Annotated in this window: 51 protein-coding genes and 5 pseudogenes (1 of these 56 running past the window's edge); 25 read left to right on the top strand and 31 right to left on the bottom strand. The window is 42.2% G+C overall.

The window, feature by feature from the left end; genetic code table 11:
* The 4 genes and pseudogenes from ACYTXL_RS02875 to ACYTXL_RS02860 all read right to left on the bottom strand — a co-directional run.
* Positions 1–193, bottom strand: a pseudogene (locus ACYTXL_RS02875) (type II toxin-antitoxin system VapC family toxin); its annotated part reaches 203 nt to the left of the window's first position; the annotation flags it as partial.
* A gap of 12 nt (positions 194–205) precedes the next feature.
* Positions 206–514: pseudogene (gene avd / locus ACYTXL_RS02870) on the bottom strand (diversity-generating retroelement protein Avd); the annotation flags it as partial.
* Complete coding sequence (locus ACYTXL_RS02865; RefSeq protein ID WP_461923421.1) at positions 515–772, bottom strand: hypothetical protein; 258 nt, start codon at positions 770–772, stop codon at positions 515–517.
* A 9-nt stretch (positions 773–781) separates the two neighbouring features.
* A complete protein-coding gene (locus ACYTXL_RS02860) occupies positions 782–1,171 on the bottom strand; it encodes a sugar ABC transporter permease (RefSeq protein ID WP_461923420.1) in 390 nt (129 codons plus the stop codon).
* Positions 1,172–1,429: 258 nt separating this feature from the next.
* On the opposite strand from ACYTXL_RS02860, the gene ACYTXL_RS02855 reads away from it, so the two are divergent.
* Together ACYTXL_RS02855 and ACYTXL_RS02850 are read left to right on the top strand one after the other, a co-directional pair.
* A complete protein-coding gene (locus ACYTXL_RS02855; RefSeq protein ID WP_461923419.1) occupies positions 1,430–1,714 on the top strand; it encodes a hypothetical protein in 285 nt (94 codons plus the stop codon).
* Positions 1,715–1,734: 20 nt separating this feature from the next.
* Positions 1,735–2,130: a PIN domain-containing protein gene (locus tag ACYTXL_RS02850; protein ID WP_461923418.1), complete on the top strand. Its 396-nt coding sequence runs from the start codon at positions 1,735–1,737 to the stop codon at positions 2,128–2,130.
* A gap of 68 nt (positions 2,131–2,198) precedes the next feature.
* On the opposite strand, the gene ACYTXL_RS02845 is transcribed toward ACYTXL_RS02850, so the two are convergent.
* Positions 2,199–2,639, bottom strand: coding sequence for a hypothetical protein (locus tag ACYTXL_RS02845; RefSeq protein WP_461923417.1), 441 nt, complete (start codon positions 2,637–2,639; stop codon positions 2,199–2,201).
* A 550-nt stretch (positions 2,640–3,189) separates the two neighbouring features.
* Between ACYTXL_RS02845 and dnaN the strand changes: the two genes are divergently transcribed.
* Positions 3,190–4,353, top strand: a complete 1,164-nt coding sequence (dnaN, locus tag ACYTXL_RS02840) for a DNA polymerase III subunit beta (RefSeq protein WP_461923416.1) — start codon at positions 3,190–3,192, stop codon at positions 4,351–4,353.
* Between the two features lie 368 nt (positions 4,354–4,721).
* On the opposite strand, the gene ACYTXL_RS02835 is transcribed toward dnaN, so the two are convergent.
* From ACYTXL_RS02835 to ACYTXL_RS02825, 3 genes are all read right to left on the bottom strand, one after another.
* On the bottom strand, positions 4,722–5,909 hold the full coding sequence (locus ACYTXL_RS02835) for a TRC40/GET3/ArsA family transport-energizing ATPase (protein ID WP_461923415.1): 1,188 nt from the start codon (positions 5,907–5,909) through the stop codon (positions 4,722–4,724).
* 687 nt (positions 5,910–6,596) lie between these two features.
* Positions 6,597–7,427 carry a peptidoglycan-binding domain-containing protein gene (locus tag ACYTXL_RS02830; protein ID WP_461923414.1) on the bottom strand — a complete coding sequence of 277 codons (831 nt, stop codon included), beginning with the start codon at positions 7,425–7,427 and terminating at the stop codon, positions 6,597–6,599.
* Positions 7,428–7,726: 299 nt separating this feature from the next.
* Positions 7,727–8,278, bottom strand: coding sequence for a 2'-5' RNA ligase family protein (locus ACYTXL_RS02825; RefSeq protein ID WP_461923413.1), 552 nt, complete (start codon positions 8,276–8,278; stop codon positions 7,727–7,729).
* A 226-nt stretch (positions 8,279–8,504) separates the two neighbouring features.
* Here ACYTXL_RS02825 and ACYTXL_RS02820 point away from each other — a divergent pair.
* A pseudogene (locus ACYTXL_RS02820) lies at positions 8,505–8,688 on the top strand (IS982 family transposase); the annotation flags it as partial.
* Between the two features lie 126 nt (positions 8,689–8,814).
* Here the strand turns inward: ACYTXL_RS02820 and ACYTXL_RS02815 are convergent.
* Positions 8,815–10,428 (bottom strand): NAD(P)H-quinone oxidoreductase subunit 4, encoded by a 1,614-nt coding sequence (locus ACYTXL_RS02815; RefSeq protein ID WP_461923412.1) that lies wholly within the window; start codon positions 10,426–10,428, stop codon positions 8,815–8,817.
* Positions 10,429–11,153: 725 nt separating this feature from the next.
* Between ACYTXL_RS02815 and ACYTXL_RS02810 the strand changes: the two genes are divergently transcribed.
* The 3 genes from ACYTXL_RS02810 (at position 11,154) to ACYTXL_RS02800 (ending at position 14,173) form a co-directional block, all read left to right on the top strand.
* The gene (locus ACYTXL_RS02810; RefSeq protein WP_461923411.1) at positions 11,154–11,888 is read left to right on the top strand and encodes a glutathione peroxidase; all 735 of its coding nucleotides are present in this window, start codon (positions 11,154–11,156) and stop codon (positions 11,886–11,888) included.
* Positions 11,889–12,103: 215 nt separating this feature from the next.
* The gene (locus ACYTXL_RS02805) at positions 12,104–13,345 is read left to right on the top strand and encodes a hypothetical protein (RefSeq protein ID WP_461923410.1); all 1,242 of its coding nucleotides are present in this window, start codon (positions 12,104–12,106) and stop codon (positions 13,343–13,345) included.
* 36 nt (positions 13,346–13,381) lie between these two features.
* Positions 13,382–14,173, top strand: a complete 792-nt coding sequence (locus ACYTXL_RS02800; protein WP_461923409.1) for a phosphatase PAP2 family protein — start codon at positions 13,382–13,384, stop codon at positions 14,171–14,173.
* 306 nt (positions 14,174–14,479) lie between these two features.
* Here ACYTXL_RS02800 and ACYTXL_RS02795 read toward each other — a convergent pair whose 3' ends face one another.
* From ACYTXL_RS02795 to folK, 3 genes are all read right to left on the bottom strand, one after another.
* Positions 14,480–14,752: a hypothetical protein gene (locus ACYTXL_RS02795; protein WP_461923408.1), complete on the bottom strand. Its 273-nt coding sequence runs from the start codon at positions 14,750–14,752 to the stop codon at positions 14,480–14,482.
* Between the two features lie 240 nt (positions 14,753–14,992).
* On the bottom strand, positions 14,993–15,541 hold the full coding sequence (locus tag ACYTXL_RS02790) for an NUDIX hydrolase (protein ID WP_461923407.1): 549 nt from the start codon (positions 15,539–15,541) through the stop codon (positions 14,993–14,995).
* Positions 15,542–15,609: 68 nt separating this feature from the next.
* Positions 15,610–16,125: a 2-amino-4-hydroxy-6-hydroxymethyldihydropteridine diphosphokinase gene (folK, locus tag ACYTXL_RS02785; RefSeq protein ID WP_461923449.1), complete on the bottom strand. Its 516-nt coding sequence runs from the start codon at positions 16,123–16,125 to the stop codon at positions 15,610–15,612.
* Between the two features lie 401 nt (positions 16,126–16,526).
* Between folK and ACYTXL_RS02780 the strand changes: the two genes are divergently transcribed.
* Entirely contained in the window at positions 16,527–18,785 is a 2,259-nt protein-coding gene (locus tag ACYTXL_RS02780; RefSeq protein ID WP_461923406.1) for a transglycosylase domain-containing protein, read from the top strand.
* Between the two features lie 466 nt (positions 18,786–19,251).
* Here ACYTXL_RS02780 and ACYTXL_RS02775 read toward each other — a convergent pair whose 3' ends face one another.
* The 3 genes from ACYTXL_RS02775 to ACYTXL_RS02765 are packed head-to-tail and all read right to left on the bottom strand — an operon-like array spanning position 19,252 to position 19,774.
* Complete coding sequence (locus ACYTXL_RS02775; RefSeq protein ID WP_461923405.1) at positions 19,252–19,410, bottom strand: DUF6887 family protein; 159 nt, start codon at positions 19,408–19,410, stop codon at positions 19,252–19,254.
* The gene (locus tag ACYTXL_RS02770; RefSeq protein ID WP_461923448.1) at positions 19,407–19,550 is read right to left on the bottom strand and encodes a DUF6888 family protein; all 144 of its coding nucleotides are present in this window, start codon (positions 19,548–19,550) and stop codon (positions 19,407–19,409) included. The genes ACYTXL_RS02775 and ACYTXL_RS02770 overlap by 4 nt, the downstream gene beginning before the upstream one ends.
* A gap of 38 nt (positions 19,551–19,588) precedes the next feature.
* Complete coding sequence (locus ACYTXL_RS02765; protein ID WP_461923404.1) at positions 19,589–19,774, bottom strand: ribbon-helix-helix protein, CopG family; 186 nt, start codon at positions 19,772–19,774, stop codon at positions 19,589–19,591.
* Between the two features lie 276 nt (positions 19,775–20,050).
* Here ACYTXL_RS02765 and psb35 point away from each other — a divergent pair, with 276 nt between their 5' ends.
* Positions 20,051–20,281 (top strand): photosystem II assembly protein Psb35, encoded by a 231-nt coding sequence (gene psb35, locus ACYTXL_RS02760; RefSeq protein ID WP_292801052.1) that lies wholly within the window; start codon positions 20,051–20,053, stop codon positions 20,279–20,281.
* A gap of 83 nt (positions 20,282–20,364) precedes the next feature.
* On the opposite strand, the gene ACYTXL_RS02755 is transcribed toward psb35, so the two are convergent.
* From ACYTXL_RS02755 to ACYTXL_RS02735, 5 genes are all read right to left on the bottom strand, one after another.
* A complete protein-coding gene (locus tag ACYTXL_RS02755) occupies positions 20,365–20,787 on the bottom strand; it encodes a tellurite resistance TerB family protein (protein ID WP_461923403.1) in 423 nt (140 codons plus the stop codon).
* A gap of 57 nt (positions 20,788–20,844) precedes the next feature.
* Positions 20,845–22,200 carry a 16S rRNA (cytosine(967)-C(5))-methyltransferase gene (locus ACYTXL_RS02750; protein ID WP_461923402.1) on the bottom strand — a complete coding sequence of 452 codons (1,356 nt, stop codon included), beginning with the start codon at positions 22,198–22,200 and terminating at the stop codon, positions 20,845–20,847.
* A gap of 69 nt (positions 22,201–22,269) precedes the next feature.
* Positions 22,270–23,724, bottom strand: a complete 1,455-nt coding sequence (locus ACYTXL_RS02745; RefSeq protein WP_461923401.1) for a glycoside hydrolase 100 family protein — start codon at positions 23,722–23,724, stop codon at positions 22,270–22,272.
* Positions 23,725–24,530: 806 nt separating this feature from the next.
* Positions 24,531–25,394: an alpha/beta fold hydrolase gene (locus ACYTXL_RS02740; protein WP_461923400.1), complete on the bottom strand. Its 864-nt coding sequence runs from the start codon at positions 25,392–25,394 to the stop codon at positions 24,531–24,533.
* 345 nt (positions 25,395–25,739) lie between these two features.
* The gene (locus ACYTXL_RS02735) at positions 25,740–25,925 is read right to left on the bottom strand and encodes a type II toxin-antitoxin system HicB family antitoxin (RefSeq protein ID WP_461923399.1); all 186 of its coding nucleotides are present in this window, start codon (positions 25,923–25,925) and stop codon (positions 25,740–25,742) included.
* A 55-nt stretch (positions 25,926–25,980) separates the two neighbouring features.
* On the opposite strand from ACYTXL_RS02735, the gene ACYTXL_RS02730 reads away from it, so the two are divergent.
* The gene (locus tag ACYTXL_RS02730) at positions 25,981–27,180 is read left to right on the top strand and encodes a Coenzyme F420 hydrogenase/dehydrogenase, beta subunit C-terminal domain (RefSeq protein WP_461923398.1); all 1,200 of its coding nucleotides are present in this window, start codon (positions 25,981–25,983) and stop codon (positions 27,178–27,180) included.
* Here the strand turns inward: ACYTXL_RS02730 and ACYTXL_RS02725 are convergent.
* The 7 genes from ACYTXL_RS02725 to lepB form a co-directional block, all read right to left on the bottom strand.
* Positions 27,152–27,373, bottom strand: coding sequence for a hypothetical protein (locus ACYTXL_RS02725; protein ID WP_461923397.1), 222 nt, complete (start codon positions 27,371–27,373; stop codon positions 27,152–27,154). The genes ACYTXL_RS02730 and ACYTXL_RS02725 overlap by 29 nt on opposite strands.
* Before the next feature lie 192 nt (positions 27,374–27,565).
* Entirely contained in the window at positions 27,566–27,991 is a 426-nt protein-coding gene (locus ACYTXL_RS02720; protein ID WP_461923396.1) for a hypothetical protein, read from the bottom strand.
* 899 nt (positions 27,992–28,890) lie between these two features.
* On the bottom strand, positions 28,891–30,633 hold the full coding sequence (locus ACYTXL_RS02715; protein ID WP_461923395.1) for a R3H domain-containing nucleic acid-binding protein: 1,743 nt from the start codon (positions 30,631–30,633) through the stop codon (positions 28,891–28,893).
* An 85-nt stretch (positions 30,634–30,718) separates the two neighbouring features.
* Complete coding sequence (gene ldpA / locus ACYTXL_RS02710; protein WP_461923394.1) at positions 30,719–31,966, bottom strand: circadian clock protein LdpA; 1,248 nt, start codon at positions 31,964–31,966, stop codon at positions 30,719–30,721.
* A 495-nt stretch (positions 31,967–32,461) separates the two neighbouring features.
* Entirely contained in the window at positions 32,462–32,950 is a 489-nt protein-coding gene (locus tag ACYTXL_RS02705; protein WP_461923393.1) for a sensor histidine kinase, read from the bottom strand.
* Between the two features lie 88 nt (positions 32,951–33,038).
* Positions 33,039–33,824: an MOSC domain-containing protein gene (locus ACYTXL_RS02700; RefSeq protein ID WP_461923447.1), complete on the bottom strand. Its 786-nt coding sequence runs from the start codon at positions 33,822–33,824 to the stop codon at positions 33,039–33,041.
* A 514-nt stretch (positions 33,825–34,338) separates the two neighbouring features.
* On the bottom strand, positions 34,339–34,980 hold the full coding sequence (lepB, locus tag ACYTXL_RS02695; protein ID WP_461923392.1) for a signal peptidase I: 642 nt from the start codon (positions 34,978–34,980) through the stop codon (positions 34,339–34,341).
* A gap of 169 nt (positions 34,981–35,149) precedes the next feature.
* Between lepB and ACYTXL_RS02690 the strand changes: the two genes are divergently transcribed.
* On the top strand, positions 35,150–36,469 hold the full coding sequence (locus ACYTXL_RS02690) for a dihydroorotase (RefSeq protein WP_461923391.1): 1,320 nt from the start codon (positions 35,150–35,152) through the stop codon (positions 36,467–36,469).
* Between the two features lie 11 nt (positions 36,470–36,480).
* Here ACYTXL_RS02690 and ACYTXL_RS02685 read toward each other — a convergent pair whose 3' ends face one another.
* Complete coding sequence (locus ACYTXL_RS02685; protein WP_461923390.1) at positions 36,481–36,732, bottom strand: hypothetical protein; 252 nt, start codon at positions 36,730–36,732, stop codon at positions 36,481–36,483.
* 287 nt (positions 36,733–37,019) lie between these two features.
* Here ACYTXL_RS02685 and ACYTXL_RS02680 point away from each other — a divergent pair, with 287 nt between their 5' ends.
* The gene (locus ACYTXL_RS02680) at positions 37,020–38,195 is read left to right on the top strand and encodes a patatin-like phospholipase family protein (RefSeq protein WP_461923389.1); all 1,176 of its coding nucleotides are present in this window, start codon (positions 37,020–37,022) and stop codon (positions 38,193–38,195) included.
* A 730-nt stretch (positions 38,196–38,925) separates the two neighbouring features.
* Here ACYTXL_RS02680 and tsaE read toward each other — a convergent pair.
* Positions 38,926–39,381, bottom strand: coding sequence for a tRNA (adenosine(37)-N6)-threonylcarbamoyltransferase complex ATPase subunit type 1 TsaE (gene tsaE, locus ACYTXL_RS02675; protein WP_461923388.1), 456 nt, complete (start codon positions 39,379–39,381; stop codon positions 38,926–38,928).
* Between the two features lie 68 nt (positions 39,382–39,449).
* Positions 39,450–40,820 (bottom strand): gluconeogenesis factor YvcK family protein, encoded by a 1,371-nt coding sequence (locus ACYTXL_RS02670; RefSeq protein WP_461923387.1) that lies wholly within the window; start codon positions 40,818–40,820, stop codon positions 39,450–39,452.
* 174 nt (positions 40,821–40,994) lie between these two features.
* Between ACYTXL_RS02670 and ruvC the strand changes: the two genes are divergently transcribed.
* From ruvC to ACYTXL_RS02615, 11 genes are all read left to right on the top strand, one after another.
* The gene (ruvC, locus tag ACYTXL_RS02665) at positions 40,995–41,486 is read left to right on the top strand and encodes a crossover junction endodeoxyribonuclease RuvC (RefSeq protein ID WP_461923386.1); all 492 of its coding nucleotides are present in this window, start codon (positions 40,995–40,997) and stop codon (positions 41,484–41,486) included.
* Between the two features lie 157 nt (positions 41,487–41,643).
* Positions 41,644–41,850 (top strand): ankyrin repeat domain-containing protein, encoded by a 207-nt coding sequence (locus ACYTXL_RS02660; RefSeq protein ID WP_461923385.1) that lies wholly within the window; start codon positions 41,644–41,646, stop codon positions 41,848–41,850.
* A 7-nt stretch (positions 41,851–41,857) separates the two neighbouring features.
* Positions 41,858–42,343 carry a gluconokinase gene (locus ACYTXL_RS02655; protein WP_461923446.1) on the top strand — a complete coding sequence of 162 codons (486 nt, stop codon included), beginning with the start codon at positions 41,858–41,860 and terminating at the stop codon, positions 42,341–42,343.
* 965 nt (positions 42,344–43,308) lie between these two features.
* The gene (locus tag ACYTXL_RS02650; protein WP_461923384.1) at positions 43,309–44,301 is read left to right on the top strand and encodes an ABC transporter substrate-binding protein; all 993 of its coding nucleotides are present in this window, start codon (positions 43,309–43,311) and stop codon (positions 44,299–44,301) included.
* A gap of 273 nt (positions 44,302–44,574) precedes the next feature.
* Positions 44,575–46,131, top strand: a complete 1,557-nt coding sequence (locus tag ACYTXL_RS02645) for a sugar ABC transporter ATP-binding protein (RefSeq protein ID WP_461923383.1) — start codon at positions 44,575–44,577, stop codon at positions 46,129–46,131.
* Positions 46,128–47,126, top strand: a complete 999-nt coding sequence (locus tag ACYTXL_RS02640) for an ABC transporter permease subunit (RefSeq protein WP_461923382.1) — start codon at positions 46,128–46,130, stop codon at positions 47,124–47,126. Before ACYTXL_RS02645 ends, ACYTXL_RS02640 begins: the two co-directional genes overlap by 4 nt.
* A gap of 210 nt (positions 47,127–47,336) precedes the next feature.
* The gene (locus ACYTXL_RS02635) at positions 47,337–48,905 is read left to right on the top strand and encodes a sugar porter family MFS transporter (RefSeq protein WP_461923381.1); all 1,569 of its coding nucleotides are present in this window, start codon (positions 47,337–47,339) and stop codon (positions 48,903–48,905) included.
* A 635-nt stretch (positions 48,906–49,540) separates the two neighbouring features.
* The gene (locus ACYTXL_RS02630) at positions 49,541–51,154 is read left to right on the top strand and encodes an iron uptake porin (RefSeq protein WP_461923380.1); all 1,614 of its coding nucleotides are present in this window, start codon (positions 49,541–49,543) and stop codon (positions 51,152–51,154) included.
* A gap of 194 nt (positions 51,155–51,348) precedes the next feature.
* Positions 51,349–51,819 carry an NADAR family protein gene (locus ACYTXL_RS02625; protein ID WP_461923379.1) on the top strand — a complete coding sequence of 157 codons (471 nt, stop codon included), beginning with the start codon at positions 51,349–51,351 and terminating at the stop codon, positions 51,817–51,819.
* A 419-nt stretch (positions 51,820–52,238) separates the two neighbouring features.
* Positions 52,239–54,962, top strand: coding sequence for a GAF domain-containing sensor histidine kinase (locus tag ACYTXL_RS02620; protein WP_461923378.1), 2,724 nt, complete (start codon positions 52,239–52,241; stop codon positions 54,960–54,962).
* Between the two features lie 214 nt (positions 54,963–55,176).
* A complete protein-coding gene (locus tag ACYTXL_RS02615; RefSeq protein ID WP_461923377.1) occupies positions 55,177–55,947 on the top strand; it encodes a hypothetical protein in 771 nt (256 codons plus the stop codon).
* A 39-nt stretch (positions 55,948–55,986) separates the two neighbouring features.
* Here the strand turns inward: ACYTXL_RS02615 and ACYTXL_RS02610 are convergent, their stop codons facing one another.
* A complete protein-coding gene (locus ACYTXL_RS02610; protein ID WP_461923376.1) occupies positions 55,987–56,841 on the bottom strand; it encodes a phosphate/phosphite/phosphonate ABC transporter substrate-binding protein in 855 nt (284 codons plus the stop codon).
* 12 nt (positions 56,842–56,853) lie between these two features.
* On the opposite strand from ACYTXL_RS02610, the pseudogene ACYTXL_RS02605 reads away from it, so the two are divergent.
* Both ACYTXL_RS02605 and ACYTXL_RS02600 read left to right on the top strand, forming a co-directional pair.
* A pseudogene (locus tag ACYTXL_RS02605) lies at positions 56,854–57,117 on the top strand (Tll0287-like domain-containing protein); the annotation flags it as partial.
* A 271-nt stretch (positions 57,118–57,388) separates the two neighbouring features.
* A pseudogene (locus ACYTXL_RS02600) lies at positions 57,389–57,512 on the top strand (transposase); the annotation flags it as partial.
* Positions 57,513–57,671: the final 159 nt, after the last annotated feature.

Here is a 57,671-nt window from a genome sequence, read left to right as displayed (position 1 = left end):
CATCTTGTTGCAACACATCGACAAAAGCCTGCTCTAAATCTACTAACCCCAGACGTATAGCACCCACCAAACACTCTGATAATGTTATTGCAGATGCTACTGCTGTAATGTCAGCTTCTAACCGATCAAAAATTGGATCGACTAAATCCACAAACTGCGGATTGCGTTCTACAAAATAAATTACGGGTGCTGTATCGAGAAACACGCCTAAATCTATACCAATGTCATTTAAAAGCTTTTGTGCATATTCATAGCGCTCTGTTTTAATTAAATTAAACTCTAGAAGTAACCGAGTTTGATAAGGTATAATCTCTAACTTAGTATTCAACACTTCTAATTGAGCTAATTTCTGCTTTGCATACCTTGCTACAATTAAACCATCTAACAAATTATATAATTCTGTAATTATCCGATTTCCCAGCAAGAATTTATGATCTCTTGGCAGACGATTTAGAATTGGCACGTACCACTTGATTAAATCATAAGTTTTCTGTATTATTGGTAAATCACTCATTCAAAATTTAGCTAAAAAAATTTGCTCGCGCAGAGCGCGAGAGAAATAAGAGAAGAAGGGAAAAGAAAAAAGCGAAGACGTGCAAAAGGGCAAGAGTGTAAGCACAGTAATATTTGACTCAGGAAAGTCACCCATTTCTGGGTTCACCAACACTCGCCTCATCGCCTCAACATCTTTGACAGCAGCTAATAGCGGTTTTAATTCTTCATTCTGATCATCATACTCACTAACCCCTATCAGCAGTGCAAACTTAGCCATGTTATTATCTTATGTATTTGTCTTCTTCAAAAAATCCTCTGCTAGCTTCTGAGCAAATTCCAAATCCTCACGACTACTAGCTTCTAACTTAAGTTCTCTGCCGTCTGGTGCTTTGATTTCTACCTTCATTGATTTGTTGCCCAATACTCTGCCCAGAAACCCAAACAAAGGTTTGATCAGGGCTGGATTGACTACAGCTTTTAATGTCCCCAACTCAAAACCCCCGAAAGCTTTTGAACCTTGAGGGGCTTCTGTAACTGCCACTAAATCTGCATCTTCTACTCCATCCACGTCTTTAATCTGTGGGAGCAAATTCTGCACTTGTTTTTGCAACTCTTCTTGGTCTAACCCCAGTTCGGACAAGGAAATAGTCACCTGAACATTAGATGTGGTTTCCATGATGAAGCATCAGATGTGGTGTTAACAGTATCTCTGATAAATTGTACTATTTTTTTAGCTATAGATATTACACCGGGCAACTGGAATTCGCGGCTACACAAACGAAATCCGCTTTGATTTCTGTTCGCGCAGTGTGGCGTAGCCATAATTACTTGGCTTGGTAGGCAAGAGGATTTTAAAAGATTAAGGTGTACCGAGTTTTTTTTTAAATCAAATAGGAGTCCCGTAGCATATAACTAGACTAGTAAAAGGTTCGCCATGACCCCACAACTCGAAGCGGCGATCGCCGCCATCCAACTGCTCTCATCTACAGAGCGCCTACAACTACTACAAATCCTCACCCAAATCGATTCCGCCTCAAATTCCCAAACCGATCTCAAAACCCTCAGTAGGGAGTTTTGGCACGGCTGCACGCTCAAGCAGCTACTTGCCACACAAACCCAACCGTTTATAACCTCAAGGATCTCGCCGCTAACTTTTGGCCCGAAGAAGACTCTATTGAGGACTTCCTCACCTTCCTGCGACAGCAGCGCCAAGAGGTAATCTAATCTAATCAAACTCCTATGAGTCTTCTGCTTATCGATACTGACATTGCCTCCTTCATCTTCAAAGGTAGTGACTATGCTTACCCTTACCTACCACTTTTGAGTAGTCAGGAATTAGCACTGTCGTTTATGACCGTCGCCGAACTTCTTCAGTGGGCAATTTTGCGTCAGTGGGGCGATCGTCGCCTTCCAGAGCTAGAGCAATACTTGTCAAATTACCTCATCATTCCAGTCGATCAAACCTTTTGTCGGCAATGGGCGCAGGTACGTGTAGAGCGACAAAGCGCGGAACGAGCAATTTCACCTCAAGACGCTTGGATTGCTGCAACGGCTCTACGCCATGACTTACCCTTAGTCACTCACAACATCAAAGATTTTCTAGGAATTTCCAATTTACGGCTTATTACTCCTTGAACGGGAGAGTGACGATGTTGTGGATCTCCCGTTGGGTAGGCATTGGCTTTCTATTGTATTTTAGCTAGCTAACTGCCGATCGCACTCGATACCCCATTCATAGATCCATTTACAGAAGAAAGCTTAACAAAATCGGTTGCCAAAGGATTGGTGAGTTTGGAATTGCCTGCTACACTTCGCTTATTCTTGGTATTACCTCGTCGCGCACCACCCGCCATCTCGTATTCCTGGCTGCTTTTACCGTAACGGCTGGCAACTCCTAGTAACATTTTTTCTGACATTGCTATTACAACCTGTTCTGCGTTCTTCACGTCATCTGTGAGTTTGTCAATCGTAGATAAAGCAGTGTTGTAGGCACTAAGCTTAGACCGGAGATCGTTAATTGTCATAGTGTAAGCTTGTATAGTCAGTCCTTCGCCAAAGTCAAGTTGTACACTGATAGATTGTAAACTTTCAATCCGGCGTTCGGCTCGCTCTAAAACGTTAGAATTTCTTTTACGACGTGCCATAATGCATCTCTGCTACTAGGGTTATAGTACTGTTTTATACAAAAGTATCTGGGTTGTCATGGGAAAATATCACAAAGAAGTGCGATCGCATTTACAAAAAGTTTAGTTAATTTCACGTAGGATATTTTTATATTTGCGGTAGCGAATAAATTCATAAGTTCATTACAACAAATGCTGCAATGATTTAAGTGTTTGTTATATATCTCAGATAAATTGTTGCAAAGTATTAAGCATTTGGAGCAATTGCTTATACATATATAAGAAATACTTAAGTTTTTGTTATATATCTCAGATAAATTGTTGCAAAGTATTAAGCATTTGGAGCAATTGCTTATACATTTATAATAAATGCTTAAGCGTTTCTTATGAATCATCCAATATTAGCTGCAAACGTTTAAATTTTCACAGTCTGAAGCGTAGATGCGGTGCCCTTCGACAGGCTCAGGGTAAGACCTGCGGTGGGCTGTTCGGTGACGCACTAAGCAGAAAACAGCGATCGCCTATGAACAATAAGGATGTTACGATATCTTTCACCAGCTGAATCTGACTTATGAAATTAGTTTGCTCCCAAAGCGATCTCAGTACAAATCTCTCACTCGTCAGTCGTGCAGTACCCTCACGACCAACTCATCCGGTACTTGCGAATGTGCTACTACAAGCCGATGCTGAAACTAAGCAAGTCAGCTTAACAGCCTTTGATCTCAGCTTGGGAATCCGCACCAGCTTTAACGCAGAGGTATGGCAAGGAGGCGCGATCGCACTTCCTGCTAAATTACTTGTAGACATCACCTCTCGTCTTCCAGAGGGTGAAATCACTTTAGACGATGAATCAGCCCTCACAGGTGCAACATCTGGTGGAGAAGGTTTAATAGTCACACTCACACCCAAGAGTGGACATTACCAAGTACGAGCAATGGGGCCTGAAGAGTTTCCCGAACTACCTATAATTGAAAATACGGAAGTAATCTATCTCACCACCGCCTCATTAATTGAGGGCTTACGCGGTTCCTTATTTGCTACGAGTAGTGATGAAACCAAGCAAGTACTTACCGGAGTGCATTTAACAGTTAAACAAGATACCCTAGAATTTGCAGCTACCGACGGACATCGCCTAGCAGTAGTAGAAACTAGCAACGAGCGTCCTCTAGGCGGAACTAGTCAGCTAGAAGTGACAGTACCAGCTAGAGCATTACGCGAACTACAACGAATGCTAGCTCATAACGCCTCATCAGATCAACCTGTAGCTTTATATTTTGATCAAGGTCAAGTTGTGTTTGCATGGCAAAATCAACGCTTGACTAGTCGCACATTAGAAGGGCAATATCCTGCCTATCGACAACTAATCCCGCGCCAATTTGAGCGACAAGTCACAATTGAACGGCGACAATTTGTCAGCACTTTGGAACGGATTGCTGTACTAGCCGATCAGAAAAATAATATTGTCAAGGTCAGTATTGACAGTGAAGCCCAAGAAATTACCTTATCTTGTGAAGCTCAAGATGTGGGCAGTGGTCGAGAGTCAATGCCGGCACAGATTTCTGGGGAAAATATAGAGATTGCCTTTAACATTAAATATTTGATGGAAGGCTTGAAAGAATTACCATCTTCCGAAATTCAAATGCATTTAAATCAAAGCCTAACTCCAGTAATTTTTACGCCACTAGGCGGTTTGAAAATGACCTATTTAGCTATGCCCGTGCAACTTAGAAGTTAAAAAAACGTAGCGACTTTTAAGAGGTTGTTTTAAAAGTGGTTGGCTGTGATTTTAAGCACTTACTGATCCCCCCTAGCCCACGCCAGTCGCTCCGCTTGGGGAGACCCCAGACGCTCGCAGACTCGCTCTCCGTGGCGCTATCGCTTTTAGCGTCTCCCCAACTCTTGGAGACGCTGCGCGAAGGGAGAAGACTGCGCTGGCTCCCCTTCAAAAGGGGGGAACCGGATCAAAGTCCCCCAATTTATCGGGGAGCCACTGCGCCCTTGCGGTTTCCCGACTTGTACTCCTTAGGAGAACCCGCAGGGTAGCACGTGGCGTGGATTTAGAGGGATCTAGAACGTTTTGCTAACATTACCGTGGCAACAAACTTAAACTCTTATATTCTCAGCAAAGCTGATTTTTAGATAGTCGTCTTCCATCTTTGCCCCTGCTGGTTGTAGTGCTGCTAAGGCTTGTGGTAAAACTAAGTTACGACGGTGGTTCCCAATAGTAATGTTTAATTCGTCTCCGGTTTTACTCAGTTGAACTTGGTTTTTAGGAATACCGGGTAAGTAAAGTTCTAAGCTGTATTGGTTTCCCTCTTGCACGACTCTTAGAGTCGTTTCTTTGTAATAAACCTGAATCGGATCTTCATCTTTATAAAGGGTTTCCTTCAGGCGTTCTAATGCAGCCAATCCGCACATTTCCTCAGAAAAAAGTGGAACTTCTTTCACAGGTAGAGGGTGGAAATTATCATGAATTTCCTGGCGATATTGCTCCTGACTTTCCTTCCAACGTTGGAAAAATGGGTCTTGGACTTCATTGGGAATAATCCGATTAGCTACTATTAAATCTGTTGCAACATTATACAAACTCAGATAAGCATGGGCACGCAGAGACTCTTTAATCACCATCTTTTCGGGATTAGTAACCAGACGCACTGAGGTTTTAGTATTGTCTGTTAATACTTTTTCCAGAGCTTCAATTTGTTCATAAAACTCATAAGGTGCATCCATCACTTCTTTATCAGGTAGCGAAAAACCAGCAATTGGTCTAAAAAAAGGTTCAACCAGAGGCCGAAGTGCCACCGAGATGTTTTGAAATGGTTTGTAAAAACGGCGCATATACCAGCCACCGATTTCAGGTAAACTCAGCAACCGCAGTGCTGTGCCGGTGGGGGCTGAGTCGATAATTAAAACATCAAACTCGCCTTCATCGTAATGGCGTTTCATCCTTACCAAGCCAAAAATCTCATCCATGCCTGGTAAAATTGCCAATTCTTCAGCCTGTATGCCGTCTAAACCCCTTGCCTGTAAAACTTGGGTAATGTAACGTTTCACAGCACCCCAGTTTCCCTCCAGTTCTTGCAGTGCATCCAATTCAGCACCCCACAAATTTGGACGAATTTTTTGGGGTGTATGTCCCAGTTCGATGTCAAAACTGTCTGCCAGGGAATGAGCGGGATCTGTACTTAAAACCAATGTCTGATAGCCTAGTTCGGCACAACGCAGTCCAGTTGCAGCAGCAACGGAAGTTTTGCCCACGCCGCCTTTGCCGGTCATCAAAATTACACGCATAGATGCTTCTGTCCTGCCTGAGGATTTTATTACATTTATTTACATTATCGACTGTTTAACTAATTTCAGCAGAAGTCCCACATCTCACTCTTAGGAGTATGGGACGGCAGTTGCTTTACAGCTATTTTCAGGTATATAGACCACGCGGTAGGGGCACAGCAATGCTCATTGGTGTCAACTTAACGTAGAAGTTAGGCAAGGCATCCTCACCCCCACCCCCTCTCCCAAAATTGGGAGAGGGGAGCAAATTCTCTAGTTCCCCGAATCCCAAGTTGGGAGAAGGGGTTAGGGGATGAGGGCAAAACGCCTTCTCAAAACAAATTTTTTCTTAAGTTGACACCAATGAGCTTTTTCTGTGCCCCTACGATAAATCTATATGTATCAGGGTTTGTGTGAAATGGTATAACCCCCTTCCCGACACGGGAAGGGTAGAAAATTCAAAGTCTCTCTCCTTCTAGGCTACCGTGTACACACAAGTCATCAAATTACCCAAAAATCTTGAAAAACCTCACCCTGGTTCTGCTACGCAAAACCTGTCCCTCTCCTTATTAAGGAGAGGGAAAGATTTACCCTTGGGTAAAGCGAGGGTGAGGTTTTGATTTGTGGGTTGTAGAATCTACACAGTAGCCTTTTAGGAGAGAGATGAAGAAGAGAGGTTTTCCAGATGACCTGAATTGTCAGATGAGTTTACTTTTTATTCCAAAGACTTAAAAATGCTTGAGAGATGACTGGAGTCATCTGACTTTGTAAGTAAGTTAGTGCATCACGATTGTTTTGATTGTTGTCATCATAATAAGTGAACACATTCGTCAGCTTGACAATCTCAGGATTTTGATCATTTGTCCCCCTCCATTTGTTAGTAAGTTTGTATAAAACGTCCTTGGGTATATTTTGTTGTAAATTATTTAAGGCTGCGATGTAAGAAGGATTTTGAGGATTCTTTTGGAATTGGAGCCACAAATCTATCAGCTTAAGTTGGGACTGGGGCTGCGGCTGGGGCTTATTTGCTAGACTAGATTGCTGTAGAATTTGACGCTGTTCAATAGTGGCAATGCCATTTTCAGTTAAACCCTGAGATTTTTGAAATTTCTTGACTGCTAAATAAGTGGCTGGCCCATAAAAAGCCTTGTCTGGAGGAATTTCGGCATTGGTTGCAAAACCGTGAAACTTCAATCTATTCTGAAGCCCTTTGACTGTATCTTCCATTACAGTTCTAGTCTCAGCGTTAGCGTTACCATCTACTAGAAGTTTTTGTGAATACTGTTTCTGAAACCTTTTAATTGCTTCTTCGGTAGGATTATCTGTTAAGGAGTTGTTATTCCGCTTCCAGGGAGCAAATTTAGTGAGATCCGGCTTAGGATCTATCTCAGGAGCTAAATATCCCAGCCCGATCAATATATGACGGATGACTTCAGGGCTATAAACGGTCATGCTTTTTGCTTCCTTTGCGACTAAACTAGCATTTAATGTATCTGGTTTGACAAAAAGTAAGTAAGTAGAAATAAAAAAATCTAACATGTCTTGTTTACAAGGCGTTTCAAAAGTTAAGCGATGTGTGACGACAAGCTGCTTCTGTAGGAGACGTTCGGCGTAGGCGACTACACACCGAGAAAAAGAAAGATGGTTTTAAGTCTTGGTGGGCGATCGCGATCGCTTATTCTCAACTATTGATGATGATACTACGCAATGTTTCCTTTACACCAGCTTGCAAGTGGCTCTCCGTAGTTGTGCGATGCTCTGAAAAATGCCCACCTCGATCAGCAAGCGCAGACTTATGCCCAACAATTGGAGCGATCGCTTTTAACTATTTCACCAACTCATTGCTCACTAGTCAAAAAACCAAACTCCGATTTAATATTCCAGCGATTACCGTCGTGAAGCAGCAGCGTTAATTTGTCAGCATTAAAATCAAAATCCAACTGACGCTTTTTAAATTCTGGCCAAGCAGCTTTAAAGTTTTGCTTTGTTAAATCCCGAAACGCAACCGTTATATGGGGTGCAAAAGGGCGGGTTTTAGAAACCTTGTCAACAATTCCCAAGTTGCCTTCTGTATAAGCCATTAAATCAGCTTGCAAAGTTAAAAGCTCTTGACTTATGACGACATTAATGTATATAACACGGGGCACAAAGGCATCAAACCCCCTGAGTTTAATTACTACTGGCTGTTGTCCACTGGCAAACTCCTTCAAGGATGCTTCTAGCAGTGGCAAGTTAGCATCTGGCCATTCAAAGGGCGGTTGCAGGGTAATATGAGGCGGAGACTTTAGCGCCCCGCTACTAGCATAGCGCTCAGCAAAGTCCTGCTTAATCTGGTTGGCGTAGTCTTGAATGTCTTGCGGTGGTAAAAGGGCGACAAAAAAACGGCTCATTCAATTTTAGATTTTAGATTTTGGATTATTAAGATCATTGCTGTTGAGTATTGAACGGCAAACGCCCAAAGGATATTACAGATGATAATAGATATAGCGGTGCGTTACGGCTGGATGATCTGCGATCGCACCTACATAACCCAAGTTGCTAGTTACAGATTCAGGCGATCGATCGCGACCACTTAAACAATAAAATCCCCTCCAGTGAGAAAATTTGGAGGGGCTGATGTTAAATGAAACAATTGCGATCTATGCTATCATCGACAACCTACTCAAGGCCATTGGACACCGTGAAGATATTCGTTGTGAGATGAGTGATGCAGAAATAATTACTACGGCACTGGTTGCCGCAATGTTCTTCTTTTGTTTATCACAGTAAAGCTTGTGACTATATGAAAGACCATAAACTTACCCTCTGCTTCGCGGTTTACCACTTTTGATTATTTCGTTGATCATTACCGTTATCCAAAATTTTAGGGGTGGTTACAAAACCACCCCTTTATTCCCCTCATATTTAGAATTTAGTTGCAGTTAATTTACTCAGAAATATTAATCGAACTTTCAACTTGAGAATTAGCCAATGTTGGTGCAGAGAAAATCCGCGAGTACAGACTTGATGGTTGCTGATGAGCAACAACTGGTAGAACTTGACGAGCATGGGCGGCTAATTCCACTGCCTTTACATCATAAGTCTGCGTTGCCAACTTGGGATAAAACCCGATTCCGATGATTGGCAGCAGCAAGCAAGCGGTAATAAATATTTCGCGGGGTTTCACATCAGATATTACAGCATCCAAGTGCAACTCTTGACTTTGCTCACCGTAGAATACTTGACGCAGCATCGATAGTAAATAAATCGGTGTCAAAATCACGCCAACGGCTGACAGCAGCACGACTACAACTTTGAAGCTGGAACTGTAAACATCACTCGTGGCGATACCAAGAAACACCATCAACTCACCCACAAAACCACTCATTCCGGGTAAGGCGAGAGAAGCCATTGAACCAATGGTAAACAGAGCAAAGGTTTTGGGCATTACTTTAGCCATACCGCCCATTTTATCCATCATCAAGGTGTGGGTGCGATCGTAAGTCACGCCAGAGAGGAAGAACAAGCTAGCAGCAATCAAGCCGTGGGAAACCATCTGTAGCACTGCACCACTGATACCTAGTTCTGTGTAGGAGGCAATCCCAATCAGCACAAACCCCATGTGGGCAATTGAAGAGTAAGCCAAGCGACGTTTGAGATTGGTTTGAGCAAAAGCACAGCAAGAACCGTAGACAATATTTACTACACCTAAAATCGCTAAGACTGGCGCAAAAGTCACATGGGCATTGGGCAACATTTCCACATTGAAGCGGATGAGAGCATAACCACCCATTTTTAACAACACACCAGCCAAAATCATCGAACCGGGTGCTGATGCTTCACCGTGAGCATCAGGTAGCCAAGTGTGTAAAGGGAAAATCGGTAACTTCACACCGAAGGCTATCAAGAAACCTGCATAAACCAACAATTCCAAGGTTTTGGGGTATTCTTTCATTCCCAGAGTCGCCATGTCGAAGGTGACGGTATCTCCAGAGAATGCCATTGCAAAACCGGCAATCAAGATAAATATTGATGCGGCGGCGGTGTAAAGAATGAACTTGGTAGCGGCATAACGGCGGTTTTGTCCTCCCCAGATGGAAATCAGCAGGTAAACCGGCACTAACTCGATTTCCCACATCAGGAAGAACAACAGCAAATCCTGGGCGACAAATACCCCAAGCTGGGCGCTGTACATCGCTAACATCAAACCATAAAATAATCGCGGCTTGGTGGTAACTTTCCAAGCCGCGAAGATTGCGAGGGTATTTATTAAACCTGTCAGAAGCAGTAAGGGCATCGATAATCCATCAACCCCCACCGCCCAATGCAAACCTAACTGTGGTACCCAAGGATAGTTTTCTACAAGTTGGAGTCTTGAACTTTGGAAGTCGTACTTATACCAAAAGGCATAAATCATCAGTGCAAAGTCAGCGATCGCAATGCCCAAACCATACCACCGGACGGTTCTACCTTCTTTGTCTGGGATTAGGGGGATGGCTAAGGCAGCCACCAAGGGTAAGAGGATTATGGCTGTTAGCCAGGGAAATTCAATAGCATTCATCACTTCTGACAATCAATTTGCTTTCTCGCTTTTAGTTACATTATATGAAGCAATTTTTACTTTTGTAACCTTTATTGAAGTCTAAAAGATTAAATTTTTACTTCCAACAGGAATATATACTCATCGAATGTGAATTTATCAGGATAAATAAGAATAAATACTTATCATATTTTGACTGGTTCCATTTTAAATATAAACTTTTGCAACGTCAACAAAAACGGCAGCTAAAGCCCAATACGCTTGGGTTCAGGCTTAACTCTTTGTCAAAGTCAATTTTTTTAACCAGCTGCCTTCTTTACGAGATGCTGCGCGATCGCAAATCTCAAATCGTTTGACAATTGTTCAAACTTCCCCATGCGATCGGACATCGGGAACGGAGATTGTCTTACAGCTATTTTTAGGTAAATAGACCACGCAGTAAGGGCACAGCATTGCTGTGCCCCTACGACAGATGTGGTGCAAATAGATGAAAACTGCTGTAAACTCAGTAAAGAAGGGGTTGTAATAACCAGGAGTCAGAATTCAGGAGTCAGAATTGGTGAATACTCTACCCATAAAGGGATAAAGTTTTAATCAGGAAGAATATTTAATACTAGTTTTGCGTACACTTTGGCAGGCTCAGTGACCGCCAGGGACGAAAGCGCGTAGCAGGATGAAGTAAGGTTTTAACCAGTTCTCGCATGATAGGTTATGACTGGAATTAATTACTAAAGGCAAGCAAAATTATGTTCACCGATCGCAAAGGGCAAAGAGTACCGAATGTTACTTTCCATACTCGCAATAACAACGACTGGGTGGACGTGACAACCGATGAATTGTTTGCTGATAAGACAGTGGTTGTCTTCTCTTTACCAGGTGCTTATACTCCAACTTGTTCATCAACTCATCTCCCTGGCTACAACGAATTGGCTAAGGTTTTCAAAGAAAATGGTGTCGATAATATTATCTGTATTTCTGTCAATGATGCCTTCGTGATGAACGAATGGGCAAAGGATCAAGAGGCAGAAAATATCACACTAATTCCTGATGGTAATGGTGAATTTACTGAAGGCATGGGTCTGCTGGTAGATAAATCAGACTTGGGGTTTGGGAAGCGATCATGGCGTTATTCTATGCTGGTGAAAGATGGTGTAATTAACCAGATGTTTATTGAGCCAGAAGAGCCAGGAGATCCCTTTAAGGTGTCCGATGCGGAAACAATGCTCAGATACATCAACCCCCAAGCAGTGAAGCCGGAAGTAGTTTCTCTGTTTGCGAAAGTCGGTTGTCCCTTCTGTGCGCGTGCGAAGGCGATGCTCAAGGAACATGGCATCAACTATGAAGAAATTACCTTGGGTAAGGATATCACCACGCGATCATTAAAAGCAGTTACAGGTGCGACAACAGTTCCCCAAGTGTTTATCGATGGTAAATTAATTGGTGGTTCTGAGGCATTAGAAGCTTACTTTGCAGCTAAGTAGGTTTTAGTTGGAGCGCACAACTGTTACCAAAGTCATAATATTTTTTACCGCAGCCTAGCCACAGATCCCCGACTTCTTTGAGAAGTCGGGGATCTTTTTTTCAAAAGTCAGCAGTTAACAAATCTTTAGATGAGAAAATGCATTTTTGCCCAGTTACTAAGTACTGATCATATAAAATTGATTCGGATTAAATTTCCATTTATTTAAAAGAAAATATGTTTGCTAGAATCCGCCGTCTTTTGAGTCAATTTTTTAGTAAATCAAGGACAATCAACAACGAACCACTGAATAAAGTGAGTTTGGTTGTGATTATTTTAATTGATATTTTTATCTTGATTAATGTTTTTACGGGACTGGATGATATTAGCAGATGGTATATCAGCCCGAACCAGGCTTATCCATGTTATTCAGAGTGGCAAGATTACCGGACAAAAACCACTAAAGATAAAGACTATGAAATTGTTAGACTTTCATTGCCAAATAACGCGAAGTATCAACTCAGCTTGCAGCAAAACTATCAACAAGTCGAAGTAGGACATCTGGGTAATGCTTCTAAAACGTGCTTGCAATATGCCAATTACAAAGATAAGATTAACAATCCTGAAAAGCAGCAAATCGTCAAAACGATTGATCAGAAACAAGCGAAAATCACTAGGCTTGAACAAGATGATCGCACTATTAAAGCCCAATATAACTCAACGCTTTTAGAAAGAATTGCCGGTCAGGATCGTCAAGAATCAATTAATCAAGTCAGTGCTGAAAAAGCTAAACAAGCATTAGAACAAAATAATCGCCAAATTTCTACCCTTAATCAAGAAAATTCTACTCTTAAAAATGAACTGCTTGGCAAACCGGAAAGCATTAGTTTTATAGCCTTTCTTAAAGATGACAATCAATTCCGGGAAGTTGATCAAGGCTATCATCAGGCATCATTTTGGTATCCAACTATCCAGCTTGCTTTTCAGTTTCTCTTTCTTATACCATTGATTCTCATTGCCTTATCAGTTCACAAATTTGCCCAAGCAAGAGCATATGGACTCATCTCCCTAATTAGCTGGCATTTACTAGTTATCTTTTTTATCCCATTAATCGTTAAAATATTTGAATTTCTTCAAATAGGTGCAATATTTGAATTTATCTTTAAGATCATTAGCATCCTTTTTGGTGGTTTGCTTTTCCTGATCAGTTATATTTATATCTTGCTGATTCCGATTATTGGTTTTGGAATTATCCAGTTTTTTCAAAAATTTGTCTTTAATGCTAAAGTCCAGACAGCAAGCAGAGTTCAAAAATCATGCTGTGTCAATTGTGCTAAGAAAATTCGACATTTTGATACTTACTGTCCGCACTGTGGTTATAATCAATATATTGAATGCCAAAACTGTCATAATCTTACTTATAAACATTTGTCGTATTGTAAACATTGTGGAATTTCTCAAGATTCCAGTAATTTGTAATCAGTGAATTCGTTTATTAGTCTTTTTAAGTTAGATATGGAAAAAGTGAAAACAGCCTATAAAGAGAGTCAGTCACCTGTTTCTTTTCTGAAAAACCTGTTGATTGCGCGTTGGCGATCGCTCTTACTCCTCTTAATAGGTGTATATTTACCTTTGCAGGTCTTTGAAATCCTGACAGTGAAGATATGGGAGAATCAAGCTGGTTTCCCGTGGGATGTGCCTATTCTGTTAGCAGTTCATTCTACAACAAACCCACATCTGGATGTTTTAGCAGTGGCGCTAGCTAGAATTGGATTGCCTTGGACGTCCATAGCGATTTTAGGTGCGATCGCACTTATATTATTACTTCAAAAACGCTGGCGATCGCTAGCTTATTTACTCACCGCCTCAGTCGGAAGCATCATCATCAACCGCACAGCAAAGGAATTAATGCATCGAGTCCGTCCACAATTATGGCAGTCTATTGCACCTGAGTCTAGTTTTGCATTTCCCAGCGCTCATGCCATGACGAGTATAACTTTGCTAGTAATTTTGCTATTCTTAACTTGGGCTAGCCCCTGGCGCTGGTTGGTTCTCATCTTCGGCAGCTTATATGTAATAGCTATTGCGTGGTGTCGTCTCTATCTGGGGGTTCATTTTCCCAGTGACATTCTCGCGGGTTGGATGGTTGCATTAGGTTGGACAATTGGTGTCAGTATAATTATCAAACCGTATGGAACTAAAGCCAAATGCGTAGATAGCGATCGCTTCGCCAACATCTTTGACGAACGCCCTGAAGATGAAACTACTTTACTCCCTGAAGAAAGAAAGTTGATAACCGAAGAGTGATATTATATCCGCTTAAAAACTTATTATTTAGGCTGACGCACAGACACGACGAAAAGATTTTAATGATAAATTAATTGTCCATCACTAATAAGATAGATTTACATATATAGCAATCGCCAAAGCCGTTAGGAGAGTTGGCGGGAAACGCCCGTTCAACAGCGTACTTTATGATTTTATTGCTGTTCTAAGCTACCTGTCCGTTGCTATAGCAATCCTAAATCATTCGTTAAAAGTTATATCCCCGACTTCTTTGAGAAGTCGGGGATCTGGACATCGATAATTTTCACAAATCAGATAGGAAATAAATTATGATCCTTGAAAAAGGTGATTAATTGAACTTATACTCTGTTGAATTTCTTCTGTCAGAGCAGTTCTTAATAAGTCAAGGGTTTCGGTTGAAAGATTGAGTAATCCCAAAGCATATAATAGGCTAAAAATCCCAATAAATAGAGCCAAAAATCTCCCAAAACAACCGGGATTAATTTCAATAAAACCTAATTTAGATTGCCCAATGACAGCAATCGTTATAAAAACAATTCCTGCTATTAAAAATGTACTATTTGGAGTTAAATCTGTCATTTTCCTCTTAAGATGCCTCAGCCGAAATTTCCTGTTTTTGAACTCCAATATTAAAGCTTTTGTTAGTAGTGAGCGATTTTTTAGTTTATATAATGATTTTCAAGGGCTAGACCTGCCAGCGATGAGTCGATAACGGAGATATTCAACGTATCGACTCAAATCGCTGTTAACGATCTATTTCATCAGCAGATTCAAAACCTGCACCGTAGGCATCGCTAACTCTATAATAATATATTGATATTAAACTAAAAACGGACGCGCCAGAAAAAAGCTAGAAATTGATTTAGCATCTACCGGCTCTCCTTCGAGAATAGCTTTCTCTAATTCTTCGGGAGTTAAAAACACAGTTTCGATATCCTCGTCTTTATCTTGTGGTGGTGGTGTTTCCAGCTTTGACAAATCTCGTGCGAGAAAAGCATAGATAATCTCATCAGAATAGCCGGGAGCTAAGAAAAATTCGCCTAGTTTGTCCCATTTTTTGGCACTATAGCCAGTTTCTTCGGCGATTTCACGCTGTATTGTCTCTAAAGGTTCTTCATTTGGTTCCACAGTTCCCGCCGGAAATTCTAGTATCCGTCCCTGAATTGCAAAACGATACTGGCGCACGAGTACAAGTTTACCCTCTGCTGTCACCGGCACAGCTAAAGCACCACCAGGATGACGAATACATTCCCATTCTCCTTCCGATTTATTCGGCAAACGCAAGCGATTTACTTCAAAATCAAACTTGCGTCCTTTATAAAAAAAGCGTTGTTTCAGCAGTTGTGGTAATTCTCTACCTAATGGCATAGTAAAATCTGATTATCTGTGAATACTGAGGTGAAATCAGCGTTCTTTTAGATTTAAGGATGATATTTTTAATTGCCCATCCATAAATGTACATCAGAACAGTCTACCTCTTTCAGCAGTTCTTTAATAACACACCCAGAAACTGGTTCTATCCAATCTGGGGCAATTTCTGCAAGTGGTATTAACACAAAAGCCCGATCCCGCATTCGTGGGTGGGGAATCTGGAGGTTTGGTGTATCCATAATTAAGTCATCATATAATAACAAATCTAAATCCAGGGTTCGTGGCCCCCAGCGTTCGTGACGCACACGCCCAAATTGTTGCTCAATTCCTAACAAAATTTCTAATAACTGCTGGGCTGTGATTTCTACCTGCAATGTGACGCAGCCATTTAGGTAATCTGGCTGTGGTGGTCCGACGGCTTTAGTTTGGTACCAATTGGATCTGGCTTCTAAGAGAATACCTGGGGTTTGGGCTAAAGTCTCCATAGCTGCTTCTAAAATTGTCTGTGAATCGCCCATATTACTACCAAGGGCAAGGGCGCTTCGTCTGGGCTTTGCTTTGGAGTAGCCAGCAGCAGGCATTGCACTCTCCTTAAGTAAGCTGTTTTCGGGATGTCTTTGCGGATACTTTGCTGTACCTGTTGCAGAAAATGTCAATAGTTTTTATCTTCCTAATATTTATCATAATTACAGGATTTTTACAAAATTAAATTCACGAAATCTAAAAAACATTATTTTATGGTGAATTTAGTTAATTATTTATAGGATATTATACTAACAGAATGGTAGTGCAGCTAACCCCAAAGTTGATTGATGGTGCGTTAGATAGTTTTTACTACTTTGAGCGAGGAACTGACGTGGGGAAGCTTACCTCCTGGTTCAAGCGAAGACCAACTAATTTGTGTGACTCTGGACAAGGAAGAACGAATGAGAGCAGCTAACCACCAAGACATCTGGCGCAGGCGAGGCAGTTACCGAGCAAAATGAAAATTTTCCCATCTAAGATTAAGGTCAATCAGTCAACTGGCGGTAAACCACTCTATCGTCGCTTATGGTTTTGGGCAGGCTTGGGTGTAGGTGGTGGGATAGTTGCCTTGATCTACGGCATCAGTATAATAGATCGGACTTTGCCAGATCAGGCGGAGTTGAATGCTGTGCTGAGAGAGCAAACACTGACCATCAAAGCTGCTGATGGCACCATATTAAAACAACAAGGTGAAGCAACCAGAGAAGAGTTAAAGCTGGAACAAATACCAGATAATTTAAAAAAAGCTTTTATCGCCTCAGAAGATAGAAGATTTAAACAACATAACGGAGTTGATCCGCAAGGGATTGTGAGAGCGAGTTTGAATAATTTGCGATCGCAAGGTGTGGTCGAAGGTGGTAGCACCATTACTCAACAGCTAACGCGGATTCTCTTTTTGAAACAAGAACAGACAATCTGGCGCAAACTCAAGGAAGTCCGCCTTGCACAAAAAATGGAGCAAGTATTAACCAAAGATCAGATTCTAGAGCGTTACCTAAATCTGGTTTATTTGGGATCTGGAGCTTATGGTGTGGCAGATGCAGCCTGGGTATACTTTAGTAAATCACCCGATCAGCTTTCTTTAGCGGAAATGGCAACGATTGCTGGATTAGCTCCCGCCCCCAGTTTGTATGCCCCAGACAAGAATCCAGTAGCGGCAAAACGGCGGCGCAACTTGGTATTGCAACGGATGCAAGAAGATGGAGTGATTACAGGAGAACAAAGGCAGACAGCGCTTCAGGAGCCACTAACCCTCAAAAGCAGTTTACCTAAGCGAATGCAAGCAGAATCACCCTACTTTACCAGCTACATCCAAAAAGAATTGCCAAAGTACGTTTCCCCGGATGTGCTAAAAAGCGGAGGTCTAGTAGTGGAAACCACACTGAACCCAACTTGGCAGAAGGTGGCAGACGAGGCAGTTGCTAAAACACTGCGAAATCAAGGACGCTGGGAAAACTTTAAGCAAGCCGCAATGGTGGCCATTGACCCCCGGAACGGTGAAATTAAAGCAATGGTTGGGGGAAAAGACTTTGGTAATAACCAGTTTAATCATGTTACTCAGGCACAACGGCAGCCAGGATCGACATTTAAAGGGTTTGTCTATGCGACTGCGATCGCTAGCGGTAAAAGCCCCTACGATAGTTACGAGGATGCACCCTTTGTCGTAGATGGCTATGAACCGAAAAATTATAGTGAAAACTTCCACGGTTCAATGACCATCCGCGATGCCCTCACCCGCTCTGTTAATATTATTGCGGTAAAGGTGTTGATTGATGTGGGATTTACGCCAACGATTAAACTTGCCCATGATATGGGGATAAAATCCGAACTTAAGCCCACCTACTCTTTAGCACTCGGCTCAAATGAAGTCAATCTCCTAGAGTTGACCAGCGCCTATGGCAGTTTTGCAACTCAAGGATTGCATACAGAGCCTCATGGTATTAGCCGGATCATCAACCGTCAAGGCAAAGTTATCTGGTCAGCTCATTTCAAGTCTCAACGCGCCCTTGACGCTGATAGTGCCGCGATCATGACTTGGATGCTACGCAATGTCGTAGAAGCTGGGACTGGTGGTGCTGCTCAATTAGATAATAGACCGGTTGCTGGCAAAACCGGCACCTCCGACGAAGCCCGCGATTTATGGTTTATTGGCTACATTCCCCAGATGGTGACAGGGGTCTGGCTAGGTAACGATGATAACCACCCCACAGACGGCAGTAGTGGCAGTGCAGCTTACACTTGGCACGAATTTATGGAAAAAGCGGCAGAGGGGATGCCCGTAGAAAAGTTTCCCAAACGACCAAACTTAGAAGGTCGCAAAGGCACCATAAAAGCTCAGTCCATCAAGCCTAAACAAATGCTGAATAGTTCTATTCACTCTGATGATGACTCAGAAGGGGAAAGTTCGAGAAATTCTAATTCTGAGGATAACGGCTCATCCAAAAGACGTAGAAGCAGGAGGAGCTATTCTGAAGATGAACAGCAATCTAGCGATTATACCCCAGGACGGAGAAGGCGCGATCGCAGCGAAGAATCAAGTTCCAGGAACTCTTCCTCAGAATCATCTACTCCACGGCGGCAATCTAGAAGAGTAGAATCTGATTCTCCCCCGCCTCGAAGAATTCGGCGAGAGTTGCCTCCGGCAAATAGTTCCGGTTCTTCAGGTTCTTCATCACCACAGCCATCCTGGCGAGATAGGCTTAGACCTCCTCAGTAATAACAATTTTAAAATTCAAAATGACACTCGCAGACTCGCTCTAAGCGTTCGCGTGGCTATGCAGTTGGCGAACGCGGGAACGTGTCGCAGACCATTGGTGTCAACTTAACGTAGAAGTTAGGCAAGGCATGCTTTCGAGGTTTGACCCTCACAAGAACAGCCCCTCGACCAATTTTGGGAGAGGGGAGCAAATTCTCTAGTTCCCCTTCTCCCAAGTTGGGAGAAGGGGTTAGGGGATGAGGGCAAAACGTCTTCTCAAAGCAGATTTTTTCTGAAGTTGACACCAATGGTCGCAGACAAGCCTCTCGAACGCGAGTGCGTCTCCCCTTGGGAGAAGAGAAGGCTTTACGCTGCGCTAACAAAATTCAAAATCAATACCTTTGTCAATTTACGAGGGTTCAACACCTGTAGAAACAGAAGGTAATTTTTATAGATTTTCTCGTGTGCGTTTTGCTTGTATTAATTTTTATAGTTCACCAATTTCATCTATGGTATAAAACTTCGGGTTAGGTTCAGCGTTAATTTTATCCATTAGAGGGTGAAAAGCTTCTGTATCATTACGATTCTCTAATAAATAACGTTTTAACTCTATTTTACTCATTGCTGCAAACTTAGGCTTGGTCATTCGTCGTATCTCCATTCACCATTTCGGTTAATTACAATACCTGTTTCTTCTCCAGCCAAGATATAGACGTCTGCTGTTCGTTCATCTAATCTAACTATAAAGATAGGTAGTAGAAATGTTGTGAGATTTTGGCAGAGGATAAAACAAATCAGATTTTATTTGGGTGTAGGATACCTTATCAAGGTTGACTTACCTTTTTGATAGCCGCATCACACCACATCCTGACAGCTTCTTCCATTGCCTCGCTGTTACCTATTTCTAATTCAAGAACTAGATGTTTGAAATTTTTAACTAAATCCTTGGGCAGATAGGCAGCACTTTGGGTGTAATCGCTGTGGGTGCGTTTGTTAATTCGAGTTTCCATGATGAAAAAAGTGAATCTGCTGTTATGCTAGCACACTAGCTCATTGAAAATTAAAGACATTTTCAGACGGGGATTTAAGAATTGGGCATTGTGCATGAGAAGAAACTTGTTCAATAATTTTCCCCCTTGTTCCCCTTGTCTCCCCCTGCCCTTCTAACCCTTTACTCTTTCCCATGCAATATCAAGTTGCTTAAACTAAACTACGGGGGGATGTTAGGTGATACGCTCATTTTATAGTGTATTAAATACTGTTGCATAATCTTGGAGAATATACTCATGGATTTATTGATGCAAGTAGCAGCACCAGCTATAGATGCTGCTCCTCATTTTCCCTTCGCTTTCACCTTGGTATATGTCGTTGGTTTTATTGCTGCTGTAACCATTGGTTCAATAGCTTGGTACAACTCGAAACGCCCCGCAGGTTGGGAAAGCAAAGAGCGTCCTGATTTTGTGCCAAAAGTTGATAAAGAAGAAACTCCGGGTCTGGGTGAACCGAAGTCAAAGTAGTGATGAGTGCTGAGTTTAATAACCAAACTTAAAAATCATCTAGAGACGCGATTCTTCGCGTCTTGTCAACTCATAACTCAGTGTTAGTTTTGCACTTCAACCCAACGGCGGTAAAGCTTTTGAATTTGTTTAAGAAGCAGATTGTGATCTGATTGCTCTGAGTCATTCGGCTTCGCTATATCCTGCAATTTGGTCAGGAGTCTGGCTTCTTCGACGGCAACTTCACCATCGCTATAAATTAAGCCACTGATGGCTTCAATCAGATTTTCACAATCTTCAAGGCTGGGGCGATCGCCTAAATACTCCCGCACCCAGTCATAGCATTCTTTTGGCTCTACAGGAACTAATTCGTACAGCCAAGGCTTAATTTCTGGATCGTTAGCCAAACCCTTTGCTTGAGCTATTTCGCGCAGATATTGCCGTTCTTCTGGCTGGATTTTACCATCAATCCAGGCTGCTCCAATCAGGATTTTAACTAAGTTTTTTACATTGGAAGGGGAAACCATTGCTGACTCCTCTGGTAGATTCAGTCCTCCACAAAATCGTACAATCCCAAACAGTATTCACGCGGAATTATTGGTTTTTCTTAAGCGCACCATAAAAAAGCCATCCATGTCTTGTCGATGGGGCCAAACTTTAAACCAACCTTGAGGCGTGCTATAGGCAGAATCAGCAAACGCAAGACCTTTGGGAGACTCAATTTGCCAATCAGGTGACTCAGCTAAAAATGCCGAAATCACTTGTTCATTTTCTGCTGGATGCAATGTACAGGTAGCATAAACTAGTACACCACCATGTTTGACAAAAGTAGAAGTATGTGTTATTAATTCCTTTTGCAGCACCGAAAGTTCTCGAACAGATTCTGGTGTCTGTCGCCAACGCGCATCAGCATGACGGTGCATGGTTCCCAAACCAGAACATGGAGCATCGAGTAATACGCGGTCTGCGGTGTTTTTAAATTGGCTAAAATGACGACTGTCGCCAGTGCAAAGTTGAATAGATTGTAAATTCAGCCGTTGAGAATTTTCTTGGAGTTTGCGAAGACGAGAAGGAGTGCGATCGCAAGCCCAAATTTTCCCTTTATCTGCCATTAACTCAGCGATGTGGGTTGTTTTACCTCCTGGTGCAGCACAAGCATCAATTACCACCTCACCTGGTTGGGGGTCAAGTAAATGACCTACCAATTGGGCGCTACTATCTTGTACAGTCCACCAACCCTCTTTGAAACCCGGTAGTTTTTGAATTGATCCAGCACTACCAATCAATCGTAAAGCTTGGGGTAAATGGGAAATGCGCCTCACCAAAATACCAGCAGATTGTAAAGCCGCCTCAACTTCTTCAATTGAAGTGCAAAGTGGGTTGATTCGTAAGTCAATTGTTGGTGATTGGTTCATCCATTCACAGAGTTGTTCTGTCTCGGCTAAACCCAATTGTTCTAACCAAACTTGAATAATCCAGTCAGGAAAGCTGTGTAAAATGCCCAAGCGTTCCACTGGGTTTTCTGGAAGTTGTAACGGATCTGTTTTTATCTTCTCTACAAGGCGGATATACTGGCGTAATAAACCGTTAACAAAACCTGTGAGTCCAGAAAAACCGTTTTCTTTAGCGAGTTGGACGGTGGTATTAACAGCAGCTGAAGCGGGAATACGCTCTTGATAGCGCAGTTGGTAGAAGCCCAGATGTAAGATAGTGCGGAGGTCTTGGGGTTGTTGGTCAGATTTCTTTTTAGCGAGTTGATCAATGAGAGTATCAAGAGTGCGCTGCCTTCTGACACTCCCATAAATCAATTCTGTCAGCAAGCGGCGATCGCAATCAGCCAAATTAACTTTTTGCAGCACTCTATCTAGGGCAACATCAGCATAAGCCCCCTTATGAACATCTCGCAAGGCAATAAAAGCTAGTTGACGGGCGTTTGTCATGGAAACAAGAATCAGGAGTCAGAAAGCTTTTGTATTCTAACTCCTGTACAGATGCGATTAATCGCGTCTCTATCGAGTCAGATACGGGTCTACAGTGGCGATTTCAAACTCACATGCTCTAGAAACTTCTTCTGCTGGTAATTTTCCAAAGCTGATTAATGGTAAATAAGTTGGGTTTGCCATCAGTTCTTTTGCTAATAAGAACCCAGTAATTGTCCAAGTTTGATATTTCCTAGCTTGTTTCCCAATCAGTCGCCCTTTCTTGCCATCGTAATATTCTGGCCATTCATCTGCAATCAGGCGTGGTCGAGCAATTTCAATAGCCTTTTGTGCCAGACTTGTTTTGTTAGTTTTCACAGCGGCCGCAGCCAACATCCACATTAAAACCGGCCAACTACCAGCATTATGATACGACCAGGGTATATTTTTGGGGTCGCATCCAGTTACAATTCTGTACTCTTCATTTTGCAAAGCTGGGAAACAAATTTTCATTGGCATATCTCCCACCAAGTCATCCCATCGTTCCTCAATCAGAGTCATAATCGCTTGTGACTGTTCTTCGGTGGCTAAGTCTGAAATAATTGCCATTAAATTTCCGAGTGAAAAGAAGCGAGTATCTAACTGCGACGGACCAACATTACCTGCTAGATAACCACCTTTTTTGGGCAGCCACTTATCTAATTCATAATAGGGAACAGAATCTACATATATGTTGAACAGATTAACAGCACCCTTGCCATATTCTTCACTTTTGAAGTGATAAATTGCATTCAAGCGATTAATATCTATCCAATAATGCTGGCGAATATGAGCGCATAAAAGAGGCAACCGATTATCAATCGCTTCAACAATATCAGAATTTCCTTGACAAATTAGCAGTTCACGAGATGCCCGCAATGCCGTGTAAAAAAGAACTTGTAGTTCTAGAGGATGCCCATAAATGCCCATACGACGGTCAATCATACAAGCACCATCTGGAACCAACAGCGTTGGGTACATATCAAAACGATTCGCCAAGCAGATTTCCATGATTAACCTGATCCCATTTTGGAATTCAGGTTTATAGGCTAGAGAAAAATCATCTGTAGCGACTACATAAGCACGCAATAAAATAATCCACCATAGGCAAGAATCTACAGGTGTAACTCTAGCGATCGCATGTTCACCAAAATCTGCTTCTAAATATTCTTGCCCATTTTCTGATACAACTTTAAAGCTAGCTGGGATTAATCCTCGTCCCGGCTTATAGGCATCTAATGCTCTTTCTTTAGGCTGTAACTTTAAGGTTTCTTCTAAGAAATTGCGAACAATATCTGTTCTACCTTTGATCAGAAAAATTAGACCTGAAGAGACAAAATCCCGGACAAAGCACTGGTCATAATTAAGCGCCTCTACAGATGCATCATAAGCGGCTACCGTCCCAACGGGGCGTCCTTGATAGTAGAGAATTGACTTTTCTAGCGCTAGCCACGCTTCTTCCACTTCTTTTAAATTTTCAGTAGTTTCCAATTCGTTTAGGTGCATCGCCAGAATAACTCCATAAGGGTTGTGAATTTGCGGTAGATGCGTCTTCGTTTATTATTTTTGCTATTCTCAGCATAGCAAAAACGATTCTTTGAATAGCAAATATAATTGAGAGAAACATTAATCAACTAACAATGAATAAACCTGCTGACAATTATGCAGCTTTATTGTTAGTTAATTTGTTTATGATCGATTACTCTTTTGGTTAATTTTGTTGTTCTTCAACGCCAGCAGTAATATGATTCTTCAAAACAGTCACACAAGATATATTTCTAGATTATTTATTATTCCCTTTGATGTCTGGAATCTTTGCTTTACCAAGCAAAAACATATCTTCAGTACTGTTTAAGGTTTGCGTGAAGTTAAAACTGGTTGCAGTATATTTACTTGAGCAGGATTAGTTTTTGACAGTAAGATGTCAGATTTACCCCATAATCTAATAATTTATAACTTTTTATCAGAATATGCAAGATAACTGCTTGAAAAATTTAAGATATCAATACTTTTGAAGAGTTGTATATTCTACCCTAATGAGAGTAGCTTGTCATCAGAGATTGTGCTATCAGTTTAATTCAGTTGGTAACTTATTTATCAAAGTTAATATCTTTGTAACTGTTTAACTGCTCCTGGAATTCTTTATAAGCTTGATTAATTGGTTGACAATTCAGGTCATCTGGAAAAGCCTACGAAAGACCTAACCCCCTAGCCCCCTTCCCGACATGGGAAGAGGGAAAATTCAAAGTCTCTCTCCGACAAGGAGAGAGATGAAGAAGAGAGGTTTTCCAGATACCGTGAAATGCCTTCAACTATAAACCTTTGCTCTTTAGCCAATTCATAAACAGGTCAGCGATCGCTAAGTTCCCGTGTTCAAGCATTTGCAGATGACCGTGGCCAGAGAGTCCAACTTCAGGAAGCCAAATAAAATCACCCCGGAAGTATTTTGCAGTTTCTGCATCTGTCTCACGAGGATGGCGCGGGTCTTGGTCGCCTGTAATCACACATATGGGAATATCAAATAGTATCTGAGGGTCGCAAATATAAAGCCCTCGTCCTTCAACATTTCTGCGTTCATTGCTAATCCGCCCACTCTCAGCGACCAAACTGCAAAAGTAATTTTCAAATGCCTCTTGCGGAAAAGTATCTGAATTGGTGAAATACTTTTTAGTATCTTCACGCGACTGGATACGCGGACGGTCTTCGGGAAAAGCCAAAGAAGAGTTTTTTGTGATAACTGGTAATAGATTCGCTGGTGGCCCTGGTGCAATGCCTATAATAGCTTTAACAAGTTTGGGATGAGTTTGTGCCGTCTGCCAACCAACGACACCAGACATACTGTGGGTAAGAATCACAGCCGGGCCAATCTGTTCGAGTAGCGCCACTGTAGCATTGATTACCCGTTTATATGACATCACAGGGAAGTCTGGAACAAAGCCCGACCGACCATGCCCTGGCCAGTCAACAATATAGGTTGGGCAGCCTTTTTCTGCCAGATATGCTGCCCAACCTTGGCGATTATCAGGTGTTTTGACAAAGCAAGTACCTGTATGAAAGGCGCCATGCAAAAGCACAATAGGAACTGAATTTTGGTCTTGACTCGGCCGGTAATATTGAACGTACATTTGGTACGGAATAGCACCAACGAAGAATTCTGTTTCAGTGTATGAATTCATTTTGAGAACAGACTTAAATCTTTACAGCAATGTTCGTTGTTCACTCGCTACAAAAAACTATTAACTGAAGTTTTGATAAAAATAAGAAGTATACATTGGTTACGTAACCGCAATTTTCACCATGAACCAATTTGGAATTACCTGCAACTTGACAATATACATAGTGATATTTATTGTTTTCTCAATTGGGTTAATCCAAAAGTTAGTGCTTGGCTCAGAGAATATGACCGATTTCCACAAGTATATCTAAATACATCAACACTACTTGAATAAATGAAGGTTGCTCGAAATAAAAGATGGTGATTTGCTTAAAAACATCAATCAAATTTTTGGGCTGCACTGGCGCTAGGTGCTGGTGTGCATTACTTCCCCATGTTCGAGCTTATCTGCCAATATACGCAAAGCTAATGCTTGAACTCTAGCAACTGCTTCTTCTCGTGTCTGTCCATAAGCCAGTACACCAGAAAAACCAATCACTTCAGCTAAAAAGTGTCCATCCTCTTCTTGTTCAATTTCTATCGTGAAGTTCATAGCCAGTGAAGGTATTGTAATAAAAGCGATTCCTAAAATAAAACAAAAAATTTATATGACCTCAGTTGATTCTAGCAAGCACAAAAAAGCCAGAGCTATCAAACCTACCAGCCGCCGCCCTGCGAAAGAACTCTGTAGCGAGTGCGGACTATGCGATACATACTATATTCACTATGTCAAGGAAGCCTGCGCTTTTATTAATCAGCAAATAGGCGAACTTGAAGCAGAAACGCACACGCGATCGCGCCATCTTGACAACCCCGATGAACTCTACTTTGGTGTTCACCAAGACATGATGGCGGCGCGGAAACAGCAACCCATCAAAGGCGCACAATGGACGGGTATTGTTAGCAGCATTGCCATTGAAATGCTCAATTGCGGCTTAGTTGAAGGTGTCGTCTGTGTGCAAAACACCAAAGAAGACCGCTTTCAACCCATGCCTATCATCGCCCGTACCCCAGAAGAAATACTAGCAGCGCGAGTAAATAAACCAACACTTTCGCCTAATCTTTCTGTGTTGGAACAGATAGAAAAATCGGGGATGAAGCGGCTATTAGTGATTGGTGTTGGTTGCCAAATCCAGGCATTACGAGCCGTAGAAAAACAACTTGGTTTAGAAAAGCTGTATGTTTTGGGTACGCCCTGCGTAGATAATGTTAATCGCGCCGGGCTGCAAAAATTCTTAGAAACCACTAGCCGATCGCCTCATACAGTTGTGCATTACGAATTCATGCAAGACTTCCGGGTTCACTTCAAACATGAGGATGGCTCATCAGAAACAGTACCTTTCTTTGGCTTGAAAACAAACCAACTCAAAGATGTCTTTGCCCCATCCTGTATGAGTTGCTTTGATTACGTCAACTCCCTAGCCGATTTAGTCGTTGGCTACATGGGCGCACCCTTCGGCTGGCAATGGATTGTAGTTAGAAATGACACTGGTAAGGAAATGCTAGATTTGGTGAAAGACCAGTTAGACACTCAGCCGGTGATGTCCAAAGGGAATCGTAAGGAAGCTGTACAGCAAAGCATTCCCGCGTACGATAAAGGCGTTACCCTCCCTATGTGGGCAGCAAAACTGATGGGTGTGGTGATCGAAAAAATCGGCCCCAAGGGTTTAGAATATGCGCGGTTTTCGATTGATTCTCACTTTACTCGGAATTATTTGTATGTGAAGCGGAATCATCCAGAGAAATTAGAAGCGCACGTTCCAGAGTTTGCCAAGCGTATTATTGAGCAATATAAATTACCAGAGTAGTGTATCGCGTTTGTGTGAAATATATCTGAGCCTGCTTTTGCAGGCTTTTTAGCCAAATGGCGATCGCTGGGCCAGCACCACCCACTAATCCCAGGATTGTCACATAGCGTAGCTCTTTTGGAACTACCTGCATCACCGTTGCCACACTGCGGCGAAATGCTTGGAATGGAGAAATTTCAATTATTTGCATCATGTTTCAAAGTAGCAAATAATCGCAGAATTCCCCGATATTGGGATCTTAATTTAAATGATCGGCAAGTGCGATCCCACGTAGATGTCCACAGTATGCCCAATAGACATCTCCAGAAAAGAATGTAGAGACGCGAAATTTCGGGTCTTTACAAGGGTTTCGGTGAACGCATAATTAATTTGCGGATTTGATAAATTAACGATCTTCACTATAAATAAAAATATAATCATTATCTATCTCTATATCGGGATATAGAGTAGTTAATTCTTCTGTTATGTGGCAGTGGTAATTTTTTATAGGAATTTCAATAATTTTATTACGTATTAATATAGCGAACAAATATTGAAACAATGAAATACTACGAGGAATTTTTTGAGATGGAGTCGAGTTAATTTCCGTTTTTATCTTTTCAATAATTTCTTGAATATTGTTTTCTTGGTTTGCATCAACAGCAAGACGATATAAGTTATCACAAAAACGATTCATATCTTTTGGCTGTAGTTCATCAGGAATTTTGCCTTGTTTAAATAGCTTGTTAATTTCACTGGCTAACTTACGTTTTATTTTTATATCGGGATAATTATTTTCTTGAATAATAAGAGAGGTTTGTTCAAAAGCCAAAATAAGCGTATCTAGTTGTTCAACATTTGCTTTAATTTGTGCTGCTAAACGTAATTTTTTCCAGTCAATTTCAGGGTTTTTATATACCAGATCATGAGTTGAAACTGACCATGCGTGTTCAAAAGCACTTTTAATCTGAACTTCAAAAATAACATTATAAATACTTAATTTTTCATCTATATTGATGGCATCATTTTTTTTGACTTTAGCATATACTCTAGTGGAATCAAACCTAAAAACATCTGGTGCTTTTTTATTTTGTCCTCTTTAGTATTATAGTTTTGTTTGTATTTAATCTATCGTAGCTATTAACTGGCTTTTCTTTTCAACGAGATTCAATCGAATTAATTTCAAAAGTACTTAATTATGCTATACCAATTCTTTATAAAACTTCACAAAATCAGGCTTGGTGAGACAAGGGGCTGAAGCCTCTTGTTCTATGCAACCTCACACTTAATCGGTATTATGGCAATCCGATTTGATTACTGAAGTTACTTCGTATAGGCAGGCAATAGGCACTGTTGCAATAGAAAAGAAGGCTCTTCAATTTTTACTGAGTTTTTTCAAAAATCAAATAGGAGTCCTATATAACAATACCTTCGCTAATTTACAAGCCTTGATATAGAAAAAACCTAAGATTTTACACGCTTGTTTTTGCGGGATGGCAAAAAACTGAGCCAACAAAATCCTGTATGGTTTGTGTGGAAGTAATAATGAAAGTCGTGTACGTCTGGACTGGGGTTTTATGTTTTGCCTAATAATCAAGCATGGTCTTGTGTTGGGCTATTTCGGCAAAAGCTAGACTACTTCTTTTTTTGGCTAAGGTATTGAAATCAGCCCCTGCAATTAAGGCTGATTAGAACTCCCCTCTCCGTTGCGGAGAGGGGTTGGGGATGAGGTTATGCCGGATAAATCCGCAAGCGGCGATTTGGTTCTTCGCCAAAACTATGCGATTTGAGGCGATAATGTTCTACCAACTCATGTTGCATTTTACGGACTTGGGGAGAACGCGGCAATAACTCGACTGGCTGTCCTTTCGGAATCACAATTTGCTCAACTGCAAGTCTAGCTTCTTCCAAGGCATCCATCTCATCATCACTACCATTGTGCAAAAATAGTTGCAGTTCTAAGTCATCGGCCATCTCTGGATCGTCGATGTTCAGCAACCGCCGCAAACCACGGGTAATTTGGGGAATGGTGCTGGACTTAATCACGTGGATCGGTACATGACGAGCTTTGGCCATTTGGCGTAATTTGGCGTGGTTTTTGACGTGCGATCGCAGTGCTAAAATTGCATCAGCACTATCTATGTCTTTTGTCAATACCACGGGCAAAGTTAGCACACTAATTACCTGTTCGAGTTGGTGGCGGCTAACCCCGTATGGGTAAACGTGCAGTGGCAAATCTTCACCATTTGGCCCTGGCTGTCTGATAGCAGCATCCAAATCAATGCTCTCAGAATAATTGAAGGATTCATCCAGCAAGCGATCGAACTCACTGCGTCCAGTCACCCGCTCTACAGGCAATTGCGGCAGTGCTACCATTTGTCCAGATGAACGCCAGCCATTGGAACCATTAGACTGTCGTGCCGGGGGAAAAGATTCTTCCACTGTCGCTAGCTGTCCACCGCGACCGTTGACAACAGCTAACTGCCTTGTAACCGCAACTTTACCGTGGTCATCAACGCTTCTTGTTTGTGGGTTAGGCTGACGCCCCCGCAACAGATTATCTACTGTGTCAGCAACACTTTCGTGTACTGTCCAACGCTGCCGTTCCAACATTTCCACAGCAATTTCAAAGGTAGGAGGGGCTTTACGCTCCAAAACAGTCTTTTGAGAGCCTCGCCGTCTAGCTTCATCGTCTCCCAGTGTCACAGCTTGGATACCCCCAACTAAATCAGCCAGGGTAGGGTTTTTAATCAGATTTTCGAGCTGATTCCCGTGGGCAGTACCTACCAACTGTACACCCCGTTCCGCAATGGTACGAGCCGCTAAAGCTTCCAGTTCCGTGCCAATTTCATCAATAATGATCACTTCTGGCATATGGTTTTCCACTGCCTCAATCATCACCTGATGCTGTTGTTCTGGATGAGCCACTTGCATCCGCCGAGCGCGACCAATGGCGGGGTGGGCAACATCACCATCCCCAGCAATTTCGTTGGAGGTGTCAATAATCACCACTCGCTTATGCAGATCATCCGCCAAAACACGGGCAATTTCCCGTAAGGCAGTAGTTTTGCCCACACCTGGACGCCCTAGCATGAGAATCGATTTACCAGTTTCTACCAAATCGCGGATCATCCCAATGGTTCCAAATACCGCCCGACCAACGCGACAAGTCAAGCCAATAATCTTACCCGTGCGGTTGCGGATGGCGCTGATCCGATGCAAAGTTTGCTCAATTCCTGCCCGATTATCTCCGCCAAAGATTCCGACTCGTTGAATGCAATCATCTATCTGTTCTTGAGTAACAGGTACTTCGCTCAGATACTCCGCTTGATTGGGAAAGCGAGCCTCTGGGCGACGACCTAAATCCAAAACCACTTCTACTAAACTATCTCGTTTGGGATGACTCTCTAGTGCTTGTTGCAGGTCTTCGGGCAAAATGTCTAATAACTTTTGGAGATCGTCTGTAATCGTCATGCTTTCTATGGTGACGTTTTTAGAGATAGCGAGGACATTTGCGTGCAGGAGAACCCGCCCTGGGTAATTTTCAAAGAACGAGCGATTAACGCTCCTGCTGTGATTTGATCTGGGAAACGAGAGAATGGGCAAGTTCTACAGCTTGCCAAAGTAATGTATCATCTTCTTCTAGGCTACCAGTCGCTTTAATATTGGTGTTACTTCCCTCCTTATTCTCTAACTGTTCGAGAATCGGTGACAGCAGTACACGGGCGTAGCTACCGTAGGCGACCCCGGCAATTTTGGATTTTGGACTTTCCTGCGGAACGCTACGCGTAGCTTGCTTCTCCGTTCGCGGAGCGTCTCGTAGAGAAGGAGTAGGGCTACGCTCAGTCGAGCGATTTTGGATTTTAGATTGGAGATTGGTGTCTTCTAATCCAAAATCTAAAATCGGCAATCTAAAATCGTTGAGCAGTCCCATCGCCTTTAACTTAGCAACGGTATAGCTATTAGTGCCGCCTGCTAACTGCACATATCCCGGTAACTTAGCTGCCAAAACTTTTTGCCCTAATTTCACCGCAGCTATTGTGGTCCCATCGCCGATATCCCCACTCATGGGACGACCGTCGGTTTGCCAAATTAAAGCACTCTTGAGTGGGGCAATCAGGTCATATAGTGCTCTCAGGTAGTCAGTCATCCCCTCGCCATCAGGACAGCTGATAGCTAGTAACTTTAGTTGATCAGCCCACGGTGAAATTGCTTGCCATAATTGCTCAAATTCTGCCAACCGCCCAACTTTTGTATGGATTTCTACGGCATCAACTCCCGTTGACATTACCAATGGCGCGATCGCTCCTGGCGTTGACATATATGAACTTGTATAAATTATACCAGATGGACAAACTGGTATACAACGACCGCAGCCGTAGCACTTTTGTGATAATACTCCCGAAAATTCTTCTTTTATACTGTTAAACACGATTGCTTGTGCCGGACAAATCCGTTCACAGGGTCTAGGGCAGTCTGTAGGACACTCAGTAGGATTAAATTCTGCTTTCCGAAAATGAGGATCTTCTCCATCGTTCAGGCTGACCATCAAAAAGGGTGAGTTGCCTTTGTAGTCAAAGCCTCGCTTTTGGGCATCCTTAGCAAGAGTTCTGGCTACTTGCAGCGCTGCTTGCGCCGATGCAATCACTGCTGGATCAGCTGCGACATCTATGCAGTCAGCGCCCGCCAAAGTATAGGCTAACGTTAAACTTCTGACTGCCGGCAAATGCTGGAAGCTGGCTCCGCAGATCAGCTTGAACCAGTCACCTTGTTTGAGAGATTGTAAAGGGGCGAACAAATCAGTCACATTTCTATTATGCGTTTATGCAACTAAAAATAGTAGTGTGTAATCAAGAAAAAATCCTGATTTCCTAATTAAGGGACTTCCAAGTAAAAAAATATCCAATTTTGACCTCAAACTCAAGAATAATTAACACAAGCGATCGCTCCTACTGCTCAAAGAGAGTTTTGTCCGTTATATTTCTTAATATAAACTTCATCTAAGTTTATCAGCGTAGTTTTCGCCCTCACCCAAAATCCCTCTCCCATATCTGGGAGAGGGATTTTGAAATTCTGGCTCCCCTTCTCCCAAATCTGGGAGAAGGGGTTGGGGGATGAGGGCAAATCTTTTTCATCACTGAAGAACTACAGGTTTCAAGATAGACGTGGTTTAGTTATGAATATCCCCACTTACCTACTTATGGAGACGAGATGTTCTCACTTAAGGCTCAGGTTGGTCTATGGGAATTTCGATCGCAAACTCTGCTCCTTGCCCAACAGATGAGGTGCAGGTAATATTTCCTCAGTGTTTTTGCAGGATAATCTGATGGCTGATGGATAATCCTAGCCCACTACCTTTGCCTACAGGTTTTGTCGTAAAAAATGGGTCAAATAAATGCGATCGCAACGACTCTTCTATACCAGTACCATTATCAGCGATCGTAATTTTAACCATATTCAAGTCTATCACCTCTGTGTGAATCCGAATTTGGGGAGTAGAAGATTGCTTCCCCACTCCCTCTTCTATTGCATCAATAGCATTATTCAACAGATGCATAAATACTTGGTTTAGTTCACTCGGATAACAAGTAATTAGAGGCAAGTTACCATAATCTTTCACTATAACAATTGCGGGACGGTCGGCTACTTCCCTGAGTCGATGTTGTAACATTACCAAAGTATTTTCGATGTCTTCATGGATATTTACCCGATTTATCTCTGCTTCATCATGCCGAGAAAAGTGTTGTAACGCCAGTACAATTTCCCAAATGCGATCAGATCCTCTATACATTGCACCTATCAGGTTTTGCAGATCCTTAATCATAAAATTCAGGTCTATATCTTTGGCTAGTTGCTGAATTTTTTTTAATTTTGAATTTTTAATGTAAAAGTATGTCAACCTCATCGCCGATTTGTAAAACTTTTCCGGCTGACGAAGGGGGTAATTGAGTATTCACACTCAATCTGTAAAAGTGATTAAAAGCCGATGAAGCAACCCAATTTGGCAGAGTTGCTTGTCGCTGGGTTGCAAATATTTTTTGAAAGTTTGGGTAAGCTTTCCCTAAGTAAGAATCGCGTGTTGGCACTATACAACGCTGACATGGGTTAACCCCAAACAAATGCATATCTCCCACTCGAAAGGAGACTAAATCACCTTGTTCACTAAATAGTTGATCTTCCCAAAATGCTGGTACACCACCAATCTCAATGTTGGCACGCATTCGACGGCGCATTTCATCTACACTTAAACCCGGAAACCAAGAAGCTACTTCTGCCAACGTTGCCGTACTAATTACCGTTGGGCCAAGTGAAAATGTATCGTCAGGAAAACCCATCAGAGAGTTTTGTTCCAATGTGACAGCAAACTCAAAATAATTACTCAAAGTTGCTTCTAATTCTTGCCGTTCCTCATCCAAATGAAAAATTTGTTGTGAGTTGCCGCCTGGGATTTGCAACGAGATAGTTCTATTTAAAAGTGCAAATTGCGCCCTTAGTAAATGAATTTTAGCATAACGCTTGCCATTGACAAATCTACCCCGTTCGTCAATAATGGCAAACTCGCGGTCATGCTGTAGTGCGCCACTAGCAAGAACTCTAGCATTCTTAACTTCAAGACCATCCAGTGACTTAACTGGATACAATAAAATCTTGGCTAGGTAAGGCATCATCGCAATTTTGGATTTTAGATTTTGGTGAAGCAGCGAGGTCTTCTCCCAAAGGGAGAGGCTAGCGCCTTTGCGGAGCGTCTCGTAGAGAAGGGGGTTTCCCCCATGAGCGACTGCTGAGAAGGGATTTTGGATTAAAGATTGGTGATTTAGCAGTTCCCAATCCTAAATCTAAAATTCTTTTGTTACAGCAGTTTTCATATATTTGAACCACATCTATCGTAGGGGTACAGCACTGCTCATGCGTGTCAACTTAAGAAAAAATCTGCTTTGAGAAGACGTTTTGCCCTCATCCCCTAACCCCTTCTCCCAAGTTGGGATTCGGGGAACTAGAGAATTTGCTCCCCTCTCCCACTTTTGGGAGAGGGGCTGTTCTTGTGAGGGTCAAACCTCGAAAGCTTGCCTTGCCTAACTTCTAGGTTAAGTTGACACCAATGAGCTTTTTCTGTGCCCCTACCGCGTGGTCTGTTTACCTGAAAATAGCTGTAATTATCCACCTTACTAATATTCTTAATTATGGATATAGTGGCGATTTATCTATTCCGCCAATATGATTTAGAGGCCAGAAGCGAACTATAGCACGTCCAATAATATTCTGGCGGGGGACAAGACCCCAGCAGCGGCCATCATAACTGTTGTTACGATTGTCACCTAGTACTAAATATGAATCGGCTGGTATAGTCTGGAGTTTCGCCAAAAAAGGTGGCTGTGGTCCTGATTGGCAAACATCAATGACTGTGGTTTGCCCAGAACTGAGGTAATTGGCTTCTGGAAGGGGTTTGTTGTTGATGTAGACTTTACCATCCTTAAGTTGTACTTTTTCTCCAGGTAAGCCAATTACACGTTTAATAAAAGCATCCTGGTATTGTTCTTTTTGTAGTTCTTGCGTAGGTGAAAATACTACGATATCTCCCCGCTCCGGGTTAGCAAATTTATATTTCAACTTATCGACAATGATTTTGTCTGCCTCCCACTGGTTTGGCGTACCATGCAGAGTCGGTTCCATCGATCCAGAAGGAATCCAGCGTGCTTCAGCAACAAAGGTACGAATTCCCAGAGCTAGAACAATGCTCAATACAATTGTTCTACCTAGCTCTGCGATCCAAGAATTATCAGGTTGTTGACTAGAATTGTTATCAGACACTTGATTATGCATGAAATTACTTAACTGAACCAAAGATGTAGGTAATTAGCTCGCCTAGTGAGACTTTATCTGTTAATCTTAACGGGAAAACTTTAATGGTTACTCCGATCGCAACTCAGTTTAACCTCAAAGCATAGTTCTCTGTAATACATAGCTCTTTGCCTGAACTTTAATTATCCCTATGTCATCTCCACAAATTCTCCTGATTCGCCGCGCTCGCATAATCTTACCCAATGGTGAACTGATGATTGGGGATGTGTTGACGCGCGATCGCCAAATAGTCGAAGTTGCGCCAGAAATCTCCCAAACAGCACTAGCCACTGAACTTGACGCAGAAGGGTTAACTTTGTTGCCAGGAGTCATTGATCCGCAGGTACATTTCCGGGAACCGGGACTAGAACACAAGGAAGATTTATTTACCGCCAGTTGTGCCTGTGCTAAAGGCGGAGTTACTTCCTTTTTAGAAATGCCCAATACGCGCCCCCTGACAACGACACAGCAGGCTTTAGACGACAAACTAGAACGTGCCTCCCAGAAGTGCTTGGTTAATTATGGCTTTTTTATTGGGGCAACAGCAGAGAATTTACCAGATTTGCTTTTGGCAAAGCCAACACCGGGAATTAAGATTTTTATGGGGTCGATGCATGGTCAATTGCTAGTTGATGGGGAAACAGCACTCTCTGCGATATTTGCTAAAGGCGATCGCTTGATTGCCGTTCATGCCGAAGACCAAGGTAGAATTAACCAACGCCGCCAAGAATTTGCCAATATTCACGATCCAGCCGTTCACTCGCAAATTCAAGATAATCAAGCGGCAATGCTTGCAACCCAATTGGCATTAAAACTTTCTCAAAAATATCAACGTCGTCTGCATATTCTGCATCTGTCAACGGCTGAAGAAGCAGATTTGCTGCGTCAGAATAAACCTAGTTGGGTGACAGCAGAGGTGACACCACAGCATTTGTTGTTAAATACTAGTGCTTATGAAACAATAGGCACCTTAGCACAGATGAATCCACCGTTGCGATCGCCCCACGATAATAAAGTTCTCTGGCAAGCTTTGCGCGATGGCGTGATTGATTTCATCGCTACAGATCACGCGCCGCACACCTTAGAAGAAAAAGCTCAAGAATACCCCAATAGTCCTTCGGGAATGCCTGGGGTAGAAACTTCCTTAGCTTTGATGTTAACTGCGGCGATGCAGGGAGAGTGTACCGTCGCTCAAGTTGTGAACTGGATGTCGAAAGCTGTAGCTGTAGCTTATGGTATTCCCAATAAAGGAGCGATCGCACCTGGTTACGATGCCGATTTAGTGCTTGTAGATTTAAACACATACCGTCCAGTCCGGCGCGAGGAACTTTTAACCAAATGTCGTTGGAGTCCCTTTGAAGGTTGGAACCTCACCGGCTGGGCTACAACCACCATTGTCGGCGGTGAGATAGTTTATGACAAAGGCCAGGTAAATACGCAAGTGCGGGGTCAAGCTTTAACTTTCTTGTAGAAAATATTTATTTAACGAGTTGCGGAAGTCCCCACCTTCAATGTACTCATAAGGTGGGGATTGTGAGCGGGGCATGTTCGCGTTGGCGGAGCCTCTCGTAGAGAAGCGTCACGAAGTGAGGATTGCATCTGGAATTGATTTTTTACTTGGTAAAAAATCAATTCCAGATGTATGACGAATCCCCAAGATTTTCTGGTAAGATATTTAGTGTCTTGACCATCAATACCACAAGCGAAAACCAAGCTAATAGGTATATGTTGCAAGAGAAAGTTTGGGTCTTGGGAACCAGGACTCCTGCCCTTGGAGAAAATATAAGGCCAAAAAAACTACGGAGTTCTGGAGGCTATTCCCGATGAATTGGGAAGCTCAGACTTCAGCCTTAGGCAAGTCTGAATAGTTCACACTTATGTAGTAGACAAGTAACTATACAGCAAAGTCATACTTGAACTGGCAAGATTTTCATCTACCAGAGCCAAGACTAGATCAATGCGGTTTGGTTAAAGGTAAAACGCGAAAATCCTTGTTGTTCCTTCTTTACCCTTTTAACCAAATGTCCTTCAGAATTTTGGCTTTAGACGGTGGCGGTATTCGTGGAATCATTGCAGCACGAATACTTCAACAAGTAGAACGAGAAATTAGAACCCAGGGTAAAGGAAACTTTTTACATGAATACTTTGACCTGATTGCTGGTACTTCTACCGGTTCGATATTAGCAGGAGGTATTGCTGTTGGAAAGGAGAGTGATCAACTAATTAAATTGTATAAAGAACGGGGGAAAGATATATTTCCGCAGCAGAGAAAAGACCGCTATCAAAACTTACCGTCCATCATAAAATCCATTTTGAATGTACTTTCACCACCTAAATATTCTCATGATGGAATTATTGGTGTCCTCAAAGATGCGTATAAATCTACAAGAATAAAAGATATTGACAAACCGATTATTTTGATTCTTGCTTATGATACGCTATATCGCAATACAACCTTTTTTACAAATTGTCATCCCGATCTAGGAGACAGATGGTATGATGACTGTTATTTATGGGAGATATGTACCGCTTCTGCCTCAGCTCCCACTTTTTTCCCACCATATAAATTAGAACCTGTAGATAAAGAAAAATTTGGTGATTGGGAATTTCCACACATTGATGGAGGAGTTTCTGCTAATAACCCCTCTCTCGCAGCTTTGAGTCTAGTTATGAGGATCAGCCAGTCTTCAGTCTCTCCAACAATCAAGCAAAAATATAAACTGGAGAATCTACGATTGGAAGATATTTCTATCCTTTCTATTGGCACAGGTCAAACTGGTGAACCATATCAATATAAGCAAATAAGCAAATGGAGGGGCTTCGACTGGGCAAAAAATCTTACTAATATCTTTATAGAACCTACATCTGAGATTGGTAGTACAATTTGCCGGCAAATCATGGGTGGATACGATTCTAAACGTTACTTACGTCTTCAGTTTGACTTAAATGAGACATTTGAACCCAAGCTAAAAGAGACTTATAAAGATCCTCGGATTATATTAGCTCCAGAAGACCGAAAAAACCGATTTACAGGCGAAAAAGTCAGTGAAGAAATAGATAACACTAGTTCGGAGGTTGTTCAGCAGTTAATAGATACTACCTCTGCGTTCATTGATAAAGGTCTTACGTACTATACAAGAGACGACTCCGGTCCTCAGACAAAAAATGCGATCGCCTCTTTCATTAGAGATAACTAGTACATCCACGTAGGCATATTTATGTCAACTAATATATAGAACTCATATTTGATTTTGAAAAAACTCAGTACACATCTATTCCCTTCTTCACCGTTAAGAGTTCCCGACCTACGCAAGTAAGTTCAGTAATCAAATCCGATTCCTATAGGATAAAACATCTCGTATTTCTACATACCTATCGTAGAAATACGAGATGTTTTATTTAAAGCTTTATTAATACCAGTGTTAATTACAGATGTGAATAAAATAATTTATTGCTATTTAAAATTACTTAAATTAATAATTTTTAAACATTTAACAATTCAGTATTTTTGTGTATACATTATGACCTTGACTTGGGTATATTGAGTATAAGGAAAAGTTAGACAGCTTCTACAGAACTTGATGTTGTTTAAGTTTTCTCTACTCGCTTTGGCTGCTAAATAATCCAGATTAGTTCTCTTAATGACAGTAGAGAAGCAATCGGGTTAAACCAAGCTGACTAAGTTTTGTGAAAATCTCATTTAACTCAACAACAGGTTACATTTTCTTAATTGATACACCATCTAAATCAGTTTTTTAACTGATTATTGCAGCAATAAAGCTGCTGTCACAAAATTTTTTCATTTATTTTGGATTGAGATAACAATGTTAGTGATTTGCAGTGGTGAGCGTGGTAGTGGCAGATAGAACGAGTGTGGAGTTCTCCCTCGACTGTTTGCAGAAATTTTTTTGTATAGTGTTCAAGAAATTAAATCGCGGTAATGACTTCGCTAATGGCACAATTGAATGGTATGAGTTCGACTTGACGAGTGCCCCCATGCCCATAAGTCAAACTCACACTTAAATAACTATCTGGTTTGTAAGGCAATCGTTCCGCCCATTCAACTGCCACAATTCCTGGTATGAATTCAACACCTTCCCAGTAACTTTCTAAATTTAGGGCTGCAACTTCTTGTGGTTCTAAGCGATATAAATCTAGGTGGTAAAGGGGGAGGCGTCCTTCTTTGTACTCATTAATCAGGGTGAAAGTTGGACTGACAATGGGTTCAGCGATTCCCAAACCCTTGCCAATACCTTGAACTAGGGTAGTTTTACCAGTACCTAAATCACCTTCTAGTAAAATTACACTACCAGGGGTCAGGGATTCACCGAGAGTAATACCTAAGTGTAGCGTCGCCTCTGCATCTGCAAGAAAAATTTTCATAATTAGTCATTAGTCATTAGTCATTGGTCATTCGTCTAAACAAAAGACAAAGGACAAATGACAAATTTTCATCTTCCATGATGACCTCTACTATACCACCGCAACAAAACTCGTGCTAGTTTCTGCGGATTGTGACGTACAAAACCTGTTTCATCTTCATACAAAACATTAGCTGGAACAATCCTTCGCCCTAGCTGAGTTACGGCTTCTCTATCCAAGAAAACGGGATGGGAGTTTTGTTGGGCGTAGCGCGTAAGTGATTGCTCCGAAGGGGATTTGTTGTGTATTAGCACAGCATCAAATAGCCGTCTTTGCCCACAAGCAGCATCAATTGCTCTGATGTGATCGGCAACAGTGTAGTCTTCAGTTTCTCCTGGTTGAGTCATTATATTGCAGATATAAATCCGGGGAGCATTTGTTTGAGCGATCGCATCGGCAATTTCTGGTACTAATAAATTAGGAATCAGGCTAGTATAAAGGCTACCTGGGCCAATAATAATGTAATCAGCTTCTTTAAGTGCCTTAATCGCTGCTGGCACCGCCGGAGGATTAGCTGGAATGCAGCCAATTTTGACAATTTTACCGCCAGCTTTGGGAATACTAGACTCCCCATTAATCCGGCGGCCATCGGCTAATTCTGCCCAGAGGCGAACATCACTGAGAGTTGCTGGTAGTACTTGTCCGCGTACCGCTAGTACTTTGGAACTGGCTGCAACTGCTTGTTCTAAATCTCCAGTAATATCACTCATTGCCGTTAAAAACAAATTGCCAAAACTGTGACCCGTTAACCCATCTCCAGCCCGAAAACGGTATTGAAACAATTCTGTTAATAGCTTTTCTTCATCTGCTAGTGCAGCCAAACAATTGCGAATATCCCCTGGTGGTAGCACTCCAAATTCTTCACGCAACCGCCCAGAAGATCCACCATCATCGGCGACAGTGACAATCGCAGTAATATTAGCGCTGTAGGTTTTCAGTCCCCTTAACAACGTAGAAAGTCCCGTACCACCACCAATTACCACTATTTTCGGGCCTCGGTACAATCGACGATGGGCTAGCAAGACATCAATCAGTTCCTCTCCGCCTTCCGCTCTTAGTACCTTAGTAATTGAGCCTACAGTGCGAGTTTGCCCCCAAAGCACTAACAGCAAGCCGCCAAGCAGCACCAAAGGGCCACTGATATAGTTGGGTAAGAGGTTGGTGATTACTCCCAGAAAATTCCTAACCAACTCGATCATCCAAAAAATTGGAGTCAGCTTAATCCAAATAGCTAACCCCAAACTCGCCAGCAGTACACCCCCAAGACTGATCAACAACCAACGTTTTACCGATAGTCCAGGGGATAACCATTTGAACCACTGGTTAACCCGATGTGAAGTACGAGAGCGCGACTGCTTTTGCAGGGCGTTGAGGGCTTGTCTGAGAAAACCATTTGACATACCTGATTTGGAGCAGTGCTACAAACAATAATTAACAGAAAATTTAGATCACTTGGTTTAAAACACCAGGCGTGAAACTATTATATTTGTCAATCGCATTAGACTAAGAACAAGTCGTGAAGATTGCCAGTATTCCTAGTTAAACAATAGCCTGGCTTGGTAAAAGTGAATTTAATGGAAAAACGAATTTTAGGATTAGATCCAGGACTGGCAATTTTAGGATTTGGGGCAATTAACTGTACACAAATTTCTCACAAGGTGCAAGAGACTACAGTAAATATGCTGGATTTTGGGGTAATCAGAACCTCACCAGATGTCGAAATGGGACAGCGCCTATGTACCTTGTTTGATGATTTACACACCCTGATGCAGGAGTTGCAACCGGATTTGGTGGCGATCGAGAAACTATTCTTCTATCGGATGTCAAGTACAATCGTCGTTGCACAGGCGCGGGGTGTACTCATTTTGGTGTTAAGCCAGCGTCGTCTTCCCTACGTAGAGTTTACTCCGGCTCAAATTAAGCAAGCTTTGACAGGCTATGGTAATGCTGATAAGTCAGAAGTGCAAGAAGCGGTGGCGCGGGAGTTGGATTTAGATGAAATTCCCAAGCCTGATGATGCTGCGGATGCTTTGGCTGTAGCATTGACTGCTTCTTATCAGCTATAGCCGTTGGAGAACTTTATTGTTCTTCTACATTAGTTTAAAAATTAACTGTGACTCGAACGAGAAAGGACTTCCAAAGAATAAATTACTCAACAAAAATTGGTTTTACCGATGTAAAAGAAGCATTTATGAATATGTTTAGCTGTGCTACTTAATTTATATGTTTTACTCTGAAGGAAAACCCTGTTCAGCCGTACTTATTTCTACTTATCGTAGACATAAAGATATCGTAGAATTGTTGGTGGCTGCTGGTGCAAGCGTTCATGTTGTAGATGGTTCGGCTGAAACACCCTTACATAAAGCATCTTCCGAGGGACATAGGGATGTAGTCGAACTTCTGATTACTAATGGAGCGCAGTATGATTAAGCAGTCGATGATTATTCTGGTAATGGGTGTATCGGGTTCTGGCAAAACCACCATCGGAAAACTGCTAGCAGACTCGTTAAACTGGGAGTTTAGTGACGCGGATGCTTTCCACTCGCCAGAGAATGTTGAGAAAATGCGGCGCGGTATCCCTCTGAGTGAAGCTGACAGGATGCCTTGGTTACAAGATTTGCAAACAGCTATAAAACACTGGCTGCAAGAAAATAAAAATGTGGTGCTGGCGTGTTCAGCTCTAAAAGATAGCTATCGGCAATTTCTAGTATTAGATAGCGTTCGCATCAAGCTAGTTTACCTCAAAGGGTCTTATGAGTTGATTCAAATGCGGTTGCAAGAGCGTCAGAATCATTACATGAATGAAAAACTCCTCAACAGCCAGTTTTATACTCTTGAAGAGCCATTAGATACCATATCTATGGATGTTGCACAGCCACCTCAGGTAATTGTCCAAAACATTAGAACGGCCTTGGGAATTTAGCTTATTGATTACAACCACAAGTTTAAATCCGTAAAGTTATTTAAGGTGAATTGTAGTAATAAATTTACCATCACCTTTGGTTTCGACTACTTCGACTTCGCTCAGTACAAGTTCGTTCAACCAACTGAGTGTCCGAAAGTTGAGCGTTCGCGTAGCGTCTCGCAGAGAAGTCGAAACTCGTCAACATGATATTTTTTTAATCAGAAATCACCTAATCCCTACGATTTGTATTCAAAGAACCCTAATCTTCCAGATTGGCAAAAATTAAAGCCTTACTGATGATCACAAATAAGCGCAGTTGACAAACATATTATAGTCAACTCTGAAAATAAGGCAACAGGATTTTGATATATGGTAATGGGCTACAACTTTCTACCCCTAAAAGATAGATTTAAAAGCAAACATTTCCCTCCTACGGTATTAATTTTTCTGAATTAAACTTGAGTGAAGTATGTTAAGTTTTTTAAACTATACTTAAGCTGAAAACTACTTAACTTTCGCAAAGAGTCCACGAGGAAAAGTTTAAACTAGATCGAGATGGAATAGTTTCCTTGACTTTGTAAAGTTCGATAAACGGGGATCATATTTGGAATAATGCAGGTTAAACTAAAATTAATGTAAAACAGAATACAAATTCACATTGATAATATCAGGTTATAGTGATTTTAGTTAAAAGCTGTTTTTAACCGACGCAGTTTCAAATGTATTATCAAAAATGTGATTTTTTGATGTAATGTAGTGTTCATACTATTGCTTGAAAAAACAAAACATCTAATTTAGGACAATTGATAGCGCTAACTCAAATCACGTCAAATTATCAGGCCTTTGAGAGAAGTTTGAATTGCTAAAATCATTAGTACTGCTAGGTGATATCTAAAGTTTTCAGACTTAGCTCATATTGTGATAACTTCGCAATTTTATATTCTACTGAGCTTTTTAAAATTTAAATCCGTTGTTAGAAATAGATGAATATGAAGAGAATTGGACTCATATTTGGCATATTAAGTTTCGCGGTTGTTGGTTGTACAAATGGCACTCAAAATGACAACACTGCTACCAATACTAGTGCAGAAAGTAAAACTGCCACTGGGAATCGGAAATTACGATCGGTTGCCTTTACCGTTGGTGATTTAAGTAACCCTTTCTTCGTTCTCATGGGACAAGGAGTTGAGGCAGAGGCGAAGAGAATTGGCGGAAAAGATGTCAACGTTATTGTAGCTTCCAGTGCCTATGACCTCAACCAACAAGCCAATCAAATTGAAAATTTTACTGCTGCGAATATTGATATCATTGTTTTGAATGCTGCTGATAAAAGGGGAATTAGACCAATAGTTGAAAACGCGAAACGAGCAGGTAGAATTATCATTGCTGTCGATACAGGTGCTGAGGGAGGTGTAGATGCCACCATTACTACTAATAATGTCCAAGCCGGAGAAGTTAGTTGCAAATATATTGCTGACCGTCTCAAAGGCAAAGGCAATGTAGTAATAGTTAACGGTCCGCCAGTGGACTCGGTGATTCAGCGAGTTAGTGGTTGTGAGAATGTATTATCTAAATATCCCGATATCAAAATCCTTTCTAAAAACCAGAATGCAGACGGTAGTCGGGATGGAGGACTCAGAGTTATGACTGATTTGCTCACAACCTTTCCGAAAATTGATGCTGTTTTTGCCATCAATGATCCGAGTGGACTTGGCGCAGAACTAGCAGCAAAGCAAGCACAGCGTAAAGATTTCTTTATTATAGGGGTTGATGGTGCGCCAGAAGCAATCACTGCGATCGCAGCTAAAGATAGTTTATATGCGGCGACTGCTACTCAAAATCCACGAGGTATGGCTCAAAAAGCAGTTCAGGTTGGCAACGACATCTTAAATGGGAAAAAACCTAAGTCACCTACCATTTTGATTCCAGTTAAGTTGATCACAAAAGATAATGTCAGCACAGAAAAAGGCTGGTAAATAATAAAATTTGTGAATTTACAATTGAAAATTATCTCTAATCTCAGTTGAGTCTTTTGGTGCATTGACAGAGTTTTTGCTGATACCCATGATGTATATATGTGCATCTTGGAAAAGTTCTAAATCTCGAAAGGCGACGTTCAAAAGTCCCCAAGATAATGGCCAATTTCTAAAACATGATTTTGTGATAACTTGAATTTCACATCAGATATTAAGTTCACTACTTTCTAACTAGCACTGGCGATTTTTAAATTGTTTTTATAGGTTCTGCTGATGACAACAACTATTGAAAATTCATTTCCTGATGTACTAAATAGCACCCCGGTGTTAGAAATGCAAGGGATTACAAAACGATTTCATGGTGTATCTGCCCTCCAAAATGTTAATCTGACGATTTATCCGGGAGAAGTTCACGCCCTCATGGGTGAAAACGGAGCAGGCAAAAGCACATTGATGAAAATCCTCGCAGGGGCTTACATTGCCGATGAAGGAGAAATTCTGATCAATGGTCAACCACTGAAAATTACCGATCCTGCGACAGCACGCAAGGCGGGTATTAATCTCATTTATCAAGAACTGAATGTTGCACCTAATTTAACCGTTACCGAAAATATGTTTATGGGTAGCGAGTTGCGGCGGGGTCAGTTTTTAGACCGTAAAGGGATGCAACTGGAAGCAGAGAAAGTTCTGGAAAGCCTTGGAGCCAATTTTACAGCGCAGACTGTAGTTGGTAGATTAGCGATCGCAGAACAGCAGCAAGTAGAAATTGCACGAGGGCTGAAGGATAAAAGCCGCGTTTTGGTGATGGATGAACCAACAGCAGCCCTATCTGACCGCGAGAGTGAGCATTTATTTGAGGTAATTCGCAAACTGCGGCGTGACGGCATTGCGATTATTTACATCAGCCATCGGATGGAAGAAATCTATGCCTTAGCTGACCGAATTAGTGTGCTGCGTGATGGTCAATATATTGGCAGTCTCACACGCAGTGAAATTTCTCCCCAGCGATTGGTGCAGATGATGGTCGGTCGCTCCATGCAAGACTTTTACGAACATCAACGGCAAACCAATCCTGGCCCAGTGGTGCTGGAAGTCAGAAATATGAGCGACGCGCGTCAGAAGATTGAGCCGGCTAGTTTTAAAGTTCATGCTGGAGAAATTGTTGGTTTAGCGGGGCTGGTTGGTGCAGGGCGCACAGAACTATCCCGGCTGATTTTTGGTGCAGACCGCAAAGCCAGTGGTGAAGTATTTTTGAATGGCAAAAAACTGGAAATTAATACACCCAGTGATGCGATTGCGGCGGGAATTGGTTACGTCCCAGAAGACCGCAAAGATCAAGGTTTATTTCTGGAGATGAGTGCCCGCAAGAATATTGCTATCAACACACTCAAGCAGGATGCAAAGGCTGGAATTGTTAACTGGAGTTCAGTTAATCGGTTGTCAACAGAGGCGGTGGAAAACTTTAATATCCGCTTGGCCAATTTGGAAATTAGAGCGGTGGATCTTTCTGGTGGTAATCAGCAGAAGCTACTGCTAGCGCGGTGGTTAGCGATTAAGCCGAAAGTACTGATGTTAGATGAGCCGACACGCGGTGTAGATATCGGTGCCAAAAGCGAAATTTACCGAATTATGAGCGAATTGGCAGCGCAAGGTGTAGCTATTTTAATGGTTTCCAGCGAACTAGCGGAGATTGTCGGCATGAGTGATCGCGTCTTAGTAATGCGAGAAGGACAGCTGGTAGGCGAACTGGATGGCAGTTTTGGTAGAGAAATCACCCAAGAAAAAATTATGCATTATGCAACTGGAGCATCGGAGGTATTAGCATCATGAGTCAAACAGTCAGACCGCCTGCCAATAAATTAGCCAACAATCGCACATCCGGCAACCGCAAATCAATTAGCGCTCTATTGGAAGTTGCGGGTATTCTGCCAATCCTAATAATTATCTGCATCTTATTTACATTCCTTTCTCCCAACTTCCTCACAGTCGGTAACATCGTTAATATCTTGCGTCAGTCATCAATCAATATTGTGCTGGCGACAGGAATGACCTTTGTGATTCTCACCGGAGGTATTGACCTTTCAGTTGGGTCAATCTTAGCTGTTTCTGCGGTAGTGGCGTTGCTCGTATCGCTGCTTCCGGCTTTAAGTTGGGCGGCTGTGCCTGCTGCATTGCTGGCAGGATTGCTTTTAGGCTTAGTCAACGGCGCTCTCATCACCTTTTTGGATGTGCCACCTTTTATTGTCACTTTGGGTTCACTGACTGCCTTGCGGGGTCTAGCCTTCTTGGTTGCCAAGGGGACAACCCTGATTAACCCGGACATCAATTTTGCTTGGGTGGGTAATAATTATGTCGGTCCCCTGCCGTGGCTAGTGATAATTGCGCTACTGGCTATAATCGCTAGTTGGTTTGTGTTGCGGCAAACTGTTTTAGGAGTGCAGATATATGCTGTCGGTGGTAACGAGCGGGCAGCCAGATTAACTGGGATTAAAGTTAATCGTGTGTTGCTATTTGTCTATGGTATTAGTGGATTACTGGCAGGTTTAGCCGGAATCATGAGTGCTAGCCGTCTTTATAGTGCTAGTGGCGTATTAGGTCAGGGTTACGAATTAGATGCGATCGCAGCTGTTATTCTTGGTGGAACCAGCTTTACAGGCGGTATTGGTACCATTGGCGGCACCCTTGTAGGTGCATTGATTATTGCTATTCTCAACAACGGTTTAACCTTGTTGAACCTATCTTACTTCTGGCAACTAGTCGTCAAAGGACTAGTAATTATTTTGGCAGTAACGATTGATCGGTTACGCAGACGTTCCAGACGGTAAAGAATTAATTTCTTTGGGAATTGGGCATTAGACCTCTTGCATAAATGCTTAAATTGTCATATTGAGCGGAGCGAAACATCTGGTGAGATTCTTCTCTCCACTGCGTTCTGCTCAGAATGACATTCCTGATTTTAGGACTTTTGCAAGAGGTCTATTAGAGAATAGAGGATGAGTCTTTGAACTCCGTTAATGAGTCTTTGAACTCCATTAATGAGTCTTTGGTTTCTACTCTCCTGCGCCCCACTCCCCAATTCCCAATACTTCTCTACGAGAGGCTGCGCCAACGACAACGCTACTTCTCTTCTTAGGCTGCGCCAACGACGCCGCTCAGTACAAGTCAGTACAAGTGCCCAATGCCCAATCCCCAATATATCAACTATGTCTTCCACTAGTATTCGTCGTAAATCCAGCACCTTTTATGTGATTTTGATTGCTGGTGCTGCTGCCCTCGGCGGCTTTCTGTTCGGTTTTGATACTGCTGTAATCAACGGGGCGGTTTTATCTCTAGCAAAAGCTTTTAACACCAGTAGTTGGGTAACAGGGCTAGCAGTGTCCCTAGCGTTGCTGGGGTCTGCGGTAGGAGCCTTCTTTGCTGGGCAGATTGCAGACCGTTATGGTCGAATCAATGCAATGGTGGTCGCTTCGGCGTTATTTACTATCAGTGCCATTGGCTCTGGGATGGCCTTCACTATCTGGGATTTTATCTTTTGGCGAGTATTGGGTGGGATTGGAATCGGCGTTGCTAGCGTCATCGCTCCAGCTTACATCGCCGAATGTTCTCCCGCCCATTTGCGGGGAAGGTTAGGATCTCTGCAACAATTAGCGATCGTAGTGGGAATTTTTGTCGCTTTATTGAGCGACTACTTTATTGCTGTGTCAGCAGGTTCAGCAGACTCACCGTTTTTGTTTGGGGTTGCAGCTTGGCGCTGGATGTTTTGGACAGCAGTCCCGCCAGCAGTATTCTACGGAATGATGGCTTTAACAATTCCTGAATCTCCCCGTTACTTAGTTGCCAAAGGACGAGAGCCAGAAGCTGCTAACGTTCTGACCAAGATTTTGGGGGGTGACGTGCTGCCAAAAATTGAAGAAATTCGGCAGACAGTGCTTCGTGAACGCCAGCCTAGATTTTCTGACCTGTTGGGTAGAAGTGGCGGACTCCTGCCTATTGTTTGGATAGGAATAGGCTTATCTGTATTACAGCAATTTGTTGGTATTAATGTAATCTTTTACTACAGCAGCGTTTTGTGGCGGGCCGTCGGGTTTTCCGAAAAAGATTCCCTAACAATCACGGTGATTACAGGAGCCGTAAATATTATTACAACACTGATTGCGATCGCCTTAGTGGATAAATTTGGTCGTAAGCCCTTGCTCATACTAGGGTCGATTGGCATGACCTTGACTTTAGGAACGATGGCTTCTATTTTTGGCACTGCTCCCCTAGATGCTGCTGGCAATCCCAATCTCACCGGAAGCGCAGGTACGGTGGCTCTCATCGCAGCCAACCTCTATGTGTTTTGCTTCGGTTTCTCCTGGGGACCAGTAGTTTGGGTACTGTTGGGAGAAATGTTTAATAACAAAATTAGAACTGCTGCACTTTCAGTTGCTGCTGCGATGCAATGGGTTGCGAATTTCGTCATTTCCACAACATTTCCTCCCATACTGCAATATTTTGGTCTAGGTTCTGCCTATGGACTTTATACAATTGCGGCAGCTACCTCATTCTTTTTCATTCTCTTTTTTATTAAAGAAACCAAAGGAATTGAGTTAGAAGATATGTAATTAGCATTCATCTAGTACCCCAAGGCAGAATTAAAAATTAAAAATCAATACAGTATCAGCGTTTCATTGATTTGGAATGGGTGGTTTATTTACGCCGTGCTGTACTAGTACCGCTAGGCGTAATTTGTAATTCTGATAACCCAATACAGTTTGAGCCAAAAGTCATAGCGTGGCTTTAATAGGACTTACGCAAAAATTGCTAAAAAGCCTAATTTTAGGACTTACGCACTGTACAAATGCATCGTGATGTACATTAACGATCTTGAGGTTGTTTTAGGCTTTTCTTAATTATCCTGCGATCGTAAATAGATCATGCTGTAGGGGCACAGCATTGCTGTGCCCTTACGAAAAATATGGTTTTTAACCTTGATTCATATTTGGTATTTCTTGTCAATGCGTAAGTCCTAATTTATCGACCCGCCTTCTCTACCTTGGGCTTGGACCAACGCATAGCATCTGGTAGAGAAGAGCGCCGAGAATTCGTAGAGTGTGCGTAAGTTTTATTTAAGTGACCAAAAACCTCAACTCAAAATAGTAACTTGAATGCTGATTAGCTCATAACCTGGAAGCTTTGGTTCGAGTGTAATCTCTTTAGTTACAAAGTCATAATTTAACCATTTTTAAGTAATAAGCTAATGTTAAAAATTCTTTTTCATAGTTTTTTTCTCCTATTTTTAGCAATTCCAGCAGTTTGGGCAGCACCTCCAGAAGATAATTCTAATCCACCAGATGGAGATAGGAATTTGCAGGGACAAGTCAATTCTGTTTCCCAGCTTTCTGATATTAAACCGAGCGATTGGGCATTTCAAGCACTGCGATCGCTAGTGCAACGTTATGGCTGTATTGCAGGTTATCCTGACGCAACCTATCGCGGCAACCGTGCTTTAAGTCGTTACGAGTTTGCAGCTGGTTTAAATGCCTGCTTAGACCGGGTGAATGAATTAATTGCTGCGGCTACTAGCGATTTAGTCAAGAAAGAAGATTTGGCAGTGCTGCAAAAATTGCAGACAGAGTTTGCGGCAGAATTAACAACTCTGCGTGGGCAGGTGAATACGCTGGAAGCACGGACAGCAACCCTGGAAAAACAGCAATTTTCTACTACTACCAGGTTGAATGCTCAAATTATTACCGCCATTAGTGATAGCTTTGGTAATCGGGTGGGTGGCAATCGCGATGAATCCCGTCTCTACTTTGCAAATCGCGGTCGTCTCAACTTTGAGAGCAGTTTCACAGGCAAAGATTTGTTACGAGTTCGGCTAGAATTTGGCAACTTTGCGAATTCCAATGGTGCAAGCCAAATTGCCGCAGCAACGGGTACAGGGATGACACGCCTGAATTTCGATAATGACAGTAATGATACACTTTTTGTTCCCCACATTCGTTACTACTTCCCAGTCAGTGATTCTCTTAACTTCGTTGTTGGTCCCACAGGCATTGGTTACACCGATATTTCAACCACCGTCACTCCCGCCACAATCGCTGACGACGGCAATGGGGTTCTCTCACTTTTTGGGTCATACAGTCCCTTATTCCGGCGAGGTGGCGGCGGTGCGGCCGCTAACTGGAACATTACCAAAGACTTGATTCTCACCTTGGGCTATTTAGCAACCAGTCCCAATGTCCCATCGGCTAGCAACGGCTTGTTTAATGGCGGCTACAACGCCCTGGCGCACTTAGCCTATTATGGTAAAGAAGGAGCTATTGGTATTGCCTATTCTCATGGCTATAGCCCTGCTGGAGTAATCGATCTCGCCGCTGGAACGGGTAGTGCCCTGTCAAACGCTCCCTTTGGCAACAACATTGCTACTTCCAACGATATTGTCGGCGCACAGGGATTCTATCGCTTCTCCCCGAATTTCCAAATCCACGCTTGGGGTGGATATATTTGGGCAAATGCCAAAAACTCTGGTTTGAGTGATATTTCCAATGGTCGGGGTGGAACAGATTCTCTATTTGTGAACAGTGGTGACAATGCCAATGTCTGGTTTGGGGCAATTGGTATGTCGTTTCCTGATGTGGGGGGTAGAGGTAACTTGCCGGGAATTCTCTTTGGTATACCGCCGTGTGTCTCTAACAGTGATGTCCGTCAAGACCGAGATAACGCTTACCATATCGAAGCATTCTATCGTTACCGATTGAACGATAATATTTCAGTAACTCCTGGTTTTTGGGTGATTCTCAACCCGGAAAACGACAGCAGAAATGATACGCAGTATGTGGGTGTGATTCGCACAACCTTCGATTTTTAACTGAATTAGGACTTACGCAAAACTACACACGGTAGGGGCAATTCATGTAGCTTTAGCTGACCGCAGGCTATTGCCTTAAGAAGAAAATCATTCTTTTGGGCTATTGTTTGCGTAAGTCCTGATAGAAATGAAGGGTTTGGAAATATAAAACTTTCGCGTACCCTAAAGTTGATATATAAAAGAGCAATTTTCAAATGACCATTTACTTTTATAAAGTTTGGCAGCCTTATGGCTGTTTTTCTAACTTTTCTCCCCACGGTATCCACATCCAGAATACTTACTGGACTACGGTTGAGCATTATTATCAAGCGCAAAAGTTTATAGGTAGCACAGATGCGGCAATTATACCCCTCATCCATGCCGCCGCCGCCCCAGAAGAAGCTGCCGCTTTGGGAAGATGTAGCGATCGCCAACTTCGTCGAGACTGGAATTTAGTCAAAACTCAAATTATGCGAGAAGCTGTACTCAAAAAGTTTCTCACTCATGCTGATATTAGAGAAGTTCTCTTGAGGACAGGCGATGAGATTTTGATTGAAAACTCCCCAACCGATTCTTTTTGGGGCTGTGGTGCTAATAAAACCGGTCAAAACCATCTCGGTAAAACTCTGATGAGTGTGCGTGAAGAAATCCGTAATTTATTATCTTTAACAGTAATTTACGAATAGTTATGAGCAAAATAGTTAGATTCAACATAAAATCAGCAATTAGACGGGGAAAAATTCAAAGCCTCTCTCCTTTTAGGAAAGAGGTCAAAACTGTACCTCACGCAATCGAAAACCGCGATAAAGCACAGCTTTATCGGGGTGAAGTTAGGCCCTACCTAATTCTTATTAGGAAAAGCTATAATTAATTGAATCAAGAAGCAAAAATTATCATAACATATTCTTATTTTAAAGTAATCATAAAGTAATGAATTGAGTGATATGACTGAAATAGTTTGATGATTGAAAATATAAAATCAATGGGTGTCTCTGATTAAGATTTTATGAATTTTAGACTTGAGAGGAATTTTGGGAAATGGGGTGAAAAGCAAGGCACTGACAATTACAAATAAAATTATACTTCGTCCTACTGCATACAAACAATGACAATTACCGATAAATCAAACAAGTTGCAGCAAAGGTTAGACCAAGAAAGTTTACTGCACAAGATGACAACCCAGATCAGGCGATCGCTCGACCTCCAAGAGATATTAATGACTAGCGTTAGCCAAGTGCGTTTATTTTTGGATGCAGATCGGGTGAAAGTATATCGCTTTGGTGCTGATGGTAGTGGTGAAGTCATTGCTGAATCTATTTATCAGGAACGTCTGCCATCCTTATTGGGACAGCGCTTTCCAACTGATGATATTCCAGAAGCCGCCAGAGAAATGTTTTTGTTAGTGGGGCAACGTTCGATTGTGGATGTGGCCAACGGGAAGATCGGGCTATCACCTCTACAGTCAAAAGAAACTGGCAAACGTCTACAAACTAATATCTACTATCGACAGGTAGACGCATGCCATATTCAATATCTAAAGGCAATGGGCGTGCAGTCTTCGTTGGTAATGCCAATTTTACATTCCGACCTCCAAGAACCATCGGCAAAGCCTAAATTGTGGGGATTGTTGGTAGCTCACCACAGTCAAGCGCGAGAGATTTTGAAGGAGGAACTTAAAGTATTGCAGGAAGTTACTGACCAAATAGGAATCGCGATCGCTCAAAGTAATCTACTCACCCAAGCGATCACCAAGCAACAGCGAGAAGCTACTATTAACCGAGTTAGCACACTATTGCATAAACTACCGACAATCCAATTGCAGAAGGCGTTAGAAGAAATTATTACTGCCTTGGGTGGAGTAGGTGGCAGGCTTTACATTGAACAAAGTCCGGAACTATACACCTGGGGCGACCAGCCGATACTTCCCTATGAGGGAGATAACAGTATTCTGGAAGAGCACCTCGTATGGCAAAACTGGATGGCTGAGTGTAAACAAGGTAATATTTGGGCAACCGATGACCTCTACAAAGAACCACGTTTGCGAGTTTTGGCTTTAGCGTTCCGTTCTACTCAAATTCGCGGACTCATGGTGATTCCCCTACATTACCGCGAAAAGTTTATTGGTGTATTAAGCATTTTTCGCCCGGAATTTGAAACAGAAATCTTGTGGGCGGGACGATGTGAAGAAAATCGGCGACAAATCTTACCCCAGCTTTCCTTTGAGCTTTGGCGAGAGCAAAAAAAGGGGCTATCAGCTGAGTGGAAACCGGAAGAAATCTTATTGGCGCAAGCTTTATCCGAGCATTTCTCAATGGCAATTCAGCAGCACAAAATGTATAAACAAGTAGAATCCCAGAATGCCAATTTAGAATTGCGGGTGCAAGAGCAAACTGCTGAACTCGAAAAATCATTACTGACTACCAAAGTACTCAAGCAAGTTACAGAGCAGATTCGCCGCACATTAGACTTGCAGACAACCCTGCAATCCATCGTTCGAGAAGTCCGTCCCCTGCTAAATTCAGACCGAGTGCTGATTTTTGAACTGAAGAGTAAATCAGTGATTGTGGAAGAGATTAATGGCAATTGGCAGTCTGTTTTGGGATTGAACGCACCAGCAGGATGTTTGCCTGATGAGTATACGCTTCTATCCTTTCAGGGCAGGGTACGGGCAATTAACAATGTTTCAACCGCTTCTTTAAGTGATTGTCATCGAGAGTTTTTGCAAAGTCTGCAAGTGCAAGCAAACTTAATAGTTCCGATTAATATCGGTCTGGAACTATGGGGCTTAATAATTGCCCATCAGTGTGATGCTCCCAGAAATTGGCAGGATGCAGAAATTGATTTATTGGAACAGCTAGCAGATCAGGCAGCGATCGCCCTTCAACAAGCACAACTCTACGAACAAACCTCTAGAGCCGAAACTGAAGCCAGAAATCAAGCTGCCCGGTTAGAGAATATCCTACATGAACTCCAAGAAACACAGTCAAAATTGATTCAGACCGAAAAAATGTCCAGCTTAGGACAGTTGGTGGCGGGTGTCGCCCACGAAATCAACAACCCCGTTAACTTTATCTACGGGAACCTGTGCCACGCCAGGGACTACATCGAACTACTGCTAGAAATTTTAGGTCTCTACCAGCTACACTATCCCCATCCCCATAGTGAAATTAGCACTGCGATCAAAGTAATGGACTTTGAATTTTTGGTAGAAGACCTGCCGAAAATCATCACCTCAATGCAAGTAGGAACCGATCGTATCCGCTCAATAGTACTGTCATTACGCAATTTTTCTCGCTTAGATGAGGCTGAAAACAAGCGCGTTGACATACATGAAGGCATTGACAGCACCTTATTAATTTTGCAACATCAGCTGAAAGCAAATGCGGAATTTCCCGGCATTAAGGTAATCAAAGAATATGGCAACATACCAAGGGTGCAATGTTATGCTGGCCAAATGAATCAGGTATTCATGAATATTCTCAGCAATGCCATAGATGCCCTGCAAATGGGGACCAAAGATAAGGGGGATAACCCATGCCCAATGCCCACTATCCACATTTCTACTAGAATTTCAGCAGACAACTCTCGTCTGTTGATTCGTATTAGTGACAATGGATCTGGAATGACTGAAGAGGTGAAAAAGCGAATTTTTGACCCGTTTTATACTACTAAACCTGTGGGTAAGGGTACAGGACTGGGACTGTCAATTAGCTATCAGATTATTGTCGAAAAACATGGTGGAACAATGGAGTGCATTTCCGAACCTGGCCAAGGTACAGAGTTCTGGATTGAGATTCCCACCAAACCTCCAGCTAAAATAGTTAACTAGATGATGCTCCATCCTGCGGCTTTAAGTGCGAGGTTGATTTAGCTCACCCTCTAGTGTACATAATTAATCATGGTATGCTTTTAACAAAATAGGTCGTTTCAGCCTTTGATGATTTGAAAAGTTTGGCTGTTTAAAGAAAAGTCTGAAATAAGGACTCCTCTAGGTGTAAGATTATACGGAGTAGAATAGGGAGAAAGAGTTTAAATAGCGCCTTATGTCAATTATTGCGCTGAGAGCGTGGTATCTACAAGATTACGAGCCGATTCCAGAACTGGAAAAACGTCCGCCAGACATTCGCTTAAGCAAAAAAAGCCTGCTCAAATCAGCCTTGCGAGCAGACTTTTTAGAAGAAAGTGACGAAGTTAATAAATCAACTTGGTTTGGGCGCTATCTGGAAGGGGAAAATATTGAATTTTATATTGAAGGTAGTGGTGGCTATTGCGTCGCTAACATTGACTTAATTAGTCATGAAATTTATTTCACAAAGCAGGCGGTGTTGGCTCAGTTAGAACCAACGATTTTTTTATCCTATCAAACTGAGTATGCCGCAGCGACGAATATTCTCAGAGAAGAACTGCGAAAAAGTTTAGATAGTTTAAACTTGCGATCGCGCCTTCCCTTAACATTAGTAGAATCCTCTCGTCCCAGTGGTGCTACTGTCCGAATTAACCGCACGATCATGCGAAAAATCCGTAAGAGTTTGTTGTTTATTGCTGACACTACGCCCATTGCTAGCATTGATGGTAAAGAAACCCCTCAACTAATTCCGAGTCCGAATGTCTGTATTGAGATTGGCTATGCCATCCAAAGTAAACGATCTGAACAGATTCTATTAGCGCACATGCAACGCCCCGACTTTGAAGGGCAATTTCCCTTCGACTTACCGACACAGCAAATTTTGCAATTCCAAGACACCACAGAACTGAATAAAATTCTGACAGGAACCATTGAAAATCAGTTAGCACGATTCAAATTGTTTTTTTGAGCAAGATGATCGCGAGTGGGGAATGACAAATGCTCAACCTTAAAATAAACGAACAGGCTTTTTTTCCAGCTTGGAACTAATCGAGCTTACCCGATCAACCAGAGAAATCATGTATTTATAATCTGGTACTTGTCCATTGGGTACATACCCCACTTCTTGAGCTAAACCTGAAGGCGAATCACTCATCACTTTGTGGATAAACTCTTGACGATTACGTTCTACATTAGGTCCAATTAAGACTACACCTAATGGTACATAGTGAGGGTCTTTAAATAGTATGCGGAATTCGGTTGGGTCTAACTGTGAACCGTAGAGACTTAATTCAGCCTCCGAGACAGCACAAGCGATGGCTTTTCCTTCAGCTACCAATTGCAGCGCGGCTTTGGGTGTGGGTGCAAAGAGTATTTCTGCCAGTGTTGTACCATAAAGATTGTAAAGTGGAAAATAATATCCTGTTGCTGAACCTAACTGGCCTAAAGCGACTATTTGACCTTGTAGTTGTTTCAAGTTAGTTATGGGATTGTCTTTGCGAACAACGAAAATTGAACGTAAATTACTAATACCTATTAAAGGAAACAGAGGAACATATTGGTAGCGTGCGATCGCAATAGCCGCTAAACCCGGTGGAGCAAATACCAATGACCAAGCACGAGCCTCAAGACGCTCAACCGCTCTATTTTCATTAAAAGCAGGCTCTAGCTGAATATATGCATTTGTCTTTTCACCCAAATAACTATTAAATTTAGCATATTGGTTAATTATCTGTTCGCCTCCACCATAGTTGATCACACCAACAATTAACGTGCCCTCAAACTCCTTTGGTGATTGGCAGGCAGTAAATGTCAAACCTAACAGATTAAATAGAAAGAAACGACGGGGAAATCGCCAAAACATCACTAATTATAAGTATTTTACATTGCACAACCATTAAAGATTACACAACCGAAATGCTTGCGATGTCATTCTACACCAGATCGAGCTCCTAAGAGTCAGTTGGTAAATTATGGCTCGGAAAACGGTTTTGGTTGGCAACTCAATCAGATTGTTTCTGCCCAGATAATCTCTGTTCCTTCTCAAGAGATTTTTGCCAATGCCAAACGGACTTCGACATTGATAATGGGACTTTTAATTACTATCTTTGCGATCGTAGTTTTCTTAATTAACTTCCTAAATTTCAGATCGGCTTGCTGCCATCTATTGTTGAAGCTTTAATAATTCCTCAGAAATCGGCAGTTACCCAATTTTTGAAATACTTGCTGGTTGAGAGACTAGGGCGTGTTTTCAAACTCGTTATATCCTATAAAAAAAGGCGATCGCTGTCTAGTCATGATCAACCGAGGAGACTTAAGTAACGAGCAGTGGGAGAGGTTAAAATCGTTACTACCATCAGAAAAACCGCGAACCGATAAGCCTAATCATGACCATCGTTTTCTTTGTGAATGGCATCCTCTGGATACTGAGAACAGGGGCACCGTGGCGAGACCTCCCAGAACGTTATGGAAAGTGGGAGAGTATTGCAACGCGGTTTTATCGTTGGCAAAAGGCAGGAAAGTGGGAGAGTATTGCAACGCGGTTTTATCGTTGGCAAAAGGCAGGAATTTGGCAGCAAATCTTAGAACACCTGCAAATGATCGCCAATGAACAAGGAAAACTTGATTGGGAAATACATTACGTCGATGGCACAGTGATCCGCGCCCACCAGCACGCAGCTGGTGGAAAAAAAG

The organism is Nostoc sp., assembly GCF_054880495.1.
Note: the sequence above shows the minus strand (reverse complement) of the source record. Positions and strands in the feature narration are given on the sequence as shown.

Bases quoted from the DNA above. Each gene is read 5' to 3' on its own strand.
- ACYTXL_RS02865 (WP_461923421.1), bottom strand. From the start codon at position 772: ATGGCTAAGTTTGCACTGCTGATAGGGGTTAGTGAGTATGATGATCAG.
- ACYTXL_RS02860 (WP_461923420.1), bottom strand. From the start codon at position 1,171: ATGGAAACCACATCTAATGTTCAGGTGACTATTTCCTTGTCCGAACTG.
- ACYTXL_RS02855 (WP_461923419.1), top strand. From the start codon at position 1,430: ATGACCCCACAACTCGAAGCGGCGATCGCCGCCATCCAACTGCTCTCA.
- ACYTXL_RS02850 (WP_461923418.1), top strand. From the start codon at position 1,735: ATGAGTCTTCTGCTTATCGATACTGACATTGCCTCCTTCATCTTCAAA.
- ACYTXL_RS02845 (WP_461923417.1), bottom strand. From the start codon at position 2,639: ATGGCACGTCGTAAAAGAAATTCTAACGTTTTAGAGCGAGCCGAACGC.
- dnaN (WP_461923416.1), top strand. From the start codon at position 3,190: ATGAAATTAGTTTGCTCCCAAAGCGATCTCAGTACAAATCTCTCACTC.
- ACYTXL_RS02835 (WP_461923415.1), bottom strand. From the start codon at position 5,909: ATGCGTGTAATTTTGATGACCGGCAAAGGCGGCGTGGGCAAAACTTCC.
- ACYTXL_RS02830 (WP_461923414.1), bottom strand. From the start codon at position 7,427: ATGTTAGATTTTTTTATTTCTACTTACTTACTTTTTGTCAAACCAGAT.
- ACYTXL_RS02825 (WP_461923413.1), bottom strand. From the start codon at position 8,278: ATGAGCCGTTTTTTTGTCGCCCTTTTACCACCGCAAGACATTCAAGAC.
- ACYTXL_RS02815 (WP_461923412.1), bottom strand. From the start codon at position 10,428: ATGAATGCTATTGAATTTCCCTGGCTAACAGCCATAATCCTCTTACCC.
- ACYTXL_RS02810 (WP_461923411.1), top strand. From the start codon at position 11,154: ATGTTCACCGATCGCAAAGGGCAAAGAGTACCGAATGTTACTTTCCAT.
- ACYTXL_RS02805 (WP_461923410.1), top strand. From the start codon at position 12,104: ATGTTTGCTAGAATCCGCCGTCTTTTGAGTCAATTTTTTAGTAAATCA.
- ACYTXL_RS02800 (WP_461923409.1), top strand. From the start codon at position 13,382: ATGGAAAAAGTGAAAACAGCCTATAAAGAGAGTCAGTCACCTGTTTCT.
- ACYTXL_RS02795 (WP_461923408.1), bottom strand. From the start codon at position 14,752: ATGACAGATTTAACTCCAAATAGTACATTTTTAATAGCAGGAATTGTT.
- ACYTXL_RS02790 (WP_461923407.1), bottom strand. From the start codon at position 15,541: ATGCCATTAGGTAGAGAATTACCACAACTGCTGAAACAACGCTTTTTT.
- folK (WP_461923449.1), bottom strand. From the start codon at position 16,125: ATGCCTGCTGCTGGCTACTCCAAAGCAAAGCCCAGACGAAGCGCCCTT.
- ACYTXL_RS02780 (WP_461923406.1), top strand. From the start codon at position 16,527: ATGAAAATTTTCCCATCTAAGATTAAGGTCAATCAGTCAACTGGCGGT.
- ACYTXL_RS02775 (WP_461923405.1), bottom strand. From the start codon at position 19,410: ATGACCAAGCCTAAGTTTGCAGCAATGAGTAAAATAGAGTTAAAACGT.
- ACYTXL_RS02765 (WP_461923404.1), bottom strand. From the start codon at position 19,774: ATGGAAACTCGAATTAACAAACGCACCCACAGCGATTACACCCAAAGT.
- psb35 (WP_292801052.1), top strand. From the start codon at position 20,051: ATGGATTTATTGATGCAAGTAGCAGCACCAGCTATAGATGCTGCTCCT.
- ACYTXL_RS02755 (WP_461923403.1), bottom strand. From the start codon at position 20,787: ATGGTTTCCCCTTCCAATGTAAAAAACTTAGTTAAAATCCTGATTGGA.
- ACYTXL_RS02750 (WP_461923402.1), bottom strand. From the start codon at position 22,200: ATGACAAACGCCCGTCAACTAGCTTTTATTGCCTTGCGAGATGTTCAT.
- ACYTXL_RS02745 (WP_461923401.1), bottom strand. From the start codon at position 23,724: ATGCACCTAAACGAATTGGAAACTACTGAAAATTTAAAAGAAGTGGAA.
- ACYTXL_RS02740 (WP_461923400.1), bottom strand. From the start codon at position 25,394: ATGAATTCATACACTGAAACAGAATTCTTCGTTGGTGCTATTCCGTAC.
- ACYTXL_RS02735 (WP_461923399.1), bottom strand. From the start codon at position 25,925: ATGAACTTCACGATAGAAATTGAACAAGAAGAGGATGGACACTTTTTA.
- ACYTXL_RS02730 (WP_461923398.1), top strand. From the start codon at position 25,981: ATGACCTCAGTTGATTCTAGCAAGCACAAAAAAGCCAGAGCTATCAAA.
- ACYTXL_RS02725 (WP_461923397.1), bottom strand. From the start codon at position 27,373: ATGATGCAAATAATTGAAATTTCTCCATTCCAAGCATTTCGCCGCAGT.
- ACYTXL_RS02715 (WP_461923395.1), bottom strand. From the start codon at position 30,633: ATGACGATTACAGACGATCTCCAAAAGTTATTAGACATTTTGCCCGAA.
- ACYTXL_RS02705 (WP_461923393.1), bottom strand. From the start codon at position 32,950: ATGTATAGAGGATCTGATCGCATTTGGGAAATTGTACTGGCGTTACAA.
- ACYTXL_RS02700 (WP_461923447.1), bottom strand. From the start codon at position 33,824: ATGCCTTACCTAGCCAAGATTTTATTGTATCCAGTTAAGTCACTGGAT.
- lepB (WP_461923392.1), bottom strand. From the start codon at position 34,980: ATGCATAATCAAGTGTCTGATAACAATTCTAGTCAACAACCTGATAAT.
- ACYTXL_RS02690 (WP_461923391.1), top strand. From the start codon at position 35,150: ATGTCATCTCCACAAATTCTCCTGATTCGCCGCGCTCGCATAATCTTA.
- ACYTXL_RS02680 (WP_461923389.1), top strand. From the start codon at position 37,020: ATGTCCTTCAGAATTTTGGCTTTAGACGGTGGCGGTATTCGTGGAATC.
- tsaE (WP_461923388.1), bottom strand. From the start codon at position 39,381: ATGAAAATTTTTCTTGCAGATGCAGAGGCGACGCTACACTTAGGTATT.
- ACYTXL_RS02670 (WP_461923387.1), bottom strand. From the start codon at position 40,820: ATGTCAAATGGTTTTCTCAGACAAGCCCTCAACGCCCTGCAAAAGCAG.
- ruvC (WP_461923386.1), top strand. From the start codon at position 40,995: ATGGAAAAACGAATTTTAGGATTAGATCCAGGACTGGCAATTTTAGGA.
- ACYTXL_RS02660 (WP_461923385.1), top strand. From the start codon at position 41,644: ATGTTTTACTCTGAAGGAAAACCCTGTTCAGCCGTACTTATTTCTACT.
- ACYTXL_RS02655 (WP_461923446.1), top strand. From the start codon at position 41,858: ATGATTATTCTGGTAATGGGTGTATCGGGTTCTGGCAAAACCACCATC.
- ACYTXL_RS02650 (WP_461923384.1), top strand. From the start codon at position 43,309: ATGAATATGAAGAGAATTGGACTCATATTTGGCATATTAAGTTTCGCG.
- ACYTXL_RS02645 (WP_461923383.1), top strand. From the start codon at position 44,575: ATGACAACAACTATTGAAAATTCATTTCCTGATGTACTAAATAGCACC.
- ACYTXL_RS02640 (WP_461923382.1), top strand. From the start codon at position 46,128: ATGAGTCAAACAGTCAGACCGCCTGCCAATAAATTAGCCAACAATCGC.
- ACYTXL_RS02635 (WP_461923381.1), top strand. From the start codon at position 47,337: ATGAGTCTTTGGTTTCTACTCTCCTGCGCCCCACTCCCCAATTCCCAA.
- ACYTXL_RS02630 (WP_461923380.1), top strand. From the start codon at position 49,541: ATGTTAAAAATTCTTTTTCATAGTTTTTTTCTCCTATTTTTAGCAATT.
- ACYTXL_RS02625 (WP_461923379.1), top strand. From the start codon at position 51,349: ATGACCATTTACTTTTATAAAGTTTGGCAGCCTTATGGCTGTTTTTCT.
- ACYTXL_RS02620 (WP_461923378.1), top strand. From the start codon at position 52,239: ATGACAATTACCGATAAATCAAACAAGTTGCAGCAAAGGTTAGACCAA.
- ACYTXL_RS02615 (WP_461923377.1), top strand. From the start codon at position 55,177: ATGTCAATTATTGCGCTGAGAGCGTGGTATCTACAAGATTACGAGCCG.
- ACYTXL_RS02610 (WP_461923376.1), bottom strand. From the start codon at position 56,841: ATGTTTTGGCGATTTCCCCGTCGTTTCTTTCTATTTAATCTGTTAGGT.